At 56.6% G+C, this 57,671-nt stretch carries 45 protein-coding genes and 1 other RNA gene (2 of these 46 only partly in view); 27 read left to right on the forward strand and 19 right to left on the reverse strand.

The features are described from left to right. The 9 genes from zorB1 to BLR63_RS27475 all read left to right on the forward strand — a co-directional run. A protein-coding gene (gene zorB1, locus BLR63_RS27435) for a type I Zorya anti-phage system protein ZorB1 (protein WP_010562614.1) crosses the window boundary here: on the forward strand, positions 1-241 show its final stretch. Its footprint begins 503 nt before the window's first position; only the last 241 of its 744 coding nucleotides appear in the window; the start codon falls outside the window, past its left edge; it ends in the stop codon at positions 239-241. Further along, positions 238-1,866, forward strand: a complete 1,629-nt coding sequence (gene zorC, locus BLR63_RS27440; protein WP_010562615.1) for a type I Zorya anti-phage system protein ZorC — start codon at positions 238-240, stop codon at positions 1,864-1,866. Before zorB1 ends, zorC begins: the two co-directional genes overlap by 4 nt. Beyond that, on the forward strand, positions 1,866-5,114 hold the full coding sequence (gene zorD / locus BLR63_RS27445) for a type I Zorya anti-phage system protein ZorD (RefSeq protein WP_010562616.1): 3,249 nt from the start codon (positions 1,866-1,868) through the stop codon (positions 5,112-5,114). The genes zorC and zorD overlap by 1 nt, the downstream gene beginning before the upstream one ends. Before the next feature lie 453 nt (positions 5,115-5,567). Further along, on the forward strand, positions 5,568-8,042 hold the full coding sequence (locus tag BLR63_RS27450) for a type I restriction-modification system subunit M (protein ID WP_010562617.1): 2,475 nt from the start codon (positions 5,568-5,570) through the stop codon (positions 8,040-8,042). After that, the gene (locus BLR63_RS27455; RefSeq protein ID WP_010562618.1) at positions 8,033-9,217 is read left to right on the forward strand and encodes a restriction endonuclease subunit S; all 1,185 of its coding nucleotides are present in this window, start codon (positions 8,033-8,035) and stop codon (positions 9,215-9,217) included. The genes BLR63_RS27450 and BLR63_RS27455 overlap by 10 nt, the downstream gene beginning before the upstream one ends. Next, positions 9,214-10,623 carry a DUF262 domain-containing protein gene (locus BLR63_RS27460; RefSeq protein ID WP_010562619.1) on the forward strand — a complete coding sequence of 470 codons (1,410 nt, stop codon included), beginning with the start codon at positions 9,214-9,216 and terminating at the stop codon, positions 10,621-10,623. The genes BLR63_RS27455 and BLR63_RS27460 overlap by 4 nt, the downstream gene beginning before the upstream one ends. Next, a complete protein-coding gene (locus tag BLR63_RS27465; RefSeq protein ID WP_010562620.1) occupies positions 10,616-12,589 on the forward strand; it encodes a DUF262 domain-containing protein in 1,974 nt (657 codons plus the stop codon). The genes BLR63_RS27460 and BLR63_RS27465 overlap by 8 nt, the downstream gene beginning before the upstream one ends. Before the next feature lie 19 nt (positions 12,590-12,608). Continuing rightward, complete coding sequence (locus BLR63_RS27470) at positions 12,609-15,761, forward strand: type I restriction endonuclease subunit R (protein WP_010562621.1); 3,153 nt, start codon at positions 12,609-12,611, stop codon at positions 15,759-15,761. After that, the gene (locus tag BLR63_RS27475; protein ID WP_010562622.1) at positions 15,761-16,477 is read left to right on the forward strand and encodes a M48 family metallopeptidase; all 717 of its coding nucleotides are present in this window, start codon (positions 15,761-15,763) and stop codon (positions 16,475-16,477) included. Before BLR63_RS27470 ends, BLR63_RS27475 begins: the two co-directional genes overlap by 1 nt. 183 nt (positions 16,478-16,660) lie before the next feature. Here BLR63_RS27475 and radC read toward each other — a convergent pair whose 3' ends face one another. The 5 genes from radC to BLR63_RS27500 all read right to left on the reverse strand — a co-directional run bounded on the left by radC (position 16,661) and on the right by BLR63_RS27500 (position 20,691). Next, the gene (radC, locus tag BLR63_RS27480; protein WP_010562623.1) at positions 16,661-17,158 is read right to left on the reverse strand and encodes a RadC family protein; all 498 of its coding nucleotides are present in this window, start codon (positions 17,156-17,158) and stop codon (positions 16,661-16,663) included. A 52-nt stretch (positions 17,159-17,210) separates the two neighbouring features. Further along, entirely contained in the window at positions 17,211-18,131 is a 921-nt protein-coding gene (locus tag BLR63_RS27485) for a recombination directionality factor (protein ID WP_010562624.1), read from the reverse strand. A 76-nt stretch (positions 18,132-18,207) separates the two neighbouring features. Next, a complete protein-coding gene (locus BLR63_RS27490) occupies positions 18,208-19,212 on the reverse strand; it encodes a YqaJ viral recombinase family nuclease (RefSeq protein WP_010562625.1) in 1,005 nt (334 codons plus the stop codon). A gap of 109 nt (positions 19,213-19,321) precedes the next feature. Beyond that, entirely contained in the window at positions 19,322-20,290 is a 969-nt protein-coding gene (locus BLR63_RS27495; protein WP_010562626.1) for a DUF932 domain-containing protein, read from the reverse strand. Between the two features lie 71 nt (positions 20,291-20,361). Next, positions 20,362-20,691, reverse strand: coding sequence for a hypothetical protein (locus BLR63_RS27500; protein WP_042946319.1), 330 nt, complete (start codon positions 20,689-20,691; stop codon positions 20,362-20,364). A 937-nt stretch (positions 20,692-21,628) separates the two neighbouring features. On the opposite strand from BLR63_RS27500, the gene recC reads away from it, so the two are divergent. From recC to recD, 3 genes are read left to right on the forward strand one after another with little or no spacing between them, the layout of a single operon-like run. Then, complete coding sequence (gene recC, locus BLR63_RS27505) at positions 21,629-25,111, forward strand: exodeoxyribonuclease V subunit gamma (protein WP_010562628.1); 3,483 nt, start codon at positions 21,629-21,631, stop codon at positions 25,109-25,111. Next, positions 25,108-28,782, forward strand: coding sequence for an exodeoxyribonuclease V subunit beta (gene recB / locus BLR63_RS27510; protein ID WP_010562629.1), 3,675 nt, complete (start codon positions 25,108-25,110; stop codon positions 28,780-28,782). The genes recC and recB overlap by 4 nt, the downstream gene beginning before the upstream one ends. Then, positions 28,779-30,872, forward strand: coding sequence for an exodeoxyribonuclease V subunit alpha (recD, locus tag BLR63_RS27515; RefSeq protein WP_010562630.1), 2,094 nt, complete (start codon positions 28,779-28,781; stop codon positions 30,870-30,872). Before recB ends, recD begins: the two co-directional genes overlap by 4 nt. Here the strand turns inward: recD and BLR63_RS31595 are convergent. The 3 genes from BLR63_RS31595 to BLR63_RS27530 all read right to left on the reverse strand — a co-directional run bounded on the left by BLR63_RS31595 (position 30,860) and on the right by BLR63_RS27530 (position 32,745). Then, on the reverse strand, positions 30,860-31,024 hold the full coding sequence (locus tag BLR63_RS31595) for a hypothetical protein (protein WP_017528830.1): 165 nt from the start codon (positions 31,022-31,024) through the stop codon (positions 30,860-30,862). The genes recD and BLR63_RS31595 overlap by 13 nt on opposite strands. Before the next feature lie 25 nt (positions 31,025-31,049). Next, the gene (locus BLR63_RS27525) at positions 31,050-31,724 is read right to left on the reverse strand and encodes a hypothetical protein (protein ID WP_010562632.1); all 675 of its coding nucleotides are present in this window, start codon (positions 31,722-31,724) and stop codon (positions 31,050-31,052) included. Between the two features lie 145 nt (positions 31,725-31,869). Beyond that, the gene (locus BLR63_RS27530; RefSeq protein ID WP_010562633.1) at positions 31,870-32,745 is read right to left on the reverse strand and encodes a helix-turn-helix transcriptional regulator; all 876 of its coding nucleotides are present in this window, start codon (positions 32,743-32,745) and stop codon (positions 31,870-31,872) included. 117 nt (positions 32,746-32,862) lie between these two features. Here BLR63_RS27530 and BLR63_RS27535 point away from each other — a divergent pair, with 117 nt between their 5' ends. From BLR63_RS27535 to BLR63_RS27570, 7 genes are all read left to right on the forward strand, one after another. Then, positions 32,863-33,123, forward strand: a complete 261-nt coding sequence (locus BLR63_RS27535; RefSeq protein WP_170245499.1) for a hypothetical protein — start codon at positions 32,863-32,865, stop codon at positions 33,121-33,123. A gap of 74 nt (positions 33,124-33,197) precedes the next feature. Next, positions 33,198-34,028, forward strand: a complete 831-nt coding sequence (locus tag BLR63_RS27540) for an HNH endonuclease (RefSeq protein WP_010562635.1) — start codon at positions 33,198-33,200, stop codon at positions 34,026-34,028. 152 nt (positions 34,029-34,180) lie between these two features. Then, positions 34,181-36,448: an McrB family protein gene (locus BLR63_RS27545; RefSeq protein WP_170245501.1), complete on the forward strand. Its 2,268-nt coding sequence runs from the start codon at positions 34,181-34,183 to the stop codon at positions 36,446-36,448. Between the two features lie 3 nt (positions 36,449-36,451). Further along, positions 36,452-38,056 (forward strand): DUF2357 domain-containing protein, encoded by a 1,605-nt coding sequence (locus BLR63_RS27550; protein WP_010562637.1) that lies wholly within the window; start codon positions 36,452-36,454, stop codon positions 38,054-38,056. A 30-nt stretch (positions 38,057-38,086) separates the two neighbouring features. Beyond that, positions 38,087-38,602, forward strand: a complete 516-nt coding sequence (locus tag BLR63_RS27555) for a hypothetical protein (protein WP_042946322.1) — start codon at positions 38,087-38,089, stop codon at positions 38,600-38,602. Beyond that, on the forward strand, positions 38,599-39,159 hold the full coding sequence (locus BLR63_RS27560; protein WP_010562639.1) for a hypothetical protein: 561 nt from the start codon (positions 38,599-38,601) through the stop codon (positions 39,157-39,159). The genes BLR63_RS27555 and BLR63_RS27560 overlap by 4 nt, the downstream gene beginning before the upstream one ends. A 552-nt stretch (positions 39,160-39,711) precedes the next feature. Continuing rightward, positions 39,712-39,921 (forward strand): hypothetical protein, encoded by a 210-nt coding sequence (locus BLR63_RS27570; protein WP_010562641.1) that lies wholly within the window; start codon positions 39,712-39,714, stop codon positions 39,919-39,921. Here BLR63_RS27570 and BLR63_RS27575 read toward each other — a convergent pair. The 4 genes from BLR63_RS27575 to BLR63_RS32245 form a co-directional block, all read right to left on the reverse strand. After that, positions 39,918-40,595 carry a hypothetical protein gene (locus tag BLR63_RS27575; protein ID WP_010562642.1) on the reverse strand — a complete coding sequence of 226 codons (678 nt, stop codon included), beginning with the start codon at positions 40,593-40,595 and terminating at the stop codon, positions 39,918-39,920. The genes BLR63_RS27570 and BLR63_RS27575 overlap by 4 nt on opposite strands. Positions 40,596-40,686: 91 nt before the next feature. Beyond that, complete coding sequence (locus tag BLR63_RS27580) at positions 40,687-41,337, reverse strand: HEPN domain-containing protein (RefSeq protein WP_010562643.1); 651 nt, start codon at positions 41,335-41,337, stop codon at positions 40,687-40,689. Between the two features lie 37 nt (positions 41,338-41,374). Then, positions 41,375-41,953: a WYL domain-containing protein gene (locus BLR63_RS32240; protein ID WP_308700943.1), complete on the reverse strand. Its 579-nt coding sequence runs from the start codon at positions 41,951-41,953 to the stop codon at positions 41,375-41,377. 56 nt (positions 41,954-42,009) lie between these two features. Continuing rightward, complete coding sequence (locus tag BLR63_RS32245) at positions 42,010-42,414, reverse strand: helix-turn-helix transcriptional regulator (protein WP_308700944.1); 405 nt, start codon at positions 42,412-42,414, stop codon at positions 42,010-42,012. A gap of 204 nt (positions 42,415-42,618) precedes the next feature. Between BLR63_RS32245 and BLR63_RS27590 the strand changes: the two genes are divergently transcribed. Continuing rightward, on the forward strand, positions 42,619-42,912 hold the full coding sequence (locus BLR63_RS27590) for an ankyrin repeat domain-containing protein (protein WP_010562644.1): 294 nt from the start codon (positions 42,619-42,621) through the stop codon (positions 42,910-42,912). Here the strand turns inward: BLR63_RS27590 and BLR63_RS27595 are convergent. Continuing rightward, positions 42,899-43,774: a WYL domain-containing protein gene (locus BLR63_RS27595; protein WP_010562645.1), complete on the reverse strand. Its 876-nt coding sequence runs from the start codon at positions 43,772-43,774 to the stop codon at positions 42,899-42,901. The two genes, BLR63_RS27590 and BLR63_RS27595, sit on opposite strands and share 14 nt — an antisense overlap. Positions 43,775-43,893: 119 nt before the next feature. Here BLR63_RS27595 and BLR63_RS27600 point away from each other — a divergent pair, with 119 nt between their 5' ends. Continuing rightward, positions 43,894-44,151 carry a hypothetical protein gene (locus tag BLR63_RS27600; protein ID WP_010562646.1) on the forward strand — a complete coding sequence of 86 codons (258 nt, stop codon included), beginning with the start codon at positions 43,894-43,896 and terminating at the stop codon, positions 44,149-44,151. A 16-nt stretch (positions 44,152-44,167) separates the two neighbouring features. On the opposite strand, the gene BLR63_RS32505 is transcribed toward BLR63_RS27600, so the two are convergent. Beyond that, complete coding sequence (locus BLR63_RS32505) at positions 44,168-44,365, reverse strand: hypothetical protein (protein WP_156791913.1); 198 nt, start codon at positions 44,363-44,365, stop codon at positions 44,168-44,170. Positions 44,366-44,520: 155 nt separating this feature from the next. Here BLR63_RS32505 and BLR63_RS27610 point away from each other — a divergent pair, with 155 nt between their 5' ends. The 6 genes from BLR63_RS27610 to BLR63_RS27635 are packed head-to-tail and all read left to right on the forward strand — an operon-like array spanning position 44,521 to position 50,776. Continuing rightward, a complete protein-coding gene (locus BLR63_RS27610; protein ID WP_010562647.1) occupies positions 44,521-45,390 on the forward strand; it encodes a GTPase in 870 nt (289 codons plus the stop codon). Between the two features lie 16 nt (positions 45,391-45,406). After that, a complete protein-coding gene (locus BLR63_RS27615) occupies positions 45,407-45,961 on the forward strand; it encodes a hypothetical protein (protein WP_010562648.1) in 555 nt (184 codons plus the stop codon). Beyond that, positions 45,958-47,721 carry a dynamin family protein gene (locus tag BLR63_RS27620; RefSeq protein ID WP_010562649.1) on the forward strand — a complete coding sequence of 588 codons (1,764 nt, stop codon included), beginning with the start codon at positions 45,958-45,960 and terminating at the stop codon, positions 47,719-47,721. Before BLR63_RS27615 ends, BLR63_RS27620 begins: the two co-directional genes overlap by 4 nt. Further along, positions 47,718-49,361, forward strand: coding sequence for a dynamin family protein (locus BLR63_RS27625; protein ID WP_130926018.1), 1,644 nt, complete (start codon positions 47,718-47,720; stop codon positions 49,359-49,361). Before BLR63_RS27620 ends, BLR63_RS27625 begins: the two co-directional genes overlap by 4 nt. Continuing rightward, on the forward strand, positions 49,354-49,623 hold the full coding sequence (locus BLR63_RS27630) for a YkgJ family cysteine cluster protein (RefSeq protein WP_010562651.1): 270 nt from the start codon (positions 49,354-49,356) through the stop codon (positions 49,621-49,623). The genes BLR63_RS27625 and BLR63_RS27630 overlap by 8 nt, the downstream gene beginning before the upstream one ends. A 34-nt stretch (positions 49,624-49,657) precedes the next feature. Next, positions 49,658-50,776 (forward strand): GTPase, encoded by a 1,119-nt coding sequence (locus tag BLR63_RS27635; RefSeq protein WP_010562652.1) that lies wholly within the window; start codon positions 49,658-49,660, stop codon positions 50,774-50,776. A 193-nt stretch (positions 50,777-50,969) separates the two neighbouring features. Here the strand turns inward: BLR63_RS27635 and BLR63_RS27640 are convergent, their stop codons facing one another. The 5 genes from BLR63_RS27640 to BLR63_RS27660 all read right to left on the reverse strand — a co-directional run. Next, positions 50,970-52,226: an integrase domain-containing protein gene (locus BLR63_RS27640; protein WP_010562653.1), complete on the reverse strand. Its 1,257-nt coding sequence runs from the start codon at positions 52,224-52,226 to the stop codon at positions 50,970-50,972. Between the two features lie 184 nt (positions 52,227-52,410). Beyond that, positions 52,411-52,804: a transfer-messenger RNA gene (gene ssrA / locus BLR63_RS27645) on the reverse strand. 102 nt (positions 52,805-52,906) lie between these two features. Next, the gene (locus BLR63_RS27650) at positions 52,907-53,188 is read right to left on the reverse strand and encodes a hypothetical protein (protein WP_010562654.1); all 282 of its coding nucleotides are present in this window, start codon (positions 53,186-53,188) and stop codon (positions 52,907-52,909) included. Between the two features lie 138 nt (positions 53,189-53,326). After that, positions 53,327-56,137: an FAD-binding and (Fe-S)-binding domain-containing protein gene (locus BLR63_RS27655; RefSeq protein WP_078833613.1), complete on the reverse strand. Its 2,811-nt coding sequence runs from the start codon at positions 56,135-56,137 to the stop codon at positions 53,327-53,329. Between the two features lie 117 nt (positions 56,138-56,254). After that, positions 56,255-57,671, reverse strand: the 3' portion of a protein-coding gene (locus BLR63_RS27660; protein ID WP_010562655.1) for a lactate permease LctP family transporter. The gene runs 278 nt beyond the window's last position; 1,417 of the gene's 1,695 nt are visible here — the last part of the coding sequence; its start codon lies off the right edge, out of view; its stop codon occupies positions 56,255-56,257.

The raw sequence follows: 57,671 nt of genomic DNA on the forward strand, positions 1-57,671 counted from the left end.
CGATAGTCGCAGCCCGCTCCAGGTCGGATTGTCGTCGGAGCACCAACAGCAAATCAGATCGATGTTCCTGGCGGGTGGCGTGTCCTTCAACAATGCAAAGGACACCAAGGAAGAAAGCCGGCGAGTGGAGTTGCGCATGCAGTTCTTTGGCTTGAAGGAAAAGGAAGAAAACCTCAAGCCAGATGTGCCGGTGTTCAATAACACCGATATGGAAAAGTGTCAGTTGGCGATGAACCGATGACTAGCCCAATCGCGAGGCTTTCCGCCGCTATTAACCTGAGTCTTTCCACGCATCGAACGGGGCCGGCGCCAGAACCGTTGGCGCGATTCCCCCGTCTGGGTGCTGCGGGAATTGATCTTTACGAGCGATTCGAGCGCGCTGAAAAGGCCTTGCCGCCACCTCAGGAAAAGCGCCGTGCGGCGATAAGCAAATTCCGCAATGTATTGACGCTTAACGCCTCTGAATGGCGTTTGGTTTTCGCTGGTCTCTCGGACAAGAGTGAACGAATCGGGCCGATACTGGACGATGACCAGCTCTTTGACCGCGTGCACAAGGAAATCCATCACCGTATCGAAAAGCGAAAGCTTAGCCGGCGCGATTGGTTGGCTCTGTGCTTTAGCTACTTTGGGTACGAGGCTGCCACGCCTGATCAGAACGCCAATTGGTGTGTGTTGCGGGCAGACGTTCAGCTTGGCTTCGAGTGCGTCAGAGGTCAGCAAAAACGCGAGAAAGAGTGGATAAATATCGTCCAGCAGCATCAGGAGCTTTTTTCCGAGCAGGCAGGTGCCAGGCTGGGTGACCAGATGTTCAAGGGTGAAATCAGCGACCTTTCGGCATTGCAGACGATTGCGCAGATCCCTGACAGCAGTTGGCTGTGGCGAAGGATCTTTAACGTACTCATATCCCGTATCTTCATGTTGGACGATGCCGAGTTCTCCCAGCGCTTAGCTGACCTTGTCGATATCGGCCGGCAGCATCCGCGCTACATGAACGACATTCTGAGTGCATGCCTGTCGCGTTATCACGGTGCAGCCTATCGAGAAAAACCATCGTCTTTGCTCAAGCAGGTTACGCTGGACAATTGGGGCAGCCCTCAGATCCGCTCCAGGCAAAACAGCTGGCTGCAGTATGTTGAAAAAGACGTCTGCGCGATGGTTGTGGCGTGGTTCGCGAAGGAAGATCTGGAGCACTTCTTCAACCTGTTGAAGGGAGACGCCGAGGTTGATCAGTCGCGACTGTATTACTGGCTAAGATTTGCCAATCAAATGAGCTACACCCGGATCGTCATGGGCGTCGACGCCTGGCATGACCGCGGGCAGGACTTTGTTCATTTCCGTGAGAAGAACAAAGGCCGCTTGAGCAAGCTGGTAGGCGGTCCCGGGCACAATAATGCCGTAGTCATGCAGATTGGGGACTACTTTTTCGTGGAGTTTTCGGGAACGGGGAATGCCTGCTTTGTGTATAAAGCGGACGATTCGCCGTTTAACCCAGACAAGACCCAGCTTGAACTCACCAAAGAACTCAAGCAGCGCCATCGAACGATAGAGTGGATGACTCATTCACCTGCGCCCGGTCGCCCGGACCGCATCGAGGGTTGGCTGAGCAAGTTCGACGACAAGCTCGGAAAACTGGGCATTCGTGTGCAGAGTAAGGCCGCAGCGTCAGGAGCAACCAAACCGATCGCTTTTGAAGACCAGGTCCGTGACGCCTTGAAGTCGGTCAAGCACAAGGTCTATGACCAGCGCGCGCGTGGTGGCGCGCTTCAGGTTCAGCTCGATGACAATGATCAGGCTGCCGTTGCAGCACTTCAACGTCTGGGCTTCAAACCCGTCAATCAGCAACCGCTCAGGTTCTGGAGCCATTAATGTTCAAGCGTTTGCTTAAAGGTATCGGCCGTCAGACGAATGCGGCAGCGGAAAATACCGAGCCTGTTTTTTCCATAGAAGAGCAGGGCATTTGCTACCCCCTGAGCTTGGCGGAGACTACCGATTCCTGGCCGCTGGCAAGTTATCTGGATCAGTTGGAAGAAGAGGAATTCGTCTCCCAACTCAGCGATCGCTGGCTGCTGACGTGGGATGAACTCTATCGGCTTCTTGTTGAGCCAGAGCACTTAACAAGCCTGCCGCTATTGGGGTTGCCACCAAAGACTGCACTCATTCCTCAACTGAGCAGCCAAGGCAGTCTTGCCTCCGACGATTTCAAAGTCTCCGTCAGTGGATGGCGTGATCCGCAATCCAACGCCAATGTGCAGGTACAGCGTACGGGCGCCATCCTCCAGTACCACGGAAAAACGGAGATTTTGCCTGAGTCGTGCTGGAAGCTGGCCGGTGCGGTACGGCAACTTTACCTGGCCCAACAAAATGAGCCGGGTGAAGTAACCAACCAGATCGGCTGGGCCAGCATCAGGAAGTTGGCACGCAAGGCGGGTGCCGGTATGGATGGCTTCCTGGATAAGACCGTCGTTATCAAACCTGAAAGCCTGCGGCTCAACCCGCGAAAGTCGACAGTCGGTAATACGCCGGTCATCGAGCTGCAACCCAGCTTCGAAGGCCAGCCGGCGAACTGGCTCGAGAGTTTCGATGGTGCCAATCAGGTTCAGGATCGATACCGGGTGACCAGCGATGATGGATCGTTGACCCACGTCCTGATTGAGCCTGAAGTCAAATCTGTACTGGACTATGTGCGCTCTTTGCCCGGGCGTCGGGTCGCTGGGGACGATGCACTTTCCTTCGTCCGCAACCCTTACAGCGCACTCGGCGAAAGCGCCGCGCAAGTATTGGATGCCGAGACCTATGAAGATGAACTGGCCGAGGCTGGGATTTTCTTTCACCGCTTTCATCTGGAGCCCAAACTGGATGAAGCGGGACAAAACATTGAGCAGGTAAACCTGACACTCGAACCAATCTCGCCAACCCCGCAAGCGCCCATCGAAGTTGAATTCAAAGCGGCCTATGACCTCGCGCCGTTCGTGCATGAGTTGCAGCTGAAACTGGCCGCTGGCATGCCGGCTGGTTTCTGGCAGGGCTATGAGCTGGAACTCAGCGATTTTGATTCGCGGCAGATGGCAGGTATCAGCGACCTGCTCAAGCGTTGGCAGAACGAAGCGGCCGGTATTGAGTTCGACTCAGTCCTGGACCTGTCTCTATACGGCGACCGTGTGACTGGCATCGGGGATGCGGAAAAAATTACTTCGCCTTTCCTCGTCAAAGAGGCGACCGAGAACTGGTTGCCGAAGGATGTGGCGGCGCTGGGTATCGACGCAGAAATCCTCGGACGTTGGGATCCCTCCGACCGCGCTCAATTTGAAGCGTTTGAACAGCGGCTGGACGAAGCTCGCGCTGCCGGTGATGAAACGGTCTGTTTGCCAGAGTCCGAAACACCGCTCACGATTGCCGCCGCCGAGCAACTGTTTGATGCCTGGTCCAAGAAGATCGCACCTGTCGAGACCGGCCTGGTCCAGCAACAGGAAAAGATTGGTCGCGCCGTACTGCAAATCGGCCACAACATTGACGAACCGACCTATGTTCAAATTCGTCAGGCAGCCTTACGCGCGGCTTTAGACGCAACGCCTGAGTTGCCCAACCTGCTTAAGCCTGAAGTCGTCTTGCGTGAGCACCAGCTTCAAGGCGTTGCGTGGTTGCAGCATTTATTTCGCTTGTCCCCCTCGGACGTGTCAGGTTGCTTGCTCGCTGATGATATGGGGCTTGGAAAAACGATCCAGTTGCTCACCTTCCTGGTCTGGTACCTGGAACAGTATCCAGAGGACAAGCCGACACTGATCGTCGCCCCGGTTTCGTTGCTTGATAACTGGGAGCGTGAACTTCATCGGTTCTTCTTCGCTGACGCGCTGCCAGTGCTAAAGCTGTATGGCTCAGCCTTGAGCGCGGTGAAGTTCAAGAAAGAAGAAATCCCTGCCGACTTGAAAGCCAAGGGCATCAAGAATCTTTTGCGCCCAGGTTGGATGGGCGGCGCCAGAATCGTCCTGACGACTTACGAGACGCTTCGCGATCAAGAGTTTTCCCTGGCGCGCCAGCAGTGGTCGATCGTCGTGTGCGATGAAGCGCAAAAACTGAAGAACCCCGCGGCACTGGTAACTCAGGCGATCAAAGCCATTCCTGCGAGATTTCGAGTGGCGTGTACCGGTACGCCCGTCGAGAACACTTTGATCGATCTCTGGTGTCTGTTCGACTTCATTCAGCCGGGTTTTCTGGGGGGATTGAACCAGTTCGGCCGCGAGTATCAGCGCCCAATCGAAGCCGCGCTGGAGCGTGATACCGTTGCCCTGGAGCGCCTGCGTGGGCTTATCGATCCGCAGACTTTGCGCCGAACCAAGCAAGACATTGCCAAGGACCTGCCGGCCAAGATCGAAGACACAGCATGTCGTTCACTTGGCATGCATGCCTTGCAGCGCAATCTGTACCTTTCCGAAATATCCGCGTACAGCCAGAAACAGCAGATCGAAGAACAGCTCGATCAAAAAACCTCCGGCATGCTCGGGTTGCTGCACAAGCTCAAGCTCATTTGTGCTCACCCGTACAGCGTTCAACCTGATACGCGACTGCGCGACAACTCACCGAAGCTGCAGTGGTTAATGCAGACGCTTGAGTCGATCAAAAAAGCTGGGAACGGTGACAAGGTTATCGTCTTTACCGAATTGCGTGATATTCAGCGGGAGTTGCAGCACTCGATCCAGGAGCACTTCGGGTTTCGGGCGACGGTCATCAATGGCGATACCAGTACCAGCAGTCAGAGCGCCAATAGTCGGCAGAAGCTGATCGACCAGTTCCAGGAGCAGCCTAGTTTTGCAGTGATCATTCTGTCGACCATCGCCGTCGGGTTTGGGGTGAACGTGCAGGCAGCAAACCACGTTATTCACTTCACGCGTTGCTGGAACCCGGCCAAGGAAGATCAAGCGACAGATCGGGCTTATCGGATTGGGCAGGAGAAGGATGTGTACGTTTACTACCCAACGGTTCGGGATGCCGCGATGCCGACGTTTGAGGCGACGCTGGATGAATTGCTGAGCAAGCGAAGGGCGTTGGCGCGGGACATGTTGAGTGGGGCTTCGGAGATTCAGGCTTCGGATTTTGAGGCGTTGCTGAAAGCACGCTGAGCCCGTCTGCGGAAAATTAGTGCTGGGCGATGTGTCAATTATGGGTACAGGTCAGTTCGTCCTTAGCTTTGCACATGAGCAAAAAATAGCGAAATGGCGGTTGCCTGGCGGCATAGTGCCATCGTGGTGTGAGCGGATTGCTTACCTGTGCACACGTCCAGTATTGGCGCGGAAAGTTGAGTGGCTTACTGTGCGCGGCGTCCAAGTCTGTCGCCCACTTTCTGCGACTTTCCGGGTTATTGACTTGTGGTAGTGGATGAAGACTAGAAATAAGGGCGAAATACTGGCCCGACGAAACCGAAGTAGATAAGGTTCACCAATTAACCGCAGGTAAAGCTCCGCTTCGTTACAAATATCTGTCGACCCCCGTCTAACGCTGGCGCCATGGGCATTTTCCCGAACGCGTAACAGGGGCGTCTGCGCACTTACTCTTTACCCCAGTCAGGATTGCCAATGGCTATCAAGAAATCCGATCTTTACTCCTCCCTCTGGGCCTCGTGCGACGAGCTGCGCGGTGGGATGGATGCCAGTCAGTACAAGGACTACGTCCTGTTCATGCTGTTTATCAAGTACATCTCCGACAAGTACGGCAACTCGGATGAATTCGCGCCTCCGGTCAACATCCCGCCGGGAGCCAGCTTCACAGACATGATCGCCCTCAAGGGCAAGGCCAATATCGGCGACAAGATCAACACGCAGATCATCCAGCCGTTGATCGATGCCAACAGCCGGCTTGCGCGCAGTGACTTCCCCGACTTTAACGACCCAAACAAGCTGGGCGAAGGCGATGCGATGGTGCAGCGTCTTACCAACCTGGTGGCCATCTTCGAAAAACCCGAACTGGATTTCTCGAAAAATCGCGCCGAGAACGATGACATTCTCGGCGATGCCTACGAATACCTGATGCGCCATTTCGCCAGCGAAAGCGGCAAGAGCAAAGGGCAGTTTTACACCCCGTCCGAGGTCAGCCGCGTCATCGCCCAGGTCATCGGCATTAGCCCGGCCAATGCCGTGGCAAAGACGACTGTGTATGACCCGACTTGCGGCTCAGGCTCGCTGTTGCTGAAAGTGGCCGACCAGGCTGGCACGCACATCACCCTTGAAGGGCAGGAGATGGACGTGACCACCGCCGGTCTCGCCCGCATGAACATGATCCTGCATGACTTCCCGACCGCCAACATTCTGCAGGGCAATACGCTGTCCTCGCCCAAGTTCAAGGACGGCGAGCAACTGCGTACCTATGATTACGTAGTGGCCAACCCGCCGTTCTCGGTCAAAACCTGGAGCGTTGGCCTGACGCCTGCCAACGATCCGTACCAGCGCTTTGCCTGGGGCGAGCCGCCGGCCAAACAGGGTGACTATGCCTTCTTGCTGCACATCATCCGTTCGCTGAAAAGTACCGGTAAAGGTGCCTGCATTCTGCCCCATGGCGTATTGTTTCGCGGCAACGCCGAGGCGGTGATCCGTGAGCAGTTGGTGCGCTCTGGTTACCTCAAAGCCATTATCGGCCTGCCGGCTAACCTGTTTTATGGCACCGGTATTCCCGCCTGCATTCTAGTGCTGGACAAGGAAAACGCCAGTGCCCGCAAAGGCATTTTCATGATCGATGCCGCCAAGGGTTTTATCAAGGACGGTCCGAAGAACAGCTTGCGTGATCAGGACGTGCACAAGATCGTCGACGCCTTCAGCCGAATGGCAGATGTGCCGCGTTACGCACGAATGGTCTCTTTCGACGAGATCAGCGATCCGAGGAACGGCTTCAACCTGAACTTGCCACGCTATATCGACAGTACCGAGCCGGAGGACATTCAGGATATCGACGGCCATTTGCGCGGTGGCATTCCCGAGCGTGATATCGATGCCTTTGACAGCTACTGGCAGGTGATGCCTGCACTGCGCGCGGCGTTGTTCAAGGCTGCCAGTCACCCTGGTTATTTTGAGCTTGTCAGCCCTGAGGTGAAACCGGTCATTTTCGGTCATCCGCAGTTCACGGCCTTCAAGGCTGGTGTGGATAAGCTGTTCAATCACTGGCTGGCGGACAGCGTCCCTCAGTTGAAAAGCTTTGCAGCCAACAGCCACCCCAAGGAGCTGATTGCTGCACTGTCCGAGGACCTGCTCAGTGCCTTCGCCAAAGCCCCTTTGCTCGACCATTACGACATTTATCAGCATCTGATGAACTATTGGGCCGAGACCATGCAGGACGACTGCTACCTGATCAGCGCCGACGGCTGGAAAGCCGCCGCTAAAGCGCGCGAAATCCTCAAGGTCAAGGATAAGAACAACAAGCTGGGCTGGGCCGAAAAGCATGACTACTGCCAAGGCAAGCGTCGCTTCAAGTCCGACCTGATTCCGGTCGAGATTCTGATTGCCCGCTATTTCATGGTCGAGCGCAACGCCATCGAAGAGCTTGAAACCCGGCTTGCCAGTGTTGAGCAAAGCATGAGTGAAATGCTCGAAGAGCACAGTGGTGAGGATGGCTCGCTCAGTGAGGTGATTGAAGGAGAGGGTGACAAGCAGAAGATCGCCGCCAAAGCGATCAAGGCGCGTCAACGCGAGATTGGCCTGGATGCGGATTATGAGGATGAACTCAGGGTATTGGCCGAATACGACGCGTTGATCGATCAGCAAAGCACCCTCAAGGCCAAGCTCAAAAAGGCTGAGGAAGACCTCGACGACAAGATCCATGCTAAATACCCGCAGCTTAGCGAGGACGAGATCAAAACCCTGGTGGTGGACGATAAATGGCTGTCTACCCTAGCTGTCGCAGTACAAGGCGAACTGGATCGCATTTCCCAAACTCTGACCGGGCGCATTCGTGAACTGAGTGAACGCTACACCACCCCGCTGCCTCAGCTCATCGATGAAGTCGCTGCACTCGCAAGTCGTGTGGACGAACATCTGAGAAAGATGGGGGCGGTATGGCAGTGAAGTCAGGTTATAAACAAACGGATGTGGGTGTTATTCCAGAGGAGTGGGAAGCAAGGAACATTCGCGACGTGTGCACATTGGTAAACGGTCGAGGATTTAAACCACACGAGTGGCAAACTACCGGTCTCCCTATCATACGGATCCAAAATCTCAATGGTTCCGACGAATTCAATTTTTACTCTGGACAATACAACTCGAAAATTCTTATCGAGCCCGGACAGTTATTATTTGCTTGGTCGGGTAGTAGGGGGACGTCATTTGGACCGCATGTGTGGAGTGGTAGCCGTGCACTTTTGAATTACCATACCTGGAAGGTCGTCACAAACGACTCCGCAGCTGACGCTGGCTACCTCCTACATGCTTTGCGACAACTCACTCGCTTCATTGAAGACAGGGCGCATGGCGCGTCGGCACTAGTTCACACCCAAAAATGGGAAATGGAAAAATTCCCCATTCCGGTTCCCTCTAATCATCTGGAGCAACGTGCCATCGCGACGGCGTTGGGGGACATGGATGCTTTGTTGAATGCGCTGGAGCGGCTTATCGCCAAAAAGCGCGACCTCAAACAGGCCACCATGCAACAACTCCTGACCGGTCAAGCCCGCCTCCCCGGCTTTCATGGTGAGCGGGAGGTGAAGGTGCTTGCAGAGATCACCGACTGCCTCGACAACATGCGTGTCCCGCTGAACGAAGCACAACGAGGGAAGATGCAGGGCGACTACCCATATTGTGGGGCTAACGGTGTATTGGACTTTGTTGATGGTTTCGTAATTGATGATGACATCATCTTGATGGCGGAGGATGGCGGCTATTTTGACGAATACAAAACTCGGCCAATTGCTTACCGCATGAGGGGAAAGTGTTGGGTCAACAACCACGCGCACATTTTGAAAGCGAAACCCGGTGTTGACCAAGGATTTATCTTTTACTCGCTGGTACACAAAAATATTCTTCCATACTTGGCGAGCGGGACGCGGGCAAAGCTCAACAAATCGGAAATGAATAAAATCGAGTTGCAGCTGCCCTCTGATCTGCTCGAGCAGACGGCCATCGCCGCCGTACTGACCGATATGGACGACGAGCTGGCCGCACTGGAACAGCGCCTGGCCAAAACCCGCGTCCTCAAGCAAGGCATGATGCAGGAGCTGCTGACCGGAAGGACGCGTTTGGTATGACAAACCTGAGCATGGAGGCGATTCAAACGCAGCAGGCTACCGAACTATCCAGCAAGATCATCAGCGTTTTCGAACTGCTTATGGATTCTGCGCTGGATATTCCCCAGTACCAGCGCCCCTATAAGTGGACCGGCAAGAACATCAACCAACTGTTCTCCGATATTGCCATCCATAAGGACAAGTCGGCCTATCGCTTGGGCACTGTCGTGTTTCACCACGAAGGTGGCACTAGGAACATCGTCGATGGCCAGCAGCGGACCATTAGCCTGCTGCTGGCAGCTCGTGCGCTGATCCAGCGAAACAACGAAGAGAAGCTCAAACGCAAAGACTTGCGAGAGCGCCTGCTCAAGCTTGAGCAAGCGATGGTGAACCCCGGTTTTACCAGTGAGATCTCGCAGAAGAACATCCACAGCAATTACCTTGAGGTGGCCCGCATCGTTTCCCGTGCGGACTTTACCGAGGCGCATATCGATTTCTTCCTGAACAAGTGCCAGGTCGTTGCCGTGGCGCTTAACGATGTGTCGGAAGCCTTCCAGTTCTTCGACTCGCAGAATGCGCGGGGCCGGGATCTGGAGCCCCATGATCTGCTCAAGGCTTACCATCTGCGTGAGTTCAGCCCGCGTGACGAGCAGCTGAAGGCGGCCACGGTGGCGCGCTGGGAAAACAGTGATACCGATGAGTTGGCCACGCTGTTTTCGCAGTACCTGTACCGCATCCGAAATTGGTCGAAAGGGGTTTCGGCGCGTTACTTCAGCAAGGATGACGGTGACTTATTCAAGGGCGTGAATATCGATACGGTGACCAGCTATCCCTATGTGGAGCAGCTGCGTATCGCCCACCATTTTGTCGATAACTACAATGGGCAGTACGAGCGCAAGATCGACTCGCGCGAGCTTGGTTTTCCCTTTCACCTGGATCAGATCATCATCAATGGCCGGCGCTTCTTTGAGTTGATCAGCCACTATCAGGGCAAAGTGGCGCGGATCAGCGCCGAGTCCTGGAACGGGCATGAACTGGTGGGTGCTGAAGGGCTCGATGGCTATGCGAAAACCATCATGGATACCCTCAATAGCTACCCGGCAAGAACCCGCACCGGCGATTGTTATGTGCGGGCGATGTTTGATTGCCTGTTGATTTACTACATCGACAAGTTCGGTCACGCGGATATCTCCCGCGCCATCGAGAAGATTTTCATCTGGGCCTACAGCCTGCGCTTGAAGATGCAGGTGGTGCAGCTGGCCAGCATGGATAACCACGTGTTGGAGAACAATCTGTTCCGATTGATCAAGGACGCCACACGTCCTGCGGACTTTATTAACTGCACCCTGCCGGTATTGAGCGGCCAGAAGTCAACCAGAACCGGTGAGATCGAAACTCTGTTCAAGGCGATGAAATATTATGAGTAGCGAAATCAGTCAGCTGTCCATCAAGGCGCTGCTCAGCGGTCGGGATGAGTACGTCATCCCGATGTATCAGCGCAATTACGCCTGGGAGGAGGGCGAAATCATGCAGCTGATTCAGGACGTGATCGACTACCTGCCGGAGGATGGCGATCAAGCGCGCAATTACTACATTGGCACCTTGGTGGTGTATGAACGCCCGGATAGCAAAACACCGGTGTTTGAAACCATTGACGGCCAACAGCGGCTGACGACCCTATCGTTGCTGACGTCGTATTTGAAAAACACCAGGGCTGTCGAGCTTGCCTGGTATACAAACCTGAGTATCCACTTCGATAGCCGCGAGCGTTCGCGTGCAACCTTTGCGGCCATCTTCGAAAAGAAATTCAACGACGATCCTGCAGAGGTTTTGACTAAGAAGCAGATCAATACCGGCATCCTCAATGGCTACCGCCTTATCCAGAAAGTCTTGCCACAGAAGCTGAAAGAGAACGACGTTTCGCCTCAGCAGTTTGCCGACTACCTGTTCCGCTACGTGCAAATCATGCGGGTGAAGGTACCGACCGATACGGACCTGAACCATTACTTCGAGATTATGAATAACCGTGGTGAGCAGCTGGAAAAGCACGAAGTGCTCAAGGCGCGGATGATGGAGAAGTTGCAGGGCTGCGAGCAGAGCCAGAACTGCCTGCATGCCGTTTGGGAAGCCTGCGCGAACATGGAGCGCTATGTGCAAATGGGCTTCACGCCTGGCCAACGTGGCAGCATTTTTGGCGACAAGGACTGGGGACAGTTTGAGCTTGCTGACTTTGATTCGCTGCGGGCAGCGCTGCACAGTTCGCAAGAGGTAGCCGCCAAGCAGGAAACCCGCTTAACGCTTGATCAGATCATTGCTAAGGCACCAGTTGCTGCGAAGCAGGATGAGTCAAGTGAGGATGCGCCAGAGCGTTTCAACACGGTTATCAACTTCCCGAACTTCCTGTTGCATGTACTGCGTGTCGATACGAAAGCTGACATCCCATTGGATGACAAACGTCTGCTCGATACCTTTGAAGCGTATGTGCTCAAGCAGCCAGATCCTGTAGCCGCGGTGAAGCGTTTTACCTTTAGCCTGCTGCGCTGCAAGTATCTGTTTGACCAGTATGTTATCAAGCGTGAGTTCATCAAGGGCGCAGATGGCTGGAGCCTCAAACGCTTCAAATGGAATGACGGCGGAGAACGTAGCCGGGCGGGTCGCGGGAGTTATGTGAATACCTTCGGCGAGGAGGACGGCAACGAGGACATCAACCGCCGCATCCTGATGCTGCTGTCAGCGTTTCATGTTTCCACACCAACGCTGGTTTACAAGCACTGGCTGAATGCGGCGCTGTTTCACCTGTTTTATGTTGAACAGATTGAGGCTCAGGCTTATCTGCAGCACATGGAGTCGGTCGCCAAGGCGTTTGTCTTTGATCGCTTTCTGGCTCCAGACGTAGGCCTGGATTACTTTGCGATGATCTATACCAACCGGGGCGCCTGTCAGACGCGCCGCGAAAGTATTGCGGCAGAGACGATTGAGCCACGGCTGACGTTCGGCAACATCGAAAACAACCTGGTGTTCAACTTTCTGGACTACTTGCTTTGGCTTGAACACAGGGCAAAGGAGTCGGTTAAATCCTACGAATTCACCTTCCGTAGTTCGGTTGAGCATTACTACCCGCAGCATCCGCTAGACGGACAAGTTCAGTTGGATGCTGACACGCTTAACTCGTTCGGCAATCTGTGCCTGATCAGCCACAGCAAGAACTCTCGCTTGAGCAATTTCATGCCTTCGGCCAAGAAAGAGTTTTATAAAAACAACACCATCGATAGCGTTAAACAGTATCTGATGATGGAAACAGAATCCTGGGATGCCGACGCCATACGCGCCCATTCCGAACAAATGAATAACGTGTTGCTCAACAGTCTAGTCAGCAAACACGAATCCGAGTAAACCCTGCAGGATGCACCTGATGATTCAACAACCTCGCTCCGAACGTCGCACCCAGAATCGTATTGTGGCCTTGTTTACGGACACGTCGCGGCCTGATTGTCTTGGCTACAACTACCAGGGTGAGTGGAGCAAGCGTGGGCAAAATCGCAACATTGAAGTCGAGCTGCTGCAGGCAAACCTGAAGCAGCGGGGCTACTCCGATGCGCAAATATCAGCAGCGTTGCAAAAGCTGATGACTGCGGCTGATTCCACGGGCATCACCCTGTATCAGGCGAATTTGCGTACCTACCAGCTGCTGCGTTACGGCGTGCAGGTACAGGTAGCCGTTGGGCAGGCCCACGAAACGGTGCATCTGGTTGATTGGGAGCACCCTGAACGCAATGACTTCTCCATTGCCGAAGAAGTGACCTTGCGCGGTGGCTTTGAGCGCCGCCCTGATTTGGTGATTTATCTGAACGGTATCGCCATCGGCGTGATCGAGCTCAAGCGCAGTTCGGTTGAGGTGGCCGATGGTATTAACCAGCTGATCACCAACCAGGAGGAAATCTTCAACAAGGGCTTCTTCAGTACAGTGCAGTTGGTCTTCGCTGGCAGTGACTCTCAGGGCTTGCGCTACGGCACCGCGACTACCCGCGCCGAGTTTTTTGTCGAGTGGAAGGCGTCTTCCCTGAACGCTGTGCCTGAAGAACTCAATACCCTCCAGGAGATGCCTGCTCGCTACCAAGTGCCACCGGGTGCAGAAGTGCCACTGTCTGGTTACTTGCTGGACGACCCACTGGCGCAGATGTGCGAGAAGTCTCGTTTACTCGATCTGATTCGCAACTTCATCATCTTCGATGCAGGCATCAAAAAGGTGCCGCGCCCTCATCAATACGCCGCAGTGAAGGCCGCGCAAGAGCGGGTTCGTCGTAAAGAGGGTGGGGTTATCTGGCATACCCAGGGCAGTGGCAAGAGCATTCTGATGGTGCTGATCGCCAAGTGGTTGCTGGAGCATGACCCTGAGGCGCGCATTCTGGTCATCACCGATCGCGATGAGCTGGACAAGCAAATATCCGGGGTGATGCGTAATGCCGGGGTAATCGGTAACGACTCGCCCTCTCCACGCATTGTCTCCCGTGCCGATCTTGTGCAGAAGCTTTCCGCTCCCTCGCCGCGACTGCTCTGTGCGCTGCTGCACAAGTTTGAGCCAGATCTGAGTGTTCCGCCGCCGCCCATGCATGGGCGCTTCTATGTATTCGTGGATGAATGCCACCGCACCCAAGGCGGTGATATGAATAAGCAAATGAAGCAGTGGCTGGCCAATGCCCTGTTTATTGGCTTTACCGGTACACCGCTGCTGCGCAAGGACAAACAAACTACACGCGATGTGTTCGGCACTTACATCCATACCTACAAATTCCATGAAGCCGTTGCGGATAAGGTCGTGTTGGACCTTAAGTATGAAGCGCGCGACGTACCACAGCGTTTGACTTCGCAAAAAGCTATCGATGCCTGGTTCGAGCAGAAAACCAAGGTATTGAACAACTATCAAAAATCGATCTTGCGTAAGCGCTGGGCAACCATGGAAGCGCTTATGAGCGCCGGCGAGCGCAAGCGGCGCATTATCGCCAGCATCATTGAGGACTTCAGCCTGAAGCCGCGCCTGAACAGCGATCGGGGTACGGCCATTTTGGTGGCAGCCAGCATTTACGACGCTTGTGACTACTTCCGCTTGTTTAAGACCACCTCGTTCGGCCCTTACTGCGGCATCATCACGTCCTATGAGCCGAACCCCAGTGCAATTTCTCGCGAGCCGGCACAAAGCGATGAGCGCTATAAGTTTGATACCTACACGCAGGACGTGCTGAAACCGGGCCAGACCACCACCGCTTATGAAGAAGAGACCAAGCGTCTCTTCATTGAGGAACCGGCCAACCTGAAGCTGCTCATCGTGGTCAGCAAGCTGCTGACTGGCTTCGATGCACCCAGTTGCTCTTACATCTATCTGGATAACGAGCTGCGGGACCATAACCTGTTCCAGGCCATTTGCCGCACCAACCGACTCGACGGCGATGATAAGGACTTTGGCTATATCGTCGACTTCAAAGAGCTGTTTGGCGACGTGCAAGATGCCATTTCGGTGTACACCTCTGACGAGTTAGATGTCGACGCAGGTAGCGGGGGCAATAACAACGTTCAGCTGAAGAACTGGCTGGTCGAAGGGAAAAAGCAACTGGACGCGGCCCGAGAGGCATTGAGTTACTTGTGCGACCCCGTGGCGCCGCCACGGGAGGTCGAGCAGTTTATCCATTACTTCTGTGGGGCTGCCGCTAACGCTAATGGGCTGGATGAGACCGAAGCATTGCGGGTGTCTTTCTATAAAGCGGTGGCTTCATTTGTGCGGGCGTTTGCCGACTTGGCGCAGAACCTTACCGAAGCCGGATACTCGGCTGCTGAAGCGGGGAGGCTGCAAACCGAGGTGCAGTTCTATGCAGACGTGCGTGAGGCGATCAAGAAACACTCCGGTGAAGAGTTGGATATCAAGCCATTCGAAGCGGACATGCGACATCTGCTCAATACTTATATTCAGGCAGACCACGCCGACCCGATGAGCACGGTCGATAATTTCTCGCTGGTTGAACTGATCGTTCAGACTGGCGTTCACGATGCCATCGCCAAAAAGCTCAACGCCAAAGGCAACCTCTCCAAGGGGGCGATTGCCGAAGGCATTATCAACAACGTGCGCAAGACCATCATTCGTGAACAACTGACAGACCCGAAGTTCTACGAGGGTATGTCGAGGTTGCTTGAGGACCTGATCAAGCAGAGTCGTGAAGATGCAGCCGCTTACGAGGAGTTTTTGCGCAAGGCCGAGGCGCTGGTCAAACAGCTGGCGCAGAAGGGACCAGGAAGCTCTCCAGCAGCATTGAACGGACATCGGGAAGCCATCGTGTTGTTCAACAACCTGGACAGCATTGCAACGACCACTTTCCAGTGCCCGATAGATGAAGAGGCAAAGGTGAAGCTGGCTTTGGATATTGATCTGGCCATGCGCGGCTCGGCTCCTTCATCCTGGCGAGGAGACCCAGCGCGGGAAGCGCAGGTTCTGAATGCGCTGTTCCCTCTGATGGGGCGTGACCGTGTAGCGACTTCGGCAATATTCGAGATCATCAAGAACCAACAGGGATATTGATGAACGAGATTATTGAGCTGGGCGACATTTCAATTTCAGTGACCAGGAAAGACATCAAGAATGTCCACCTGAGCGTGCACCCGCCCGAGGGGCGGGTAACGTTAGTCGCCCCAACAAGCACACGGCTTGAAGTCGCTCGGGCTTATGCTATTTCCCGGCTGGGCTGGATTCGCGAGCAGCAGAGCAAACTGGAAGCGCAGGCGCGTGAGGCGCCGCGTGAGTTTGTGGAAAGAGAAAGCCACTATATCTGGGGTCGACGCTACCTGATGGTGGTTAACCATCAGGACGCCAAGCCTTCAGTGGTACTCGACCACAAACGCCTCATCTTAACTGTTCGCCCCGGTAGCGATGCGCATAAGCGCGCCGAAGTGATGCACGAATGGCAGAAGTTGCAACTGCACGCGGTGGTGCCCATGTTGATCAAGAAGTGGGAACGCAAGCTGAAGGTGAGGGTGGCTGGTTATTACCTGCAGCGGATGAAAACCAAATGGGGCAGCTGTAACCATCAAGCAGGGAACATTCGACTGAACACCGAGCTGGTGAAGAAGCCGAAAGACCTGCTTGAGTACGTGATCGTTCACGAGATGGTTCACCTGCTCGAACCCACCCACAATGAGCGCTTTATCTCCATCCTCGGGGAGCATTTTCCAACCTGGCGCGAGGCCCGCGCCGAGCTGAATGAGTTGCCGCTGGCTGCTGAGGTTTGGAAAGAGTGAGGCTGCTCAAGCCATCACAGAACCAGTTATCTGTGGACGTCAAACACCGGGGCCATTGGTGATGGTGTCGGTAGCAACCGACGCTGAGTAATAGCGCTTAATGCAAAAAAAAATTGGCTGGGATGGGGATGACTGCCCTGGCATTAACCAAGGGCAGTCTATCGGATGGTGTGAGTCTAAAAGTTACAGGTAACCTCGTTCAGCCAACGACACGCAGCCTTCATGACCTACAACCACATGATCCAATATTCGGGTACCAACCAAGTTCAGCGCGTGCTTGAGGGTCGTGGTTAGCGTGCGATCGGCTTGGCTGGGTTCTGGGTCACCGGAAGGATGGTTGTGGACCAAAATCACGGCTGCCGCATTATGCTCTAGGGCTATCTTGACCACTTCCCGTGGGTACACGTTGGCTCCATCCAGCGTGCCTCGGAACAGCTCCCTAAAGCCAATAACCCGGTGTTTGGTATCGAGCAGCAGTAATGCAAAGATTTCGTACTCGTAGTACTGCAGCAGTGTTTGCAGGTGGCTGAAGACCTGCTTCGGTTCAGTTAGTGCCCGACCTTTAGCCAGGCGACTCATCGCCAGTTGTTGCGCCATCTGTAGGATGTCCGCCTCAGTGACCGGTGATTCCATGACATAGGTACCGGTGGTTTCACCGGCTATGAGCTTGTGATATTTCATGCGGATATTCCTGTACGAATGCGTGAAAATGAAGGGGGATTGAGTAACCTGGTTACTGAGCGCTGGGCTTGCTGTTGTGCCGGGTGACTTGCGACTCAAGCTTTTGGGCGAGTGAGCATTTGGCTGGCGTTGCTAGTTGGGTTTGGGGCTCTACATGGATGGGCTGATTTACAATGGCGGGGAAGAACTCCTCGACGATGGCACCGGTGTTCTCCTCGCTGTCTTCAAAGGCCCCATTGTTAAAGCCCTGCCGGGCCGCGTGATCCAAGGCACTCTGGTCAAATCCCGAGGCTTGTCGGGTTGCATCCAGGCGCTTGGCTTCCTGTAAGGCGTCTTCCATGCTCATACCACTGCGTAGCGTGATATCGACGTAGAAAATTGGTGTGCCATGGCTCTGCCGAGTGGACTTACCGCGTAGGCGTAACTCCAGCGGCAGACAGGCCAGGCGATTGCCGGAGATGGCTTGGAAGTACTGCAAGCGTGCCGCCAGGGTGCGGATGCTGTTGAACCCGGTGGTACGGAAGACAAAACTGCCCAGTGGATCATCATCGCCAATCACCACGTTCAGCCGACCATAGGGCTTGCAGGCATGGCCTTGAGCCAGTGAACAGCCATCGGGCGAAGGGCAGGGCAGGGTCTTGATCCCGTCCTCACATTGGCGCTTACAGGTGTCTCCATTGCCGACGCACAGCGGCCGGCCGGTATTACGGTCGAACAAGCTGTAGTCCGCACGAAAATTTAGAGCCGGCTCGTTGAACAGTAAACGGATCGGAATGCTGCGCAGCTTGCCGTCCTGGCCGTTGCGTAATTCCTCATTGAGCGGGTGCAGCAACCAGCCGTCGCGGCTTTGTACCTGGGAGGTGAGGGTGAACTGATCGTCTTTCTCCGGCAGGCGCTTGCCGTTTTTCTCGACGACCTTGCCGATGGAAATGCGCCCGAGCACGGGCGGGGTGATGGCTAAACCTTTGAGCATGATGGTTCTCCTGCATCTGAAAATAAAAAAGCCACCGGGACGTGAACGGTCCGGGTGGCTTGAGTGAGGGGGGGCTTCAGGCAATCAGAAAACGGCGACTTCCTTCGCGGGTCTTGCTGTAGCGGGCCTGCAGGTAAGGTTTGTCCTTGAGCATCTGTTCGACATCCAGACCAATGCTGTCCTTGGACTTTTTCCAGCTGATGCAGCCCTCGGCAAACTCCGCACGGGTGGCTGCACCCATGGCCTGCTGCAGGACTTGTTTGAGCTGGGCCTCACGCGTCCCCTGCAGGGCAATGCTCTGGCGGACAGCCTTGAGCTCCAAGTAGGTGGTGGACAGCGCTGTGTGCTGGCTGAAGTCTAGGGTCTGGCCATTGTCCTCGGGGTAGAGGCAGCGCAATGCCGCCTCGGCGGAGACCGTACCATCGGCCGGTGGTGGGGTATCGCTGACCACGTAATCCCAAAACAGCCGCTCCAGATCAATCAGCCGAGCAATCATCGACTCGTCCCGTTCGATGCGGTGAATCTCCAGGTGCTGGCCACCTAGCAGTACTGCGACATCCGCCGCCTGTTTGCCAGTTACGGCTAACTGATGCATGACCTGCAACTGCACATATTCGGGCACACCCTCCTTCCATAGGCGAGCACCGTTGATGCCGGCGGTTTTGCATTCAAGGATCTGTACATCGTCGGCACCGATCACCTCGCGGTCGATGTTGGCCAGCATCCAGGGCAGTTTTGGATCGGGATGCTGCAACACGGCATTGATTCGCCGCACTCGATTGCTACTGCGCTTGCTGTAATGCCAGGCGACGATGGGTTCGAGGACGTTGCCCCAGTACGCCGGACTCTCCTCGTCCTGAGGATCGATCTTGGGCAAGGAGGCATCGCGTCCGGTTTTTTCCAGCCACAGCTCCAACTGGGACTTATAAGGGTTGAGGCCGACAGCGGCGGCTGCATCCGAGCTGCCGATGCCGCCTTTACGTACCGCCAGCCAATCTTCACGCGGCAGTTGTTTGGTGCCAACCAGGCGTAACGCTGGCCGGGTTTTTACGATGGTTTTTGGTAGTGTTTGAGAGGTCATGAGTATTTCCTAATGCATAAAAAACGCCTGACCAGCAGCAAGCTGATCAGGCGTTCTAATAGGTGAGAGGAACGAGACGTACGAGCCGAAAGTAACCGCGAGTAACCCCCTAGGCAGCGAGCTGAAGGGCTGCGCTCAGGGCACGTTGTTTGATCACAGCCCCTTGGCCGAACCAGGCCGAGTCCATGCGGTACTCATTACTCCGAGCCCGTCGTTCATGGTCGACGTACTCGGTGACGGCGTTGAGCAAGCCCCAGGCCGTTCCGCGAGATGATTCCAGCGTTGCGCCGCGACCTTGGCCTTCATACAGTTCTTGGACTTTACGCAGCGCCCGTTCATTGGGGAGTACTTCCGGTAACGTGCTGTGTGGGGAGACGTCACACAGCACGTTCATGAAGAAACCCATTGCCTCATGCCACTGCACTTTGCGTTCAGCCAAATTCCGCATCCGGTACATAAACTCATCCCATTGCGAAACGGCGATGCCCAGCTGCTTTTTCACCACTTGCGGATCAAAGCGGGTGTTATGAGGCACTTTGATCGCACGGGTCGTACCATCAAGAGCGATGGTCAGGGTGTTGTTACAGACCACCCGAACCGTGGTTGGCGTCGCTGTGGTGGCTAGGGTTCCATCGCAGGAGGTGGCCAATAATAGGTAGCCGTTGACCCGGTCATAGCCTTCCAATTCTGCCGTTTGTCCGGTACGTGCCAACGCCCAAAACTTACGGCCACCTTTCAGCACGCCCGCCGTTTCCAGCTCGTAGCCGGATACTTCAGTCAGATCTCGGTAGAACTCCAGGACCTCACGCGGTTGTACGATTTGGTACCGGTTGGACACGACGGAGAGCGGTGCCTTGGTATCGGAGCGGTAAAGCACTTTTTGTTCCGGGAACGAGTGGATAGTTCCCAATGGGCCGATGCTGTCAGCCTTGAAGTGAACTGGGCTTTCTTGAATCTTCCAATCCATGCCGGCTTCGCGTTGCCAGATTTCCAGCGGTTGCTTCTCGGAAAGGCGACTGCCCAGACCATGCCAGGGAGTAGCGCCGACGTAAGCCATTTGTTCGATCAGGTGTGCCATGGGAGTGTTTCCTTGCGAATAAAGGGGAGACGGCGCCTTTTCAGTGAGGCACGACGCCTGTTCACAACGACTTAACGGTTGACGCTGAAGCTGTAACCGCACTCTAGGCACTGGAAGTTGTTCAGTACCTTGTCATCCATTTGTTCACCCAGCGTGGCGCCGGCAATCCCACCGGCGACCCCGCCGACCAGACCACCCAAAATCGCTCCGGCAATACTGCCAATAGTGATCCCGACCGGCCCACCGACAACACCGATTACCGCACCGGCTTCCGCCGCCGACAAGGCGCCGGCGGCTCCACTGGCGGCACCGCCGGCGACCCCAATTAATCCACCCGTTTGTTTACCGATATTTTTCGTGACGACACGTCCAGAGTTGCAGCTAGGACAGGGGGCATACATACGCGAATCCTCCAATGATGAGCGTGCTGAGCCAAAAGCAGGCACGCCAAATTCCCTGCCGCAGTCAATACGGTAGGGTGTTCATCGAGGTGATATAGGTTTGAAATTTTCTTGAACTGAATTCAGATCGAATTAGGGAGCGTCTCGTCTCGAATAAACTGTCTTGGAGCAAGTGATTTGGTTTTTTCTAAGTCGAATCGCCCATGCCGATGAAGAATTTGGTTCACGCGACAACCTGTCTGCAAGTTGCGATGACGGTGCACAAGTATCAATGCTCGAAATTCAGCCATATAGCGTTGGTATTGCCTGCGCTGAATCCCGCGCTGCCCAAGTAGCTTTTATACACCGTAATTATACGAACCAAGGGCTGGTTCAGCCAGGTCGAGGCCAGGCGAATGGAAGGTGCCGTGAGTCACAAAGTGCAGCGTACCGGCGGGCTGGCGCTGCAATTGCAGGCTGAGCTAAAAAATCATCAGCGAACCTGAGTGGGGCGTTGAAGCGCTTATAACCGGGATACTGCGCTTCGGCAGTGACCTTGGCCAGCCATGGGTGAGCTGCTTGTACGGTATTGGTGAAGTTGGCGAGAGGGCCGGCGTAGCAACCACCCGTTGCATGAAGGTTAGGTAGATTTTCATGGGGGCAGGTTCAAGTGAGTGGTGATGAACCCCGTGGACTGTCAACAAACAGCACAGATTTTTACGCCTTTTCATTTATTTCTAACTGTCGTCTCAGCAGAAACGGTTGGGGATGTGCGTGAGTAGTTGACCTGTGCAAACCCCCAGCATTTGCTCTCCTCATTGGGCAACCTATGCTCGGCTCCTGTAGATGGTTGTGTTGACCTTCTTCGGGCTGGTGGCGTGTAACAATATCGTTTTAAAGTAATGGCCTTTTGCTGCTCTGTACCACAGAGCTGCGTATTCAGATCTGAGGGTGGCTTATGCAGGATGCGGACTCGTTGAAGCCCGGCTTCATGATTATTCACGGCAATCGCTTGGACGATTTACGTGAACTAGCGGTGAGCTGGATGCAGCGCTACCCGTTGGCCCCTCTGGAAAACGAAGTCGTGCTGGTGCACAGCAACGGCATTGCTCAATGGTTGAAGCTGGCGCTGGCTGAAGATCCGGATAACGGTGGCTGTGGTATCGCAGCAGCGTTGGATGTACAACTTCCTGCGCGTTTCCTGTGGCAGGCTTACCGGTCTGCCCTGGGGGCCGAGACAACCCCCGAGTCTTCGCCGCTGGACAAGACTGCACTGAGTTGGCGTCTGATGCGCTTGCTGCCTCAATTGCTCAACAAAACCCATTTCAGCAGCTTGCAGCGTTTCCTTCAGGACGATGACGATCAGCGCAAGCGCCATCAACTATCCGAACGTCTGGCGGACCTGTTTGACCAATATCAGGTCTATCGCGCCGATTGGCTGGAGGACTGGGCGGCCGGTCGTGATCAGCTAAAGCACATCAAAGGCGGTGTGAAACCGCTGGATCCCGACAACCTGTGGCAGGCGGAGCTGTGGCGTGAAGTATTGGCGGATGTAGGCGCGGGCGCTCTTGAGCAGAGCCGTGCCGGTGTTCACAAGCGTTTTGTCGCACGCCTGCGTGAAGCAGGGCAGCCCCCAAATGGTTTACCTCGGCGTGTGGTGGTGTTTGGCATTTCATCTATGCCGGCACAGGTTTTGGAAGCCTTGGCCATACTCTCGCGCTACAGCCAGGTGTTGCTGTGCGTGCACAACCCTTGTCGCCATCACTGGGGCGATATCGTCGCTGACAAAGACTTGTTGGGCCATGCCTATCGCCGTCAGCCAAACAGAAGTGCTTCTATGGTGGCGAGCCAACATGGCCAGCCATTGCTCGCCGCTTGGGGTAAGCAAGGTCGCGACTACATCAATTTGCTCGACCACTATGACGAGCCAGCGAGTTATCAACACCTTTTCGAGGGCCTAAACGGCGGGCGTATCGACCTGTTCAATGACGAGCCACCTTCAAGCCTTCTAGGTCAATTGCAAAGCGACATTCTTGAATTGCGTCCTTTGGCTGAAACTCGCGAAGTGTGGGCCCCGGTCGACGTGGCACAGGATCGCTCCGTGCGCTTTCACGTGGTCCACAGTGCCCAGCGCGAAGTGGAGGTGCTGCACGATCAGTTGCTTGCTCGCTTCAGTACCCATCCTGGGCTAAGCCCGCGCGATGTGATTGTGATGGTGCCGGACATCAATGCGTATGCACCGCATATCGAGGCCGTGTTCGGTCAGGTGCCGCGTCATGATCCTCGTTTTCTGCCATTTACCTTGGCCGACCAGGGGCAGCGTGGCCGCAAGCCGTTGCTGATCGCCCTCGAACACTTGCTCAAGCTGCCCCATAGCCGTTTTGCCGTCAGCGATATTCTCGACCTGCTGGATGTGCCGGCGCTGCGGGCGCGCTTCGGCATCAAGGAAGCGGATGTGCCGATTCTGCAGCGCTGGATTGATGGTGCTGGCGTGCGCTGGGGCCTCGATGCGCAGCAGCGCGAGAGCCTGGACATGCCGGCGGGCCTGGAGCAAAACACCTGGCGCTTTGGGATGCGTCGCATGTTGCTGGGCTACGCTGCCGGCCAGGGGCCTGAGCTGAATGGCATCGAACCGTACGATGAAGTGTCGGGACTGGAAGCCGCATTGGCGGGGCCGCTGTTGACCTTGCTCGACCACCTGGAAGTTGCCCGCGAAGACCTGAAACAGCCAGCCACACCGGTACTCTGGGTTGAGCGTCTGCAATCGCTGCTGAAAGTGTTCTTCCGCCCGGTGGGTGATGGCGAAGAGTTGTTGGTCAACCAACTGCTGAAGTTGCTCGACGACTGGTTGCGCACATGTGAGTCCGCGCAGTTCGACGAACCGCTGCCGTTGTGTGTGATGCATGAAACCTGGCTGGCCGGCATTGAAGAAGGCGGCTTGTCACAACGGTTTCTTGCCGGCGCGGTGAACTTCTGCACGCTGATGCCGATGCGTGCCATTCCATTCAAGGTGGTGTGCCTGCTGGGCATGAACGATGGCGACTACCCGCGCCAACAACCACCCGTTGATTTTGACCTGATGCGCAACGATTACCGTCCGGGCGATCGCTCACGGCGCGAGGATGATCGATACCTGTTGCTTGAGGCGCTGTTATCGGCCCGAGAGCAGCTGTACGTCAGTTGGGTGGGCCGCAATATTCGCGATAACAGCGAGCGCGTGCCTTCGGTGTTGATCGGTCAACTGCGCGATCATCTGGCCAGTGGCTGGCGTTTGGCGCAACCCGATGCGACGCCTGATGCGCTGCTGCATGCATTGACTCAGGAACATCCGCTCCAGCCTTTCAGCCCTGCCTACTTTGCCAATCAGCCCGGGCCCGACGGGTTGTTCACTTACTCCCACGAGTGGCGTGAGGTGCATGACTCACAGGCCGGGCAACCATCGGCCGGTTTGTTGCCTGCGCTCGCTCAGGACACGCCGTTGACCCTGCGCCAACTGGCCGGGTTTGTCCGTGATCCCGTCGGGGCATTCTTCCAGCAACGGCTCAAGGTCAATTTCGATAACGACGAATTGACCAGCCGCGACGACGAAACCTTTCAGCTCGACGGCCTTGAGAACTGGCAACACCAGGACCGGCTCAGCCAGGCGCTCAAGCGTTGGGTTGAAGAAGACTACCGCCCCGAGAACGCGGTGGCCGAGCTTGATCGCCACGTTCAACGTTTGCAGCGCGAAGGCAAGTTGCCGCTGGGCGGCTTCGGAACCTTGAGCGCCTCGGCATTGGCCGAGCCGCTGCCGGACATGCTGGAACGTTACCACGCGCAGCTGCAGGCATGGCCTGAAATCGAAGACGGGCAGACGGCGGCAACGATTGCCGCGTGCGAACCGGCACCGGGATTGAATGACTGGCTGGGCGGCATTCGCCGTAATGCCCAAGGTCAGCGGGCGTACTTGCAACTGGACAGCAAGAAGCTGTGCAACGACGACAGTTGGCGCTGGCACAACCTGGTTCGACCCTGGGTGCGGCATCTGGCGTTGCAGTTAAGCGGTTCGGGCTGCGCCACGATTCTGGTCAGCTTGAACGGCGATGTGCTGTTCCGGAAAATGTCCGTGCAAGAGGCGCAGGCGCAGTTGCAATCGCTGCTCGACGCCTGGGTGGCGGGCATGCGTGAACCGCTGCCGGTTGCCTGTAAAAGTGCATTCGCCTGGCATGAGGAGGTGGGGGGGGACGGCAAAGACAAAGACTCTGCCTTGGACAAGGCCCGTGAAACATTCGAGGGTGGCTACAAGCGTAAGGGAGAAGCAGAGAATTCCTTCGCCTTGCGCCGCGCCTACGCTGACTTCGACCAGTTATGCGCCTCTGGTGATTTCGTCACATGGTCCAAGCGGTTGTATGGCGGACTGTTCAACCATCTTTTTTCCAGCCGCGCAGGGAGCGATCAATGAGCCCGGTAAATCTCAACCCCCTGGACTTTCCATTGCATGGCAGCCGATTGATCGAGGCCAGTGCCGGCACGGGCAAAACCTTCACGATTGCTTTGCTTTATGTGCGCCTGGTGCTGGGGCATGGCGGCGAAAACGCGTTCAAGGCAGCCCTTACTCCGCCGCAAATCCTGGTGGTGACGTTTACGGACGCCGCTACCCAGGAGCTACGCGACCGTATTCGTGCGCGCTTGACCGAAGCGGCGCAGTGCTTTCTGGAACCGGATCGCAAACATGACAAGTTGCTGCAGCGACTGCGTGACGAGTACCCGGCGGAGCAGTGGCCTGACTGCGCTCGTCGCTTGCAATTGGCCGGAGAATGGATGGATGAGGCGGCTGTCTCGACCATCCACGGCTGGTGTTATCGGATGTTGCGTGAGCACGCCTTCGACAGTGGCAGCCTGTTCACCCAGACGCTGGAAACCGACCAGAGCGAGTTGCTGGCCGAGGTGGTCCGGGATTATTGGCGTCGGCGTTTCTATGCGTTGCCTGTGGAGCAGGCACGTGCGATCAGTGATTGTTTCAAAAGCCCCCAGGAGCTGGGGGATGCGCTCGGTTCGTTGCTGACCCGCCGGGACGCGACTTATCAATACAAAGCCCAGCCTCTTGAAGCCCCTGGGTCTTTGCAGGCATTGCTCCAGGAACCGGGTGAGTGGTACGGATCAGTCGGTGAACTGGAGCGTAATGCTCGCCAGCTTTGGCTTGAACATCAGGACGAGCTTGAAGATCTGTTGCGCAGCATGCGTCCTCACATGAGCGGCAACGTCTACCGAAAAATTAAACAGGATGACGTCTTCAACGGTCTTCTGAACAAACTGGCGCAGTGGTCCAAGGGGCAGCCGGCACCGCACAACGTGCACGCCTTCGGTCAGACAGGCATCACACTGAACGGAAACGCCGTGGTGCATGAGCACCCGGCGTTCAAGGCGATCGATCTGTGGGTCGAACAACGCGACGCTAAAGTCGATATCCGCGCTCAACTGTTGCTGCATGCCTTGCATGAGGTGCGCGAGCGCTTTGATGAAGAAAAGCTGCTCCGTGCCGAAATCGGTTTCGACGACCTGCTCAATCGTCTTGACCAGGCCTTGCAAGGCCCGTCCGGCCCGCGTCTGGCCGAGACCATTCGCCAGCAGTATCCGGTGGCCTTGATCGATGAATTCCAGGACACCGATCCGGTTCAATACCGGATCTTCGAAACCATTTACCGTATCCCGGACAACCTGGATGACTGCGGCCTGTTCATGATCGGCGACCCGAAACAGGCTATTTATTCCTTCCGTGGCGCGGATATTTTCACTTATCTGCAGGCGCGAGAGGCCACGGCTGGCCGTCATTACACGCTGGGGACCAACTATCGTTCCACCAGGGCGATGGTCGATGCGGCCAACCACTGCTTCCATTACGCCGAAATCCAGCCTCGGGGCGCGTTTCGATTCGCTACGCAAGACCATGGCAACCCGGTGCCGTTCAACGCCGTGCAGGCCAATGGGCGCGACGATGTGTTGCAGATCAAGGGTACGGATCAACCGGCCTTGACGTTCTGGCAGCTGGAAACCGAGGGCGTGGTCAATAATGCCACCTACCTGCGCAAAGCCGCTGAAGCCTCGGCATCGGCGATTCAGGCCTGGCTTGATCCCGCTGCAACCGAGCGATCCGGTTTGCGCAATGACGAAGGTGAACTCGTTGCCTTGCGGCCCGCCGATATCGCCATTCTGGTACGCAACCGCAAGGAGGCTGAAGCCATTCGCAAAGCCCTGGCGCATCGGCAGCTGGCCAGCGTTTATCTCTCCGATAGGGACTCGGTTTTCGAAAGCGAGGAGGCCAAAGACCTGCTGTATATCCTGCGGGCATGCGCTCAACCGACCAGCGATCGGCTGGTGCGAGCGGCGATGGCGACCCGTAGCGTCGGGCTGTCATGGCAGACGCTGGAGCAATTGAACCAGGATGAAATGTTCTGGGAGCAACAGGTGCTGTTGTTCCGGGATTTGCGTGTCTTGTGGCAGCAACAAGGCGTTCTGCCAATGCTGCGCAAGCTGCTGGCCACGTTCAAGGTACCGGCCCGTTTGCTTCTGGAGGATCACGGTGAGCGTCGCTTGACCAACCTGCTGCACCTGGCCGAATGGTTGCAGCGCAGTGCTGCCGAACTCGATGGCGAGCATGCGTTGATCCGCCACTTGGCTGAGCAGGTAGAAGGCCAGAGTGAAGAAGAAATTCTGCGTCTTGAAAGCGATTCGGACCTGATCAAAGTGATCACCGTGCACAAGTCCAAAGGGCTGGAGTACCCCTTGGTGCTGCTGCCGTTCGCCTGTAGCGCCAGAGCCATCGATGGTCGAAGCACCACACCCCCCATGTTCCACGACGACAAGGGGTTGGTGATCGAGTTGATCAAGGGAGACTTGGCCAAACCGGCGCAGGAAATTGCCAACGATGAGCGCATGGGCGAAGAGATGCGCCTGCTCTACGTCGCCCTGACCCGAGCGCGTTATGCCACCTGGATCTGTGTGGCGCCTCAGGGCTTCAAGGCTGGCGGTGCATCGACGGAACTGCACAAGGCGGGTTTGGGCTACATGCTGGCGGGTGAGAAATCGATCGCCGCCGTTCAATTGCCTGACATGGTCGCGGCATTGGCCAGCGGCTGCTCAGACATTGCCGTGTGCGCAGCCCCCGTGCCGTCCGACGATGTGCATACGGCGCCCACTCCACCGCAGGTGGGGCCGGCATTGCGCCCGCTGCACAAGCTCGCGGCGAACTGGTGGATCGCCAGTTACTCGGCGTTGTCCATTGCCGACGGTAATGTGTTGATGGGCGCGGAACCGGGTGTCAGCCTTGAGCCGGCGACCGCGCTGGAAGCCAATTTGCAGGAGGAAGGCGAAATAGAGGCCTTGCCTGCAGGGGCCGGGATTCACGGGTTCCCTCGGGGTGCAGGACCGGGCACCTTTCTGCACGGGTTGTTCGAATGGGCCGGCCGCGAAGGTTTCGCCAAGGCGGCTGGAGATCCGATCACCCTGCATAATACCGTTGCCCGACGCTGCAACCTGCGCGATTGGGAAACCTGGATCGAGCCACTGTCCGCCTGGCTGGGCAGCTACCTGAATGCGCCACTGCGGTTCAACGGTACCCAATGCAAGCTCTCGACCCTGAACACCTATCAGGTAGAGATGGAGTTCTGGTTTTCCAGCCGCTCCGTGAACGTTCAGCGTCTTGATGCCCTGGTGCGCCAACATACATTGGGTGGTGCACCGCGCCCTGTGCTGGCGCCCAATGAGTTGAACGGCATGTTCAAAGGCTTCATCGACCTTACGTTTGAACATCAGGGGCGCTACTACGTGGCGGACTACAAATCCAACTGGCTGGGCAGCAACGACCAGGCCTACGACGCCGAAGCGATGATCGAGACGATGCTGGACAAGCGTTACGACCTGCAACTGTGCCTGTACCTGTTGGCCCTGCATCGCCAGCTCAAGCTGCGCCTTGCGGGGTATGACTACGAACAGCACATGGGCGGGGCGGTGTACCTGTTCGTCCGTGGGCACCAGGCGCCCACCCATGGCGTGCATTTCGAAAGGCCGCCACGGCAGTTGATTGAACAGCTTGACCAACTCTTCATGGGGCAACACGCGGAGGCCAGCGCATGAGCCAGACCCTTAAGCAGCTGAGCAACAGCCAGAGCAACGTTGATCACCCGCTGTTGTTCGTTGGCGATGCCGACAGCAGCGAGCTGCTGCATCAACTCGACAATTGGGTGAACCGAGGCTGGTTGCGCGCACTGGATCGCTCATTCGCCACCTTCATACTTGAACAGGATCTTCAGGCCCAGGCCAGTGTGTTGCTGGCCGCCGCAATGACCAGTCATCAACTGGGTCGCGGGCATTCCTGCCTGGATCTGGTCGCTACCCTGCAAGCGCCTGACTTTGTGTTGTCGTTACCTCCTGAAGGGGAGGAGGGCGGTCAATTGCCGTCGCAATGGTTGTTGGGCCTGGATGTCGCGCAATGGCGCCGAGCGTTGTGCTTGAGCACGATGGTGGAGGATCGAGACGAGCCGCAGCGATTCCCGGAGCGGCCGCTGGTGTTGACCGGACAGCGTCTGTACCTGCGTCGTTACTGGAACTATGAGCGCAGCATTGCCCAGGCGCTGAGCGCCCGTTTGAGCGTGGACGTGGTAACACCGGAAAAACTTTCCGGTCGGCTCGACGCCTTGTTCCCTGACACCTTCAAAGTCAACGATGAACGCCACAGCGACTGGCAAAAAATTGCTTGCGCACTGGCGGCGCGAGGCAATTTCAGTGTGATCACTGGCGGTCCGGGCACAGGCAAGACCACCTCGGTAGTGCGTCTGCTGGGGCTGCTGCAAACCCCCGCCGTAGAGGAAGGAAAACCTCTGCGAATTCGTCTCGCCGCACCCACCGGCAAGGCCGCTGCACGCTTGTCAGAATCCATCGGCAAAGCCGTCCGTGAGTTGCCTGTCAGCGCCGCGGTGCAGGAGGCGATCCCGACGGATGTTTCCACATTGCACCGTCTGTTGGGCAGTCGACCGGATTCGCGCAACTTCATTCACCACCGCGATAAACCTCTGGAACTGGATGTGTTGGTGGTCGATGAAGCGTCGATGATTGACCTGGAAATGATGGCTTGCTTGCTCGATGCCTTGCCTCGGCAGGCGCGCTTGATTCTGTTGGGTGACAAGGATCAGCTGGCATCGGTGGATGCAGGCTCCGTGTTGGGCGACCTTTGTCGCAACGCTGAAGCCGGCGGCTATAGTGAGCAAACAGTTGCCTGGCTGGAAGCCCACAGTGGCGAGTCGGTCAGCGCTCCGGGGTTGCAAACGGCAGTCGGTGCTGGCGATCCGCTGGCCCAGCAAACCGTCATGCTGCGCTACTCCCGACGCTTCGACGCCCAGCAGGGCATTGGGCGTCTGGCCAAGCTGGTCAATGAGAAAAACGCCGCCGAAGCACGAAGCCTGCTTGATCAGCAATTACCTCAGCTGTTGAACCTCAAGTTGCGAGGCGAGCATGATGCCGCACTCACCGAGTTGATTATCAACGGCAAAGGTGATGCTCCTGGTTATCGCCATTACCTTGAGCAGCTACGAGACCAGCGTCCTGCGAAAGACACTCCCTGGGATAGTTCCCTCTGGGCCGGTTGGGCTGGCAAAGTATTGGGCGCATTTGATGAGTTCCGTCTGCTCTGTGCGCTGCGTCGCGGGCCTTGGGGTGTCGAGGGACTGAATCAACGAGTGGCCGCCGAACTGCGCCGCTGTGAGTTGTTGTCGGGGGACCAGGGTTGGTACGAAGGGCGACCGGTACTTGTCACCCGCAATGATTACAGCCTGAGCTTGATGAATGGTGACATCGGCATTGCTCTCTGGGTACCGGGTCCCTCTGCAGAACGGGTTCTGCGTGTGGCCTTCCCGCGAAACGATGGCAGCGGCGGCGTACGTTTCGTGATGCCGAGTCGGCTGGTGGAGGTTGAGACCGTTTTCGCCATGACGGTGCACAAGTCCCAGGGGTCGGAGTTCAACCATACGGCTCTGGTATTGCCCGATTCGCTGAACCCTGTGCTGACCAAGGAGCTGTTGTACACCGCCATCACCCGTGCCAAGCATTGGTTCAGCCTGGTTGAAGCCAGTCCGGGCGTATTTGAAGGGGCGGTGAGTCGCAATGTGCAGCGAACCAGTGGGCTGGCGCTGCAACTGCAAGATGAGCTGGCAAAACTTCAACGCACCTGAGTGGGGGCGTTCAGGCATTTGTAGCCTGGATACTGGGCTTCAGCGGTGACCTTTGCCATGGCAGAGGTCACCGCTTGAACCGTGATGGTGAAGTTGGCTTGGGGGCCGGCGGTGGCAACCACACGTTGCATGAAGGCTTTGTAGGTTTTCATGGCGCTGTCCTCGATGGCGATGGGATTACGCTGCTTCACCGTTGCCGCGCTGGCTGGTGATCTTTACCGCTCGACCGAGCGCGAAGAGCACCATGTCGATGTTCACCACGAATCCAGGTTCGGCATCCTGACGCTCTTTGAAGTGCTCGCAGAGCCAGCGTTTGTAGCGTTCGATGCAGGCGACATCCTTGTCCCAGTTGATCTTCTTGCGAATGGTCTTGATCTTGGAAAAGTCTGGGTCGTTGATCTGCTCATAGAGTTCGAAGGCACGAAGCACGTGCTGATCGACAATGGATTCCGAGCGATCAGCCAGGTGCCGACCGAACTGTCTGAATACCTGGCCTGGGCCGTTAGTCAGCGATGTTGGTCTGACATCGGCTGCACCTTTGATGATGTGCGCCACCTTTTGCAGGTCGCCGTTTTTCCAAACCAGGGCGTAGAGCAGCTTTTCCAGAGGAGTTTCCAGTTTGGCGCTGAGGTCCGCATGCAAGCGAAGATCGTTGCCAACCTTAGTCATGAGGGAACTGATGTCGTGGTCCGTCAACTTCAACTGCAATTCTGGGTACTTGTTGCGGTCCATCTGCCATCTTTCCAGCAGGGGATCGGACGTCAGTATCTTTTTCAGGTCGGACACTTTGTCGGCGTTCAGTATCTCGGTGAACGTGGTTTCCACCAGCTTCAGGGCTTCCAGATTATTCAATATCGCGTTCTCTCGTGGGGTCTGATACAGAGCTTGATTCACTCGTGCGACAGATCATGTCGCACTGCGTCAGGGCTCGGTATTTTTTGGAGTCGAGTGCCAGCGGCAAGGTTGTCGCGAACAGGGCAGTCGAAAGGGACCGGTATCAGTCATACAGCCAGGGTTTCAACTCCTTTAGGTTCTCCACCACGATCTGTTGCGCCTCTGGTTTCGGGTCCATGTTCTTTGGATCAATCTGATAGCGCTGCAATACATACTTGACCAACGCCTGGCGACAGGGAATCTGCAGTCGCCCATCGACCATCCCGAAATCCTCCTGGATTATCGCTTTTTGCATCACCGTCAGACGCTCATCGGGTTTGATGATGACGTTGACTTCGCTATTCCACTGGTCGTCGTCCGAGAGGCCATTCTCGGTCTCGCCGTCCATCAGTTCAGGAACCCCACGCAGTCGGCTCAGTACAAAGTCCCGGTACTCGCGGTTTTTTTCGCAGTAGGCGCGCACATGCCAGCGCATGCCTGTGTAAACCAGCGTATGCGGTGCAATGGTTCGCCCTTCAGGTTCGGGACTGTTGAGCGAAACGTAGTCGATGTCCAGGCGTAGATGCTCCCGGCAAGCCTTGAGCAGTGGGCGCAGTATCTCGGCCTTGATCGAGCGATCAGGCACCTCCAGTACTTTGGTATGGGCGTAGGCCAACGCCAGCCCCTCGACGTGTGGCGCTCGAGCATTGTTCTGGTAAAGCAGGTGTAGGTAGGCGCTGGCGCTGTCATCGATGAACAGTGGCTTGAACTGTTTGCTCGGCACGTAACCCTTGATCTGTCGATCATATGTAAGGTTTTTAGGCGCATGCTCGGTGATGTAGGTATTGATGTCCTTGGATGCTTGCTGACGGCTGATGCCGAAGCTCTGCGTCAAGTGCACCGTGGTCAGCCGGCCTTCCCACCACGCGACGGTTTCGATCAGTCGGTAGCGAAGGGCGAGGTCCCAGCGGACTTGCTCGATGGTTTGCTTGCGTTTCATGTCGCCTCCATGTGAGTGAATACTTTACCTGTATAAGTCTACATTCTAGACGTGTCGTTCAACACTACATATCGTGACTCTGGCAAGTTTGGCGTTGACGACATGAGGGACATGTTTATGGATGGTTGGGATTGGACGGCGTCGGTAGCGATGCTGATGCTGTTGATGATCCAGCTGATGCTTTTGGTGCAGTATCTGCAGACTAACAAAGCCTGGAGATTGCTCGAGCATTGGCATGCGACCACGAAGGAGCGCCAGCAGCGGATGAGCTGGCACGCCGAAGAGAATCGCGAGTTGAAATCGGCGCTGCGGGCAGAGAAGGCTCATGTGGAGCAGCTGCAGCGCAAGGTGGAGATTCTGCAGGCTTTGCTGCCTTAGGTGTGAGGTACGAGGGCCTTTATTCAAGGTCCTCGTGATTGGCGCCGATACGTTGTAAACATCAGGAGGAACGCATGCTCGATTCGCTGGAAATTTGCAGGCTACTGGAAGGCCATGGTTGCAGCTTGAAGTACAAAGAAAAGGCCTACGCTAGAGGCTATGAGCATCCTGCGCTTGAGTACCCGCTATTCGTCAAGCATAAAGCTATCGGCGCCGTGGGACTCCAACCTTTGGTTTTGCACCCGGCATACCGCAAGTCAGTGCATTGGGAGCAAATCAAGGCATTGACGCAGGGCGCTCCCAATGAGAACTATAAAAGCACCAGCCTGGAAGTATTTCCGCGCGCGCTGGACTCAACGAGCAATACCGGTATAGCGGTCAATTGTGCGGATAGTGAAGACTTGCGCAGCCTGTTCGCAGTGCTTACCGGCGAATCGACGGCCATCGATCAAGGATTGGAAGATGAATTCAGCCTGATTGAGATATTCGAGCAATCATCATTTGGGCAGCAAATTGAGAGTACCGAGCGCGAAGCCATTATTCGAGCGCGGGTAGGACAAAGCGTTTATCGCCAAGCTCTGCTCAAGCATTGGCAAGGTTGCGCCGTTAGCGGTATAGCGCTTGCTTCCATGTTGCGTGCTTCTCACATTAAGCCTTGGCGTGACGCGACGCATCTGGAGCGCCTCGATCCCTTTAACGGACTGCTTCTGACGCCCAACCTGGATCAAGCCTTTGACCAGGGGCTGATCAGCTTCACCGACGAGGGCGATATTATTATTGCGCAAACCTTGACCGCTGAACTGCAACGGGCACTTGGTATTACCCCGCAATGCCGATTGCGTAGCCTTCATGACCGTCATTTGAACTACTTGGCCTGGCATCGCGAGCACGTATTCAGTGGCTAGTGGCTAGTGTTAATCGTTTGCCTGAAAGGTGATGGGCCAGGAACCAGTGTCAGAGGCTGGATTCTCCTAGGAGGCGGTGTAACTCCGCATGTAAATAATTAGCAGAGACGCTATATGGGCGCGGTCGCCCAACAAGACAATAAGGGGCATGATTGGTGGCGGTAGATCTGAGGGACAGCACAAATCTGAAGGCAGCCTGCGAGGCGGTATTGGCTCACAATCGCGAACTGCCCTGGTATCAGAACTGGCTGAAAAAGCTGTCGGAGTTCCTTCGTAAGGTACAAGACGCTGATCAGGAGGAGTTTTGTAGTCCAGCGTTTCAAGAGCTGCTGTGGGAAAGTGAGGTTATTACTACAACGGGCATGGGCACGGTCAATGTGTCAGAGGTGATTGCCGATCCTAGAGTCGCCGAATGCCTTTGGAATCTTCGGGCATCGCTAAAAACTGTTGACGCTCACCTTCATGATCAGGTGCTCAAGGAAGGCTGGCGCGAGTTGAATCAACTCGTCGCGCCACCCGCTGTGCGGCGTAACCCTCGGCTCAAAAAGTATCGTCTCTTCGCCGCGTTGTGCCCAACAGAACTGACCACACTCGCTCACTATCCTAAATTGCGTACTTTGGCGTCGTTGATAGGCGTCGGAGGTTCGGAGCGTGATCTTTCTCTGCACCAGGGCGTACTTGAACGCTTGAACGATGTTTTGGGTAATCGGGAAGAAGGGCTATCAACACCGTCGCTGGAGCGTATGACCCTACCTTGGCTGCTCTATATGAAATTCGTCCAGGAGCAGGAAGCCGAAGCCACGGAAATCGCTGACCCCAGCACGGGCCAGGAGCGTCTAAATCCTTTACCTGCTGAGCGCCGACGCCGCGGCATGCTAGCCATTGGTGGTGGTATCGCGACCATCCGGGCGATCATTGAGTTCGCCAAAGAGGGGTGCAAACGAGAGGACCTGGTGGAGCACATGCGCTCGATCAACCCAAGTCACGCGACCTCAAGCATCCGAACGCAACTCAACTCACTCATTGCCGAATGGGGCGTGCTGCGGGCTCAAGGCGAGGAGATCCATCTGACACCGCGAGGTGAGGGTCTGCTGGAGACAGGCGAGCCTGATGAAGTATCGGACTGGCTGCTGACTCGGGTACTCGGTGTTGATCATATGCTCTTTGCATTGCGCAGCGGCCCAATGTCCGTCAGTGCGATGAATGAGGCGTTGAGAAAGGTGAACCCCGGGTGGACCAGCGACCGAGCATTGACCAGCCTGACCTTTTGGCTGCGTGCCCTGCAACTGGTCGAAACCAGAGCAGACAAACTGCAGCACTTGACCGAGCTTGGCGAAACCTGGGCAGCGCAAATCTACTGGGAACCCCAATCGCTTGCTCCGGAGGCGGGGAGCGTTGCAGCCAGCGTAGTGCCATCCAGTGAAGAGGCAGCGCCATTCGAGCGCCCCTCGCTGGAAACCATCCTGCGTAGTTTCCCGGAAGATATCGCCTTTCCGATCAGCCTGGTTGCCCGCCTTGATGCCGGACTGTGGAGTCATCAGCGCCGTCACTTCGCGGTGCTCACCGGGCTCAGCGGTGCCGGTAAGACGGTACTGGCGCGGGGGTACGCGCTTGCGTTGCACGAGGGGCAAACCCACCCCGCTGAGGGACTGCTGACGGTTCCCGTGCAGCCTGGTTGGCATGATCCCTCTTGCCTGCTGGGTTACGTCAATCCATTGAATAGCGAGAGCTACGTACACACGGCATTCGTCGATTTCCTGCTGAGAGCCAGTGCCGACTCCGAGCGTCCATACACGGTTGTGCTGGACGAAATGAACCTGTCGCACCCGGAGCAATATTTGGCGCCGCTGCTTTCTGCCATGGAGACAGGTGATCACATTGAGCTCCATGCTCAGGACAATGATATCAGCGGTGTGCCGGCGACCATCATGTACCCGAGCAATCTGGTGATCATCGGCACCGTCAATATGGATGAAACGACACATGGTCTGAGCGACAAGGTGCTCGATCGGGCGGCAGTGATCGAGTTCTGGGATATCGATGTTGAAGCGTTCCCTGGCTGGAAAACCAGCGCGTTGGCCGAGGAACAAGTTGTTAGAGTGCGCGACACGCTCAAAGGGTTGGTCAAGGCCTTGCGCCCGGCACGCCTGCATTTTGGCTGGCGGACGATCCATGATGTTATCGGCTATATCGAGCAAGCCGAACGCGGTGGTGTGATTGACTTCGATACAGCATTGGATCAAGCCATCTATGCCAAAGTCCTGCCCAAACTTCGCGGTGAAGACACGCCGCGGGTCCAGGCCGCCTTCGCGGACACCAGCACCTTGTTGCGGGATATGAGGCTGGCGGACTCGGCAGCCAAAGTCGCCGAATTGCAGGATGATTTGCGCTCTCTGGGTTCCGCCCGGTTCTGGCGCTGAAACATGGCGATTATCCGATGCATCGATAAACAAGGCAGCACGTTCACGGTCAACCCCGAAGCGTTGGCTTCGGGGTTCATGGAGCGCGGCACTTATTATTTCGAGATTGTCCCCGAGTCGCGCTTGTTTGTTGATGATGAGCCGTTGGAGGCCTCGCGCCATGAGGCATTTGACGCGTGGCGATGGGAGCCGGGTTTTTATGCGGGCAAAGTCATCGCTGAGTTGGTTGATACCGGCGGCAAAGTCTTGGCGACCTACCACTTTGATGTGGCTCCAGATCAAAACAAGCTCGGCGAGACTTCGTTTGCCGCGATGCTCGACGAACTCCTTGCCTTCGATACACGGTTGCTGTTGGGCAATGAGTACGCCCAATTGGAGGTGGGTCGTGAGGGACGAACCAGCAACCCGCACCTGCAATATGCACGGCTGAAACGTTATGGTCCGGCGTTGCTATCGGCGTTTACCGAGGTCTTGCGCAAGCCGCTTACACGGTTGCACCGAGAGCGCACATTACGGCCAGCGCACCAAATGCGTCGTATTGATCGCCAGACTTTGCGTCGTGCCTTGCAAGACCCTGCGGCGACGGCGTTGCTCTATAACCTCGAACAGGCCAATACCAGCGGTGAGGTTTTGCACTTTGATGTGCCCACTGTGTTCGAGGACCTTGATAATCCGGCCAATCAGGCGTTGGCTGTTGTCCTTGGCGAAACCCTGCGACGCAGCCGTTACGTCATTGCCGCCTTGCAAAAGATCATTGATGGGGAGGGCGATACGGGGGCTCGCTCCGCGTTGACTCCTCGGCTTGGACGGCGGATTGAGTTCCTCGAAGGCTTGCAGAGTGACCTTCGTAGAATTCAACGCAGGGAGCCGTTCTGCTCTCTGCGCCAGCCTCGAATTTCCGCTGCCGGGCTCAACGCGGTTTCCGCTCATCCTGCTTACGCTCGGGCCTATCGTCATGGATGGTACGTGTTGCGTCCTGGTATTGACGGCAGTAGCGAGGGAGAGCGCTTATGGATCAGCCCGACATGGGAGATATACGAGCGTTGGTGCTACCTCCAGGTGGTGGCCATGATGAAGTCGATCTATCCCGGCCTGCAGTGGCGTGATCGTTGGCCCGGCACGAGCCTGGACTACATACGTTGTACCGGGCGAGGTATCGATACACAGGTCGATGTCTGGCTGCAGGTACACTGCCCAGCGTTCGACCAGCCAGCTAGTCACGGATTTTCCAGCATTTCCGGGGCGCGTTACCCCGACATTGTTGTCACCGTGGAAAGCCCGGCGGGGAGCTCGTTCCTTGTGATGGACGCCAAGTACCGGGTTGAGCGCAAGTGGGTGCTGGAGGGTATGGTGTCTGCGCATTTGTACCGGGACTGCTTGCGCTGGAAGGGCCGCAAGCCGGATTTATCAATATTGCTGGTGCCTCGTGCAGGAGGTGCTCCCTTGTTGGAGACGATGACGTACCAGAAAGCCAATGGGGTTGGCGTCGCGGTGCTGAGCGTTGAACACAACGGATTGCAAGCGGTGTTAAAACCCTTTGCAAGGGGCCGCTCAGATTCAGAATCAGGGGAGCTTCCTAGGGCCGCAACTCCTTTGCCACTGAACTGAAACTTACGTAACGCTCAAAAAGGAAGCGCAATGACAACAATAATTACAAAGGCGCAAGCCGAGTTGGAGCTTGCACTCATGCAAGCTGAAAGTGATTCCATGGCCAGCAGCGATCTTTATATCTGGTTGCGCGAATGCGGTCTGTCGCCCGAAATCGCCGTACGAGTCAAAGAGCTGGTCAACGTGACTCAGCGCATCGGTAACAAGGTTGTCTCCATCGGCAAGCTGATCGTAATGAAGTTGCGCGACTTCATCACTGCGCATAAGAACCTGGCCATTGGCACCGTATTGGGTGCCGCTATCGCTTCGCTGATCGCTGCGATGCCGTTGCTCGGTTCGCTATTGGCGCCCTTGGGGGCACTGCTTGGCGTGACGGTCGCGGCCACCGGTCATCAACGCGACAAGCATCCTGACGGGAACGGCAAAGTGGTGAGCCTAGAGGAGCTTCCGCAGCACCTGATCGAAATGGCCCGGACGTACTTTGATCTGTTCATTGAGACGTTCCAGATCATCATGGCTGAGTTTGTCTCGGCGAAAACATCATGAGTCGGTCACCGAAGGTCAGCAAAAAGCAGCTACTCAAGGTCATCGATGAGATTGAACGCTCGCCTCACGATCGTGTACGAATCCTGGGGGACGTGGGCATCAGCACGCTCGGTATAGGCCTCGGTGCTGCCGCGGCAGGCACTTTGGCAGGTATAGCGGGTGCGACCAGTATTCCGGTACTCACCACAGCCGCCGGTTGGGTTGGTGTCACTGCCGTAGCGGCGACGCCACTTGGCTGGGCACTAGGCGCTGCCGCAGCCGGTGGCGTTCTAACCTACGGAGTCTCGCGCTGGATTCGCGGCGGTGCGATGTCAGAGGGTCGCAAGCAGGAGTTATTGCTGGTTTATCAGGAGCGCTTGACTGAGTTGGAGGCTAAGGAGCGCATGGGAACTGTCACGCTTTTGGATAAGTCCGGATTTATTTCGTCACTTCGAGAGGTGATCGAGAAAGACGTCATTAGTGTAGATAAGGCGCTCCGGCTGATTGAGGCGGTGGAAGGCGGGAAGATGGCATTACCTGAGGCTTATCGCTTGGTGAATGGGCTCTTACAGGATTAGTGCGCGCAGGGTGCAGTAGTCAGTAAAACGCCGAAGGATCATCCGATCACGACGCGTCTTGTCGCGGTGTTCCTTCATGCTCGCCTCATCAGCAGGGCAAATGGTTTATACCGATCCTAACCGCTTGAATCAGTCACCATATGGGGCCGTAGCATGAAAAATCTGTTCGCAGTTATTGGCGTCATCGTCGTTGTAAAAAAGGGCTATGAGTTCTTCCGTGAATACAACGAGATGAAACAGGAGCTGGAAAAACGCGCCGGTGATTCGGCCTGACGCAGTACGGCGTCCACTACTCCATTAAATTTAAGACTAACAGGTTATCTCCATGCCCTGGCCTCCCCATCCCTTCACATTCACTTGCCCTCAATGCCACTGGCATAAAACAACGGTGCCACCCAGCGATGCGCTGCGTGAGGGCAAAGATTGGTTTTCGGCTTGCCCTTCATGCCAGCACGTCGACCTGGATGTCCGGCCTGCGACGGGGCTGGAGATCTTCAAGGCCAAGCTGTTGCAACCGTTCAACTGAAGTCCCATCTCGGTGCGAGGTTCGCGATGCGTAACGATGAAACTGACAGTCACGCGGATCACCTATCATCCACGGAGATTGAAGTTGAGGCAGTGGTCGAGTACAGCGAGGAATTAGCCACCATGATCCTTGATCAGGAGGCGAATGGCCGGTTCCAGGAAATTGATATCGACGACATGCTCGCACTGCTTGACCGCATGATTCTCGAGGCCAAAGGCTTGGGCAGTGTGCATTAGCTCTCCAGGCAGAGCGTCAACAACTGCTCCAGCTTGCAGGGTGATACCTGGCCGTCCATGCCCCAATGATCGCAAGAGTAGGTGCCGCCACGCACGGCTTTTCCTTCTTCGTCATAAACGGCGATGACCGCATTCCACAGTGATGCCTTGGGTGCTTCGCTGAGCGGGTCCAAGCACAGCAGGTGAGTGGGTTGGTAGACACCGTTATCCTCATAGCCCTGATGCCCCACTACCATCAACCAGTGGCCTTCCAGTTTCGACCAGCTGACGCAGATCAGGGCGACAGCGTCGCTTTTGATTGCATCCTGTACAGCTTCCACGAGTTCTTTCTTATTGCCATTAATCAGCTCAGGCAGGATTCCTTCACCACGAAAATGCCCAGCCAAGCCAATCAGGTCCTTGGTGGTCGTGCCGCGGGAAACCAGTGCGCCATGCTCTCGTAGTGCGTTACGGAATCGGCCTTCGCGACTGCGCCCATCCCAGTCACCCATGTAGGCAATATGATCCCGCTTCAGCGCACCCAGAGTGATTAAGCCCATCATCAGTGCATAGGGTCCGCACGCGCCATCGGCATCACCTTGACGCATATGGACCAGGCCCGGCTCATCAAGGGCGCAGGTAATTGGGCCTTCGGGAGAAACCAATAGCCATGGGCTGACAAACATCTTGTTCATTGCAAATTTCCTTGTTGCAAAACACGTTAAACGGGAACCTATTGGTCCCCTCAATCGCTGAATGTGGCAATTGCGATACTGGATGCAGAAGTCAGAGCTGGATCACCGGGTAGCAGGCATCTCCCCAGAGCGTGTCGGGATTATTGAGCATCAACTCGATGATCAACGGGACCAGCTTGCCGAGCAGACTGCTGCAGTCACGCAACTGGGGTCGGTTGATGCTGCTGTCCCACGTGGCGCCGCCATGCATTATTTGGTTGCGCAAGGTGTAGATTCGATTGAACAGCACGGCGAGCACTTCAGCGGTATCCCGTTGCGCCAGAGCCGCCTGGGCTCTGCGTCGGCCATCAGCAAAGCGGTCGGTCCATTGCTGTTCGGTGATCTTGCCATTCTGGTAATCCCAGAAACTCTGAAAAACGTACTGATTGTCCAACAGCACGCGAATGCTTCCAGAAAATTCAGACCACACCAACTTCTCAATCTGCCGCTCGTGGTCCAAGACGCACAGCTTGCGAAGAAAGGTGCGGAAGGTTTCCTGCTCGGACAGCCGGTAGTTCTCGTCGATGTCAGTCGCATAGGCCGCGTTGAAGGCAATCCATAAGAAAACGAAACGGCCGTCGGCGTCGTCTGCCTGCTCGGCCCGCTGCAACCAGCTCAAGGAACGGTGTACACGGAGGGTCAGATTGACGTGGTGATTGTCGCGTTCAAGGCGGTGACGCGCCTTAAGGGTCTGGTAATCCATGAGGGCTGGCTCGTTAAGACAGGTGGAGAAATATTGGTCAGATCGGAGTGTCATGCAGGGCCAGACTTTGGCGCTGACAGTCGATCAAGGCCTGGCGCAAAGTCGTTGGCTCATCGACACGGATGGCACCGGCCTGTGACAGCAGCCACCATTTCAACTCCCAGCTATCGTTGACCGTAGCGGACAAGCGAGCGCCCTCAGGCTCAACTATCAGAGTCATATCCTCTGATAACGGCGTCTCACGCAGGCGCTTGGAGAGGGCAGGGTCGACCCAGGCACGCAATTGGATCGCTTGGGAAATACCAAACTGCATGGCACCACTCTGAATGTAATCTGGCAGGTCAAAGTCCACAGGACGCCGGCTAGGTTGCCCCTTTATCGTGACTGTTTCGAAGCGATGGACGGCATAAAGTCGCACATCGTCAAATGTATCGGCGCAGGCCACCAGATAGGTGATTTGCCCGCGTTGTACCAATGCCAGTGGGTTGAGCGTCAGCTCATGGACGCGGTTTTTGTTCGCCGACTGATAGAGGCAGAGCAACTGCAGGTCTTCCAGCAACGCTCGCTGAAGCAGGTCTAAATGCTCTGCCTTGATGTCTGGAGCAATTAGATTCAACGTAGGTTGTACGCTGGCTACCTTATCGATCCAGCGCGCCGAAGCACTTTCCTCACTCAGCGCGCCGAAGCACTTTCCTCACTCAGTGCCTTGAGCTTCTGTCGCGCTTGGCTGAAACGAGGCTCTAGGCTTTTGAGCATCAGTCCGGGTACCAAAGGACGAATGCTGTCTTCCACCAGACTTAGGGTTAATGCCTCTCCCACTGTAATGCCAGGCAGGTCAATGGATCGACCGGGTTGCCAATACCAACCATAGGGTGTGCCTTTATCGTTGCAGTGCAGTGGAAACAGGCTCGACAGCTCGTTGAGGTCTCGCTCAACCGTGCGTTTTGTCGTGCGATGGCCGGCTTCTTCCAATTGCTGGTGCAGTTCGGCGGAGGTCAAGCCGGGGGCACGATTGGGTAGCAGTTTGAGCATTTCCCATTGGCGGGAGATGGTTCTGCGGGTCGAATGCGTGGGCAACGTTCGCTTCCTTACTCTGGCTCACGAAGCGCAGAGCATGGCGTGATGTATGGGTAATATCAACTAGTCATAAGTATTGGCGCTGAAAGGCCATCTGATCGCCGGAGGGGTGTGCTTTCGCCTTTCGCTGGGCTCCATTGCACTCTTCGCGTCATACCACGACAAGTACATCCACCTGCCTGCCCGATATGGCAATGTCAGACCTTGCAAACGCGTCACCGGCTAGACGGGAGCCTCAATGATCGTGATGGGCTGGGGAACACGCCGCTGCATTGGCTGCTGATCAACGGTCACTTGAAAGCTGCCCGGTACTTCATCGCTTATTACGCGAAGTATGGCCTCGACCTGAGCGCGAAGAACCGCGAGGGCAATACCGCACGAAATATTACCCTGCTCAACAGCCATCATGCGCTGGCGCAACAGTTACTCACGGCTGAAATCGACAACTGCATCCGTGCGCTGCGCCTCTGGCGGGAAATGGGTCTTAATCATGCATGAGCCACGGCCTCAGCTCCTTGATATTGCTGACCACGATCTGCTGGGCCTCCGGGTTGGTAGCCTGGTTTCTTGGGTCGATCTGATAGCGGCGCAATACGTACTTCACCAGTGCCTTGCGACTGGCGACCACCAGTTGGCCATCTGTCATGCCGAAGTCGGTTTCAATGATTGCTTGCTGCGCGGCGTTCAAGCGGCCATCGGGGGTGAAGATGATTGGCACTTCGGTGTTCCAATCATCATCCAGGTCGCGTGTGTTCTGCGACTCGTCGAGCAGATCCGGCTCGCCCCGCAGACGGCTCAATACAAAATCGCGGTACTGGCGGTTCTTCTCGCAGAAAGCGCGCACATGCCAGCGCATTCCGGTGTAGACCAGGGTATGAGGGGCAATCAGACGGATTTCCACGTTCGGCGTGTTGAGCGAAACGTATTCGGTTTCCAGGCGCAAACCGTCGCGACAAGCCGCGAGCAAGGGCCGCAGGATTTCTGGCCGAATAGGCCGGTCGGGCACTTCGAGAACCTTGGTGTGAGCGTACGCTAGCGCCAGCCCTTCGATGTGCGGCGCACGTTCATTGTTCTGGTAAAGCAGATGCAGGTAGGCACTGGCACTGTCATCAATGAACTGCGGTTTGAACTGCTTGCTCGGGACGTAGCCTTTGCGTTGCTTGTCATATGTCAAGTTTCGGGGCGCATGTTCATTAATGTAAGTGTTGATGTCTTTCGAAGCTTGCTGGCGGCTGATGCCGAAGCTCTGCATCAGGTGTCCCGTCGTCAGGCGGCCTTCCCACCAGGCGACGGTCTCGATCAAACGATAGCGAAGTGCCAGATCCCAGCGCACTTGTTCGATGGATTGCTTGCGTTTCATACCCGCTCCATGTGTTTGAATACTTTACCTGTATAAGTCTACATTCTAGACCTGTCGTAAATCACTACATATCGTGTGTCTGTCTTCGGAATACATCGAAGACATGAAAGGACTTGAGCATGAGTATGCCGGACGTGGTTTCGACGGGTGCACTGGTGGTGATGGGCGTCATCCTCCTGGTGCTGGCACAGCAGTGTTTGAAGTTGAGCGAGCTTTGGAAAATGGTTGCGCATTATCAGAAGGATTTGCGTTGGGCGCAGATCTGGGAATCGGAAAACCGCGAGTTGCGTTCGGCATTGCGGGCTGAGCGAGAGCACGTCGCGCAGCTGCAGCGAAAGCTGGAGCTGCTGCAAGCGCTGATCCCGCTCGCAGAATAATCCACAGCATCGCCATTCAGGAGAAGGCATTCATGCCGATAAAACCCAGACCCTTCACATTTGTGTGTGAAGACTGCAACTGGAAGAAAACCATTGCACCACGCAGCGATGCATTGATGCCCGGCGACTGGTTCGCCATCTGCCCAAAGTGCGGCGGCACCGCCTTGAAAATGCGCGCTGCAGGCTGGCTTGAGGCCACTGCAGCAGAGTTCATGGCACGTCGGGGACTTTGAGCCGCGTGGCAGCAGACAAGAACAACATGGCTACGGTGGATCATGGCAATGTGGCATTATTTGTCGGTATCTTAATACACCTCAGCCGCACAGCGCGCTGTCGTTGGAAGATGGCGCACCAAGGAGTTTCAGGTTTATGGATCAAGCAGAACTTTACATCGACGCGCTTGAGGTCGAGTGCAAACGTCTCCAGCAGCAACACATCGAGGGCGCGTCACTCAAGCCGCGCATCGCTGCCTGGGGGGTGGTCAAGGCTGGCAAAAGCTCTTTGCTCAATATGCTGAGCGGCCATATACAACAGGAGTATTTTGCCACCGGTGCAGTGCGCACCACCCGTATCAACCAGCAGCTTGAGCTTGAGCACTATGTGCTGGTCGATACACCGGGCCTGGGTATCGACCAGAGCGACAGCCGACAGGCCATGGAAGGGCTCGAAATCGCCGATATCGTGCTGTTCGTTCACGCACCTCCTGGGGAGCTGGACGAGGAACAAGTCAACCTGCTGCTCAAACTGCGAGACGTCCACGGCGATGCCCTCGAACAGCGGCTGGTGTTCGTGTTCAGTCTACTGGACCTGGATCAGGACGGTGCGATGGCGCAGGTGCGTGAGCGCATTGAAGGCCAGGTGCTGCGTTGCCTGGGGTTCCAGCCGACGTGCTTTGAAGTCTCCAGCCGCCGTTATCAGCGCGGTGTCGAGTTGAGCCGCGAAGGGATGCAGGCCAAGAGCGGCATTCCTGGCCTGGCCCTGCACCTTGACCAAATGTCGAGCGAGATGGCCCCGTCACTCGCGGCGGCTCGCCAGCAGCGCCTGGTGGAGCGCCGTGAGGAATTGAGCGCAGCGCTCGACCAGGCCATCGAGCAAGAGCAAGTACAGATCCAGAAACTCTGCGCGCCCTACGCCCGCACAGCCACCGCCTTTATCGAACTGATGAGCAGCGTTCAAAGCAGTTTTTCGGCCAAGACCGCCGAGATCCGCACTGCCCGCGAAAAGTTGAACAGCCTTTAAGTCAAGGAGACTTGCAATGCCTCTACCCTGGTTGATTGGTGCCGCTGCGGTGGCCGCCGTGACAGCGATCGTTAAGGCGGTATCTGATGACAGCCCGTCTTCGAGCTCATCCAGCTCTTCAAGCTCTGGTGATGCCGAGCGCCGCAAGCAGGAACGTGCCGCCAAGCATGAACGAGAGCAGCAAGGCTTGAAGGATCGGATCTCGAACCTGGAAAAAGATCGCCGCGAGCAGTTGAAAGCGCAGCTCAATAGCGCCGCCCAAACCCTGGGTCAGCCTGTGAAGACAATGGCTCCGGCAAAGACGGCAACTCAGCTGGAGCAGGCCGTCGCCAGTACGCAATCTTCGGGCTCTGCTTATGGCGATGCGATGAAGAACATTCTGCGCGCCGACTCGGCGTTCTCGGCTGTGAAATCCAAGCGCTTTTTGGTGCAGCTCAATGTGCTTGAAGCCCTGACCGCGCCGCTGACCACTCAGTCGTTGGAGCAGCAGGCCCAGGCGCAACTCCGGCAGTCAGCAGCGCGAATCAAGCGTCTGCAGCAATTGAAAAACACCGTGGAGAAAATGGTATGAGTGCCGTAACTCGCGACGAATTGATGGGGGCATTCGAGCGACTGCAGGCCCAGTTTGAGCAGCAGAAAAGTGACATCCAAGACAAGGATCGTGCGTTCAATTTGCTGCGCCAGGAGTTTATCTCCAGCAACCTCGAACACACTGAGGCGTTACTTGGCTCCGTCAGCACGGACAACCCGCTGCACGACCTGGCGCACGGTCTTTCAGAGCGTTTGGCGGACCAGTTCGCCGTGTGGCAAAAACAAGTCATGGCCCGTGCTAAGGGGGCGCGGTTTCGCGAGAACGTCAACGACTCGCTGCTGGTATTCGTCTACGGCAAGGTCAAGTCCGGCAAGAGCTCGCTGGGTAATTTCGTCGCCTGGGGCCATAGCGAGCCTACGGCTCAGTTGAAGGCGCAGGCGAAGGTTCAACCGGTGTACTTCTCCGCCGAGCAGACGGCGGTGGAGGGCGGCGACAAGCACAAAGAAGCCGAACACAACTTGCAGTTTCGCGTAGGCGCCACCGAAGCGACCAGCTCGATCCAGGGTTTTCGCTTGCCTGGCCTGACCTGGGTCGATTCGCCGGGATTGCATTCGGTGAACCGGGCCAATGGTGACCTGGCCCGCGAGTATGTCGAACACGCCGATTTGATCCTTTACACCATGAGTTCCCAGGCACCCGGCCGGGCCTCCGACATGGGCGAGATCGGCGAGCTGCTCGCCGACGAGAAGTCGTTGTTGGTGTTGCTGACTGGCAGCGATACCACTGATGAAGATGAGGATGACGACGGCAATCCGGTGTGCGAGATCATCATGAAGCCGGCCAGGGATCGGCAGGCACAAGTCGGTTATGTAAACGACGAGTTGCTGAGGCTGGACGACAATGCGCTGAAATACACACGCGTCGTACCCCTGTCGACACGCTTTGCTGAAACCCACCCGGACGACTTGGCGTCCAGCGGTGTGGACGATTTATTCCAGACCCTCAAGGCCATCTGTGACAGCGATGCACTGAAGCTGAAGCTGGCCACGCCGATGAAAAACCTGCGCAACGCCATCAAGGACACGGCGGCGGATCTGGTCCTGGTGGCAGACCTGGTCAACGGCTTCGAACAACAGATCCGCGAGCAGGGCAAGACGATCGAGCAGGAGGTGCGCAACCTGGGCCTGGCCGGCGCCGCGCAGATGTCCCGCTATGTCAACCAGCTGTTCGATGCCGGTTACGGCGCCAAGCTTGAAGGCAAGCTGCGTGACCAATTGGCACGTGTTCTGGGCGAGCGGGCGGATGACGCACTCAAGCATATCGGTAAGACGCAACAAGCGGGTTTGCGCCGGGCATTCGACGCGAGTCGCCTGAGCGCCTTGCCTGAATACCGCGAAGTCACGCAGGCCAAGGAATATCAGGTCGGCACTGAGTCAGGGACCAAGACGGCCTGGGCCACGGGCGGGAGCCTGCTGGGTGGCGCGTTGGGGTTTTTCGTGGGCGGAATACCAGGCGCGCTGATCGGTGCATCCATCGGCAGTGCTTCCAGCCTTGCTGGGCGCAGTGCCAAGGCACGTTTTGAAACGCATCAGGTGGTGGTAGGCGACAACCTGGAAGAACAGCGCCAGGCCGCCCTCGACGCATACGCCAACGCCGTGCCGGCCTTGCTGGCCGAACATGTCATGGGCCTGTACGAACCCGTGCGCGCCGGCATGCAACGCTATTGCGAGGAACTCGTCACCGAGATTGCCCGCTTGAATGACCGACTCGATTACCTCGTTGAGACTCAACAACCATGACTGAGCAGCCCCCGATGTCCCACGTCCTGTCGCTCTACAATGACGTGGACGAACTGTGCGCCGTGTACAACCCCCAGGCAGTGCCGGCCATCCGCAAGATGGTCGCGGCCAGAAAGGCCAGCGCCGCGGCGACCATCATGGTTTACGGTGTTTACAACGCCGGTAAAAGCACATTGATCAATGCGTTGCTGGGCGCTGAACTAGCGCAGGTTGCCGATACGCCGGAGACCTACAGCATCCAGGGCTACCGCTGGGGCGATTTTGAGATCCTCGATACGCCGGGTATCGATGCGCCGCAGGCCCACCAGCAGGTAACACGCGAGCAGCTGTATGGCGCCGACGTGGTGATCTTTGTGGTCAACCCGCTGGGCGTGGTCGAAGAAGAAGCCACACTGTCGGCGCTGCTGGAATTGGTCGAACGCAACAAACAGATCTTCCTGGTGTTGAACCGCAAGAACCCGCTGGAGCCGCTGGAAGCCGAGCGGATCAAGGACCAACTGCGCGAGCGCCTCCAGCAAATGGCTCAGGCGCGGGGGCTTGCGTCCGTGTTGCAGGCCATTCCGATCCTGGAGGTCAACGCCCGCTCGGCGCTCAAGGCCAAACTTGAGCGCAAGGCTAACCTGCTGCAGAACTCGGGCTTTCCCAAGTTCGAGAGTGAGCTCAACCACTTCTTCGCCTCGATAGAGCAGCGTCAGATCCTTGCCGGTGTGGCCACCGAACTGAGCGGTTTTCTGGGTGAAACGCTGGCGCTGCTGGACCAGCAGCGCGACCAGGCCTCCAGCGCTCGCATCGATGCTTTCTACGCGCAAATCGCGCGGCGTGAGATAGACCTGCGCTCGCTGCTCAAAGCCTTGGTACAAGGCAAGTCGTCAGCCGTGGCCAAGGGCGCGATGATGGCGATGCACCAGGACGCCGAGGGCGCCCAAGCCAAAATCGACGAGCTTATCCGGCGTGCCAACGAACAGGTGTGTGGCGAGCTGGACGATGAGCTCAAGCGTCTGGCGCTGGATGCCGCGCAACTGCTCGAAGATATGATTGGCCAGATCCGTATGCAGCACGCCGACATGCCGTCGACAGGTGCATTGAACATCCCCGGTGTTTCAGTGGATCAACCCTGCGCAGAGACAGGCTCGGCCATTGATATGAGTTTGTTGGAGGCAAGTGTGCGCCAGGCAGGCGGCGCCCTGAAGGCCGAGCACGTGGTTACGGCGATGAAGTTGGGCAAGGAGTGGTTGCCCACCCTATTCAAGGGCATTGGCCCGGTAACCATGGGCAAAGTCGCGGAGCAGGTGGTCGGCAAGGTGCTACCTGTCATCGGTGTCGTCTACCAGGTCGGCAAATTGATTTATGACGCTGTTGCCGGCGACCCGGAGCAGCAACGCCTCGAAGAGCAGGCTCGCCAGGAGCAGCAGGCGCGCGAGCGGCGCGACCAGGCGATCACGAGCCTGGGCGACGACATCGCCTGGGAGTTTTCGCGGGCACTGACCGAGGTGGTGGACACTAACATCAAAAGCAACTTTGCGCTGGTCAACGACAAGCTCAAGGCCTTGCGCGGCAGCCTCAACCAGACGGAGCGCAAGCTCAGCGAAGATCGCGAACTGCTGGTGCAGTGCCAGGTCACCCTGGACACCTATGTCTGAACACCGCCAGGCATTCCCCTGCAACCGCTGCATGCAATGCTGTAAGCGTGTCCATCTGCTGCCGCAAACAGCTGGGATGGACCGGGGGGACGGGGTATGCAGGCATCTGGATGAAACCGATGGTCGCTGCCGTATCTACGCCAACCGGCCGGATATCTGCCGCGTGGATCGGCAATACGAACTGAATTATCAACGGACGATGACGTGGGATGCGTTCGTCGAAATAAACGCAGCGGCCTGCAAGCAGTTGCAAACGATGTGATGTGTTAATCATTTCAATATTTAAGGAGGCTGTAATGGTGGAAGTAGCTGATCGGCAACAGGACGCGATTGATGATGTAATTCGTGACGCCGTGCGGGGTTCCGGCAAGGTCAATATCGTTGTCGCAGGCAAGACGGGCGTGGGCAAAAGCACCCTGATCAACACGGTGTTCCGTGGGCAGTTAGCCAAGACCGGCTCTGGCACCCCGGTGACGCAGCAGATCGAAGAGATCACTAAGGAAGGTCATCCCATCACGATCATCGACAGCAAAGGTCTGGAGTTGAAAGACTACGCGACCATTCTTAAGGATCTGGAGAACTTCTTTGAAGAGCGTGCGAAGCATCACGATGAAAACAAGCACATCCATGCGGCATGGATTTGCATTCAGGAAGGCGGTGATCGCATTGAACAGGCGGAAATCGACCTCTGCCGTGTACTGAACGATCAACACATTCCAGTGGTGGCGGTTGTCACTAAAAGCATGTTCGCCAAGGACGTTGACTTTCACCTTGAGGTCAAAAAGCTGTTGCCCGGTGCTTCAGCTGTAGTACGGGTGCGCGCAGAAGCGCAGGAGATCGAGGACGACGAAGGCAACGTCCTCAAGTTCGGGGTCAAAGGCATTGACGAGCTGATCTATGAGTCAGCTAGGATGATCCCCGAAGCAAAAAAGCGTGCATTCGCGAATGCATTGAGCTCGCGGCATCAATCTTCCATGAAAATAAAAATCGAGCAGGCTGAAAAGGAAGTGCTGATCGCCAGCGGCCTGGCTGCGGCGGCCGGCGCCGCACCGATTCCATTTTCAGACTCGTTCGTGTTGGTGCCGATTCAGGCCGGGATGCTGGCCAAGATTGGCGTTACGTTTGGTATGGAAGTCAGCACCAGTGCACTGACCACCCTGGTGGCATCGGCGCTGGGTTCGAGTGCGGCGAGCTTGTTAGGGCGGGCGGTGGTGACTGGTTTGCTTAAGATGATTCCAGGTGTGGGAAGTGCGGTAGGCGGCACTATTGCCGCAACAACGGCAGCCACACTGACGAAAGGTTTGGGCGCGGCCTACATCTCGGTGTTGACGGATTTCTGCAATAACAATCCGGGCAAGGAACTTAATATCAGTTTGATCGGTGATGAGTTGAAGAGAAAACTCTCATTCGAGTAGTGTGCGACCTCTATGTTGACCTGTCAGGGATCTGACAGGTCAACAATAGGCTCCGGAGTTTCAAAACTAATACATTCTCTAAGATAATGCTTTCGGAAGAACATGGTGTTTTCTGAAATGGCGGATGGCTCAGGTTCAATGGCGTTATCTCTGACCGAGAAGCATTGGATTTTCTCCGCCACTGAGCCGTGGATCAGCGTATTGACACGACTTTTCTGTCTCTGCTTTCTTTGATAGCTGCCACCGACAGGCTACCAGTGGCCGCCTCTTGGATGTGCTCACTCCACCAGGCCATCATCGGGCGACGTCGCTCGATGTAGTCGGCGCGGTTGTACGCGCTGCGTACCTCATCTTTATCGACGTGGGCTAGCGCAACCTCGATTAACTCGGGATCCCAACCGTGTTCATTGAGGATGGTGCTCGCCATTGACCGCATGCCGTGACTTACCAGGCGCCCCTCGAAACCCATACGTTTCAGTGCCATGTTGGCGGTCTGGCTGTTGCAGTGGGTGCGAGGATCTCGGTCTGCAGGGAAAACGTACTCCCGATGTCCACTGTAGGGCTTGATCGCTTCCAAGAGTGCCAAAGCTTGATTAGTGAGCGGAATGATGTGTATCCGACGTTTCTTCATGCGCTCCGCGGGTATCGTCCAGATCTTCTTTTCAAAGTCGATATCAGCCCAGCGGGAAGTGGCAGCCTCGGCTGGCCGAGTCATGGTGTGAAGTTGCCACTCAATTAGGCAGCGCGTAGTTCTTTTTATGCTGGCGTTGGCAATTGCCACCATGAGCTCTTTCAGCTCGTCGGGAGGAAGGGCCGCCATGTTTTTCTTTTTTGGCTTTTTGAAGACGGAGCGGATCCCACTGAGCGGGTTCGCGTGAATCAACCCTGAGTTGACGCCGTAGGTCATGATTTCATTAAGGCGTTGTGTCAGACGTTTAACGGTTTCGAGGCTGCCCTTCGTCTCTAGCGGGCGAAGCAAATTTATGACTTTAGGGGCAGTGATAGCAGATATTGGGGTGGTGGCCAGATCAGGGAAAACATGCAGCGTAAGAGAGCGCCAAATATCCTCGGCGTACGTTGGGGTGACTGAATCCTTTTTGAGTTCGAACCACGCTGTCGAGATATTTTCGAAAGTGTGTTCCGTGGCTGCTTTTTTCGCGTGCCGCTCGGCGTCGCGTTTCTCTTTAGGGTCCAGCCCCTGGGCGACGAGCTCTCTCGCTTCCACCGTTCTCTTGCGTGCTTGAGCCAGGCTTACCTCAGGAAAGGTGCCCAATCCCATATTTATCCGCTTTTTGGTCACGGGTTGGATGTAGTTGAAATTCCATAGCTTTGAGCCATTGATTCTCACTCGCATCTGAAGGCCATTGCCGTCGGTGAGTATGTAGTCCTTTTCCTTTGGCTTCGCGGCTTTGACTTTTATGTCCGAAAGGCGCGTGGCTTGGGCCCCCATGGTGTATTCCAGTGCTGTTTATGTATTCCAAAAAATAGCAGGTGAGGGCTTGGAATACCACTTGGAATACACGAAATCGTAGATGGTCACGGATGCTAGTGGACGCTCGTGGACTCTAAACCCCTGTATTTGCTGGATTTCAGGCACAAAAAAAGACGTCCGTGGACGTCTTTAGATGATGAAGTGGTGGAGCCGGGGGGATTTGAACCCCCGTCCGCCAGTACTCCGCTGTCGGTACTACATGCGTAGCCGTGTCTATTAAGTTAACCCTCAGCGACCCGACGGGCAGGGTGCTTTGGGCGAGTTGTGTAAGTTTTAGCCGATTCGTCCACAACATACTGCACGGCGATTCTGTTCTATATGACAATCACTTTGGGTTTACAGACATCCCCTGATGATTGCTGGACCCGAAGGTACCAGGAGGGAAGGGCTAAGGCTGCTTACGCAGCGAGAGCGTATTCCCCGTAGGTTTCGTCATTGGCAACTATAGAAAGTTGCAACAGTGGATTTACGAGTTCTGTTACCAACTCGGCATGCACCTAAAGTTTCGCGACCGGCGTCGAATCCTAAACGGCCCCGTGCTTGTAACTCGTTGTTTCATAGTGAGTGACAAGCCTGTGCAGTGTACGCCAAACGCTCACGGAAGGCCAACCCGAAGGTTGGCGTTGCATGACGGCAGGTTACTGGTTGCCGCCTTTGTCACTGTTCTGCAGGTCTTGCAGGGCCTTGGAGGTGATTTCGATGCATCGCTTGTCATCACCGGCAGCGTGAGCGGCTTTCGCTTGGGAGACGGCTGTATCGATCTCGCCTCGTTTGCCGCTGGTATCGGTCGCGAGGAGGGCTTGGCCGTTGTTGATTTTGTCCAGGTTGATTTTGCACAGATCGGTCTCGCCCGCCGCGAAAGTAGGGGAGGCCAGCATCGCAGCGGTAATGAACAAACCAGCAAGAGCGGAACGCTTCATAGGGTATCTCCTTGTACAACAGGGCTCGACGCTTCTGGCGTTGAACGGCCGCCAGCGACATCACGGTGGAGCCTCGTTTGTCGAGGCTTATGCAGATGACTACGCTGGCGTGCAGGGGTTCTGTTTATTTTTCTGGGTTCAATGCGCTCTGGCCTGGGTGACGCGGTCCACGAGGTACACCAGTCCATGGTAATCGATGCCGCCATGCTGGCTCAGGCCGATCTCGCAGGTGCGGCTGGTGGAAATGCCTTCGCTGCAATATTGCACCGCATCCTTGAGAGAACGCAGTGAGTGGGCGTTGAGTTCCGGGGTGGTGAAGCCTTTGTCGCCGGCAAAACCACAGCAGTGGATACCTTCCGGGATCACCACGGTGTTCGAGCAGCGTCGGGCAAGGTCGATCAGTGCCTGGCTTTCCCCCAGGTGTTGGGTGCTGCAGGTCACGTGCACGGCGATGGGCGCGTCCTGCGGAGTGAAGTCGAGACGGTCCATCAGGTGTGTGCGGATAAAACGCACAGGGTCGTAAAGGTCCAGGCGCGTGTCGCCGAGGTCTTGTACCAGGCGCAGGGTGCAGGGGCTGGTGTCGCAGTAGATGGGGTCGAGTCCGCCGCGACTGGCATGGAGCAGCGCGCTGATCAGTTCCTGGCGTTTATGCTCGGCTTGTTCGGTATAGCCCTTGGACGCGAAAGGCTGGCCACAGCACAGGCTATCCTGGTTGTCGGGGAATACGACTTGGTAACCGGCTTTTTCGAGCAGGCCGCGGGTTTTGTCGTACAGCGACATCTGCTCTTTATCACCGGCCGCCGGGCCCATGGCGCGTGAGACGCAGGCCGCCAGGTAGACGACGCGGGGCCGTTCATCGATCACGGGCGGGCTGAAGCGGATGGCTTTTTCCGGCTGCGGCATGGCATCGGTCCACTGCGGGATCTGCCCTTTGGACAGTCTGGTCACGGTGGCCGAGAGTTTTGTCAGGCGAGGGGCGCCCAGCAGCATGCGTGCGCCATTGGCGACATGCAGGGTAAAACGCGCGCCTTGCATTGCGGTGGCGAAATGAGTGGCAAGCCATTCGGCGGTTTTCGTACGGTCGGCATCCAGGCTGCGAAGCTTTTTCACTAGGTCGCCGGTATTGATTCCCACGGGGCAGCGTTGAGCGCAGAGGCCAGTGGCCGCGCATGTGTCGATGCCCTGGTACTGGTAGGCAGCCTCCAGCTCGGTGGTGTCTATGCCGGCGCGCTTCTTCGCCTGGATGTCGCGCCAGATCACGATGCGTTGGCGTGGGCTCAGGGTCAATCCTTTGGAGGGACATACCGGCTCGCAGAATCCGCACTCGATGCACTTATCCACAAGCTCGTCGGCGGCGGGCAGGGGTTTGAGGTGTTTGAGGTGGATTTGCGGGTCTTCGCTGAGCACCACATCGGGATTGAGGATGCCGTTGGGGTCCAGCAGGCGCTTGAGTTGCCACATCAGCTGATAGGCATCACTGCCCCATTCCAGCTCGACGAAAGGCGCCATGTTGCGGCCAGTGCCGTGCTCGGCCTTCAGCGAACCGCCGAACTCGACCGCCACCAGTTGCGCAACGTCGTCCATGAACGCTTGGTAGCGTGCGACTTCTTCCGCACTGTTGAAGCCTTGAGTGAACACGAAGTGCAGATTGCCTTCTAAGGCATGTCCGAAAAGGATCGCTTCGTCGTAGTGGTGTTTGTCGAACAGTTCAATCAAACGGTTCACGCCGATCGCCAGTTGCTCGACCGGGAACGTCACGTCTTCGATGATCACCGTGGTGCCGGTTTTGCGCACGGCGCCGACGGCAGGGAAGGTGTCCTTGCGGATTGCCCACAGGCGCGCGTTTTCCAACGGGTCTTCGGTGAAGTCGACTTGTTTCTCCACTGGGAAGCGAGCCAGGGAAGCCATGATCAGGGCCAATTGCTCATGCAGCAGTGATGACGAGGCCGCGCGGGATTCAATCAGCAGTGCACAGGCATTTTCCGACAAGTGCTGTACGAAAGAAGGCATGCCGGGTTTGTCCTGTACCGAACGCATACTGCGCCGATCCAGCAGCTCAACGGCCGAGACCGGTTGGGTTTTGAGCACTGTCACTGCATTGCAGCAGGTTTCGACATCGGGGAACACAATCAAGGCCGACGCCTTGTTTGGGTGGTCAATCACGGTGTCGTAGGTCACCGCGCTGATAAAGCCCAGGGTGCCTTCTGAGCCCACCAATAAGTGGCTCAGGATATCCAGCGGCTCATCGAAATCCACCAGGGCGTTAAGTGACAGGCCGGTGGTATTTTTCAGACGGTATTTGTGACGGATTTTCGCAGCCAATTCGGCGTTTGCCCGCGTCTCTCTGCCGAGGGTCGCCAGGCGTTCAAGCAGCGCACCATGTTTCTCGCGGAATGCTGCGACGCTGGCCGCATCTTCGGTGTCGAGGCGGCTGCCGTCGGCCAGCACCAGGCGAATGCCTGCGAGGGTGTGGTAGGTGTTCTGCGCCGTGCCGCAGCACATGCCGCTGGCATTGTTGGCGACGATGCCGCCGATCTTGCAGGCATTGATCGATGCGGGGTCCGGCCCGATCTTGCGTCCGAACGGTGCCAGCCAGGCGTTGGCCTGAGCGCCGATCACTCCCGGTTGCAGGCGAATCTGTGTGCCTTGCCCGCGAATCTCGCGGCCGTTCCAGTTGTCCCCCAATACGATCAGCACCGAATCACTGATGGCTTGCCCGGACAGGCTGGTGCCGGCTGCGCGGAACGTCACCGGTACGTGGTCCCGCTGGGCTAGTTGCAGCAGTGCGACCACTTCGTCTTCCGACTCCACGCGGATCACTAACTGTGGGATCAGTCGGTAAAAACTGGCGTCTGTGCCGAATGCGAGTGTGGAAAGGGGATCGTCAAAGCGTCGATCTTTCGGGATCAGCTGTATGACGTCAGCAAGGAAAGCGGCAGGCAGACTCATGGGTCCTCCAGGATCGGCACCACAAGGTCCTTCGGACCATGGGTGCCGTAAGCCAGTACTGTTCGTGGAGAGCGGGCGCCGAAATCTCTGCTCGGCGCCCCTTGTTACTCGGTGGCCTTAGTGCACCAGCATACCGGTGAACCAGTAAGCCTGGGCCAGCGTGATCAGCCCGACGATTGTGGCGAAGAACAGGCTGTGCTTGAGGGTGAAGCGGAACAGGTCGGATTCCTTGCCTACCAGGCCGGTGGCGGCGCAGGCCACGGCGATCGATTGCGGCGAAATCATCTTGCCGGTGACGCCGCCGCTGGTGTTCGCCGCGACCAACAGGGTGTCGTTGACGCCGATCTGGTGTGCGGTGGTGGCTTGCAGCGAGCTGAACAGGGCGTTGGATGAGGTGTCGGAGCCCGTCAGGAAAACTCCCAGCCAGCCGAGGAAAGGCGAGAAGAACGGGAAGGCTGCGCCGGTGCCGGCCAATACCAGTGCCATGGTCGAGGACATGCCGGAGTAGTTAGTGACAAAGGCGAATGCCAACACCATACCGATGGACAGGATCGGCCAGCGCAACTCGTAGAGAGTCTCTTTTAAAGTGGTCAGACCAGTTTTGATGTCGATCTTGAGGATCAGCATCGAAATCAGTGCGGAGAAGAAAATCGCCGTGCCGGTCGCTGAGATCGGATCAAGCTTGAACACGGCGGGAATAGCAGTGGGGTTGGTCACGATCGGTGCGACCTTGATCACCAGTTGATCCAGATGCGGGATCGCAAAGTTGAACACCCAGCCATACATCGAGCCGCCCGCGGCGAACATCGCCTTGAAGGGCTTGAGGGTCCAGATGGTCACCAGCACGGTGAGGATCAGGAACGGTGACCAGGCCTTGAAAATCTGCCCCAGGCTGTAGGGCGAGGCGACAGTGCTGCGTGGCAAGCCAAAGCCGCCGGCGCTGGCGGTGACCGTTGTGCTGGAAGTGGCACCGGCGATCTGCGCGCCAGCGGTGCGCTTGGGTTGCCAGACTTTCAGGAACAGCGTCAAGGAAACCAGGGCGGCCAGGGCCGAAGTGATGTCCGGCAATTCCGGGCCGATGAAGTTAGAGGTGAAGTATTGGGTGACGGCAAAACTCAAGCCCGCAACCAGCGCTGCTGGCCAGGTTTCGCGCACGCCGCGCAGACCGTCCATCATGAATACCAGCCAAAACGGTACGAACAACGACAGCAGGGGCAGCTGGCGACCGGTCATGGCGCCGATCTTGAACGCATCAATACCGGTAACCTGGCCCGCCACGATGATCGGAATCCCCAGCGCGCCGAAGGCTACGGGGGCGGTGTTGGCAATCAAGCACAGGCCGGCGGCATAGAGCGGGTTGAAGCCCAGGCCTACCAACAGTGCGGCGGTGATTGCAACGGGGGCGCCGAAACCGGCAGCACCTTCCAGGAACGCGCCAAAGCAGAAGCCGATCAACAGCACTTGCAGGCGTTGGTCGTCGGTGATGGACAGGACCGAGCTGCGGATGATCTCGAACTGACCGCTCTTGACTGTC

It is taken from the genome of Pseudomonas extremaustralis (assembly GCF_900102035.1).
Lineage (GTDB): Bacteria > Pseudomonadota > Gammaproteobacteria > Pseudomonadales > Pseudomonadaceae > Aquipseudomonas > Aquipseudomonas extremaustralis.

Bases quoted from the DNA above. Each gene is read 5' to 3' on its own strand.
- zorC (WP_010562615.1), top strand. From the start codon at position 238: ATGACTAGCCCAATCGCGAGGCTTTCCGCCGCTATTAACCTGAGTCTT.
- zorD (WP_010562616.1), top strand. From the start codon at position 1,866: ATGTTCAAGCGTTTGCTTAAAGGTATCGGCCGTCAGACGAATGCGGCA.
- BLR63_RS27450 (WP_010562617.1), top strand. From the start codon at position 5,568: ATGGCTATCAAGAAATCCGATCTTTACTCCTCCCTCTGGGCCTCGTGC.
- BLR63_RS27455 (WP_010562618.1), top strand. From the start codon at position 8,033: ATGGCAGTGAAGTCAGGTTATAAACAAACGGATGTGGGTGTTATTCCA.
- BLR63_RS27460 (WP_010562619.1), top strand. From the start codon at position 9,214: ATGACAAACCTGAGCATGGAGGCGATTCAAACGCAGCAGGCTACCGAA.
- BLR63_RS27465 (WP_010562620.1), top strand. From the start codon at position 10,616: ATGAGTAGCGAAATCAGTCAGCTGTCCATCAAGGCGCTGCTCAGCGGT.
- BLR63_RS27470 (WP_010562621.1), top strand. From the start codon at position 12,609: ATGATTCAACAACCTCGCTCCGAACGTCGCACCCAGAATCGTATTGTG.
- BLR63_RS27475 (WP_010562622.1), top strand. From the start codon at position 15,761: ATGAACGAGATTATTGAGCTGGGCGACATTTCAATTTCAGTGACCAGG.
- radC (WP_010562623.1), bottom strand. From the start codon at position 17,158: ATGAAATATCACAAGCTCATAGCCGGTGAAACCACCGGTACCTATGTC.
- BLR63_RS27485 (WP_010562624.1), bottom strand. From the start codon at position 18,131: ATGCTCAAAGGTTTAGCCATCACCCCGCCCGTGCTCGGGCGCATTTCC.
- BLR63_RS27490 (WP_010562625.1), bottom strand. From the start codon at position 19,212: ATGACCTCTCAAACACTACCAAAAACCATCGTAAAAACCCGGCCAGCG.
- BLR63_RS27495 (WP_010562626.1), bottom strand. From the start codon at position 20,290: ATGGCACACCTGATCGAACAAATGGCTTACGTCGGCGCTACTCCCTGG.
- BLR63_RS27500 (WP_042946319.1), bottom strand. From the start codon at position 20,691: ATGTATGCCCCCTGTCCTAGCTGCAACTCTGGACGTGTCGTCACGAAA.
- recC (WP_010562628.1), top strand. From the start codon at position 21,629: ATGCAGGATGCGGACTCGTTGAAGCCCGGCTTCATGATTATTCACGGC.
- recB (WP_010562629.1), top strand. From the start codon at position 25,108: ATGAGCCCGGTAAATCTCAACCCCCTGGACTTTCCATTGCATGGCAGC.
- recD (WP_010562630.1), top strand. From the start codon at position 28,779: ATGAGCCAGACCCTTAAGCAGCTGAGCAACAGCCAGAGCAACGTTGAT.
- BLR63_RS31595 (WP_017528830.1), bottom strand. From the start codon at position 31,024: ATGAAAACCTACAAAGCCTTCATGCAACGTGTGGTTGCCACCGCCGGC.
- BLR63_RS27530 (WP_010562633.1), bottom strand. From the start codon at position 32,745: ATGAAACGCAAGCAAACCATCGAGCAAGTCCGCTGGGACCTCGCCCTT.
- BLR63_RS27535 (WP_170245499.1), top strand. From the start codon at position 32,863: ATGGATGGTTGGGATTGGACGGCGTCGGTAGCGATGCTGATGCTGTTG.
- BLR63_RS27540 (WP_010562635.1), top strand. From the start codon at position 33,198: ATGCTCGATTCGCTGGAAATTTGCAGGCTACTGGAAGGCCATGGTTGC.
- BLR63_RS27550 (WP_010562637.1), top strand. From the start codon at position 36,452: ATGGCGATTATCCGATGCATCGATAAACAAGGCAGCACGTTCACGGTC.
- BLR63_RS27555 (WP_042946322.1), top strand. From the start codon at position 38,087: ATGACAACAATAATTACAAAGGCGCAAGCCGAGTTGGAGCTTGCACTC.
- BLR63_RS27560 (WP_010562639.1), top strand. From the start codon at position 38,599: ATGAGTCGGTCACCGAAGGTCAGCAAAAAGCAGCTACTCAAGGTCATC.
- BLR63_RS27570 (WP_010562641.1), top strand. From the start codon at position 39,712: ATGCGTAACGATGAAACTGACAGTCACGCGGATCACCTATCATCCACG.
- BLR63_RS27575 (WP_010562642.1), bottom strand. From the start codon at position 40,595: ATGAACAAGATGTTTGTCAGCCCATGGCTATTGGTTTCTCCCGAAGGC.
- BLR63_RS27580 (WP_010562643.1), bottom strand. From the start codon at position 41,337: ATGGATTACCAGACCCTTAAGGCGCGTCACCGCCTTGAACGCGACAAT.
- BLR63_RS27595 (WP_010562645.1), bottom strand. From the start codon at position 43,774: ATGAAACGCAAGCAATCCATCGAACAAGTGCGCTGGGATCTGGCACTT.
- BLR63_RS27600 (WP_010562646.1), top strand. From the start codon at position 43,894: ATGAGTATGCCGGACGTGGTTTCGACGGGTGCACTGGTGGTGATGGGC.
- BLR63_RS32505 (WP_156791913.1), bottom strand. From the start codon at position 44,365: ATGAACTCTGCTGCAGTGGCCTCAAGCCAGCCTGCAGCGCGCATTTTC.
- BLR63_RS27610 (WP_010562647.1), top strand. From the start codon at position 44,521: ATGGATCAAGCAGAACTTTACATCGACGCGCTTGAGGTCGAGTGCAAA.
- BLR63_RS27615 (WP_010562648.1), top strand. From the start codon at position 45,407: ATGCCTCTACCCTGGTTGATTGGTGCCGCTGCGGTGGCCGCCGTGACA.
- BLR63_RS27620 (WP_010562649.1), top strand. From the start codon at position 45,958: ATGAGTGCCGTAACTCGCGACGAATTGATGGGGGCATTCGAGCGACTG.
- BLR63_RS27625 (WP_130926018.1), top strand. From the start codon at position 47,718: ATGACTGAGCAGCCCCCGATGTCCCACGTCCTGTCGCTCTACAATGAC.
- BLR63_RS27630 (WP_010562651.1), top strand. From the start codon at position 49,354: ATGTCTGAACACCGCCAGGCATTCCCCTGCAACCGCTGCATGCAATGC.
- BLR63_RS27635 (WP_010562652.1), top strand. From the start codon at position 49,658: ATGGTGGAAGTAGCTGATCGGCAACAGGACGCGATTGATGATGTAATT.
- BLR63_RS27640 (WP_010562653.1), bottom strand. From the start codon at position 52,226: ATGGGGGCCCAAGCCACGCGCCTTTCGGACATAAAAGTCAAAGCCGCG.
- BLR63_RS27650 (WP_010562654.1), bottom strand. From the start codon at position 53,188: ATGAAGCGTTCCGCTCTTGCTGGTTTGTTCATTACCGCTGCGATGCTG.
- BLR63_RS27655 (WP_078833613.1), bottom strand. From the start codon at position 56,137: ATGAGTCTGCCTGCCGCTTTCCTTGCTGACGTCATACAGCTGATCCCG.